Source organism: Streptomyces rhizosphaerihabitans (genome assembly GCF_025399795.1).
GTDB classification, from domain to species: Bacteria; Actinomycetota; Actinomycetes; order Streptomycetales; family Streptomycetaceae; genus Streptomyces; species Streptomyces rhizosphaerihabitans.
Window position 1 is genome coordinate 113,823 of record NZ_JAODTZ010000011.1, and the last position, 57,671, is coordinate 171,493.

At 69.8% G+C, this 57,671-nt stretch carries 44 protein-coding genes and 1 pseudogene (2 of these 45 cut by a window edge); 21 read left to right on the forward strand and 24 right to left on the reverse strand.

Annotation, left to right across the window (positions count from 1 at the left end):
• Nucleotides 1–258 carry the 5' portion of a hypothetical protein gene (locus N4G66_RS13955; protein ID WP_261704393.1) on the reverse strand. It extends 216 nt beyond the left edge of the window, so the window shows 258 of its 474 coding nt (coding positions 1–258); it begins with the start codon at nucleotides 256–258; its stop codon lies beyond the left edge, outside the window.
• Nucleotides 259–538: 280 nt separating this feature from the next.
• Here N4G66_RS13955 and N4G66_RS13960 point away from each other — a divergent pair, with 280 nt between their 5' ends.
• Together N4G66_RS13960 and N4G66_RS13965 are read left to right on the forward strand one after the other, a co-directional pair.
• Nucleotides 539–769: a DUF397 domain-containing protein gene (locus N4G66_RS13960; protein ID WP_261704394.1), complete on the forward strand. Its 231-nt coding sequence runs from the start codon at nucleotides 539–541 to the stop codon at nucleotides 767–769.
• Between the two features lie 128 nt (nucleotides 770–897).
• Nucleotides 898–1,821 (forward strand): helix-turn-helix domain-containing protein, encoded by a 924-nt coding sequence (locus N4G66_RS13965; protein ID WP_261704395.1) that lies wholly within the window; start codon nucleotides 898–900, stop codon nucleotides 1,819–1,821.
• Nucleotides 1,822–1,883: 62 nt separating this feature from the next.
• Here the strand turns inward: N4G66_RS13965 and N4G66_RS13970 are convergent, their stop codons facing one another.
• Both N4G66_RS13970 and N4G66_RS13975 read right to left on the reverse strand, forming a co-directional pair.
• A complete protein-coding gene (locus tag N4G66_RS13970; RefSeq protein ID WP_261704396.1) occupies nucleotides 1,884–2,702 on the reverse strand; it encodes an SAM-dependent methyltransferase in 819 nt (272 codons plus the stop codon).
• 133 nt (nucleotides 2,703–2,835) lie between these two features.
• Nucleotides 2,836–3,394, reverse strand: a pseudogene (locus tag N4G66_RS13975) (TetR/AcrR family transcriptional regulator).
• A gap of 87 nt (nucleotides 3,395–3,481) precedes the next feature.
• On the opposite strand from N4G66_RS13975, the gene N4G66_RS13980 reads away from it, so the two are divergent.
• The 8 genes from N4G66_RS13980 (at nucleotide 3,482) to N4G66_RS14015 (ending at nucleotide 11,895) form a co-directional block, all read left to right on the forward strand.
• Nucleotides 3,482–3,853 (forward strand): DUF4267 domain-containing protein, encoded by a 372-nt coding sequence (locus N4G66_RS13980; RefSeq protein ID WP_261704397.1) that lies wholly within the window; start codon nucleotides 3,482–3,484, stop codon nucleotides 3,851–3,853.
• A 69-nt stretch (nucleotides 3,854–3,922) separates the two neighbouring features.
• Nucleotides 3,923–4,567 (forward strand): TetR/AcrR family transcriptional regulator, encoded by a 645-nt coding sequence (locus N4G66_RS13985; protein WP_261704398.1) that lies wholly within the window; start codon nucleotides 3,923–3,925, stop codon nucleotides 4,565–4,567.
• Nucleotides 4,568–4,769: 202 nt separating this feature from the next.
• Entirely contained in the window at nucleotides 4,770–5,381 is a 612-nt protein-coding gene (locus N4G66_RS13990; RefSeq protein WP_261704399.1) for a TIGR03086 family metal-binding protein, read from the forward strand.
• A 113-nt stretch (nucleotides 5,382–5,494) separates the two neighbouring features.
• Nucleotides 5,495–6,283, forward strand: coding sequence for a DUF4142 domain-containing protein (locus N4G66_RS13995; protein ID WP_261704400.1), 789 nt, complete (start codon nucleotides 5,495–5,497; stop codon nucleotides 6,281–6,283).
• 153 nt (nucleotides 6,284–6,436) lie between these two features.
• Nucleotides 6,437–8,017 carry a DUF692 domain-containing protein gene (locus tag N4G66_RS14000; RefSeq protein ID WP_261704401.1) on the forward strand — a complete coding sequence of 527 codons (1,581 nt, stop codon included), beginning with the start codon at nucleotides 6,437–6,439 and terminating at the stop codon, nucleotides 8,015–8,017.
• A gap of 303 nt (nucleotides 8,018–8,320) precedes the next feature.
• On the forward strand, nucleotides 8,321–9,088 hold the full coding sequence (locus N4G66_RS14005) for a DUF4142 domain-containing protein (protein ID WP_261704402.1): 768 nt from the start codon (nucleotides 8,321–8,323) through the stop codon (nucleotides 9,086–9,088).
• Nucleotides 9,089–9,219: 131 nt separating this feature from the next.
• Nucleotides 9,220–10,020, forward strand: coding sequence for a TIGR04222 domain-containing membrane protein (locus tag N4G66_RS14010; RefSeq protein ID WP_261704403.1), 801 nt, complete (start codon nucleotides 9,220–9,222; stop codon nucleotides 10,018–10,020).
• A 162-nt stretch (nucleotides 10,021–10,182) separates the two neighbouring features.
• Nucleotides 10,183–11,895, forward strand: coding sequence for an alpha/beta hydrolase (locus N4G66_RS14015; protein ID WP_261704404.1), 1,713 nt, complete (start codon nucleotides 10,183–10,185; stop codon nucleotides 11,893–11,895).
• Between the two features lie 66 nt (nucleotides 11,896–11,961).
• Here N4G66_RS14015 and hemQ read toward each other — a convergent pair whose 3' ends face one another.
• Both hemQ and hemG read right to left on the reverse strand, forming a co-directional pair.
• Complete coding sequence (gene hemQ, locus N4G66_RS14020; protein WP_261704405.1) at nucleotides 11,962–12,693, reverse strand: hydrogen peroxide-dependent heme synthase; 732 nt, start codon at nucleotides 12,691–12,693, stop codon at nucleotides 11,962–11,964.
• A gap of 4 nt (nucleotides 12,694–12,697) precedes the next feature.
• Nucleotides 12,698–14,188, reverse strand: a complete 1,491-nt coding sequence (hemG, locus tag N4G66_RS14025; protein WP_261704406.1) for a protoporphyrinogen oxidase — start codon at nucleotides 14,186–14,188, stop codon at nucleotides 12,698–12,700.
• A gap of 276 nt (nucleotides 14,189–14,464) precedes the next feature.
• Here hemG and N4G66_RS14030 point away from each other — a divergent pair, with 276 nt between their 5' ends.
• Both N4G66_RS14030 and N4G66_RS14035 read left to right on the forward strand, forming a co-directional pair.
• Nucleotides 14,465–15,541: a DUF4349 domain-containing protein gene (locus N4G66_RS14030; protein ID WP_261704460.1), complete on the forward strand. Its 1,077-nt coding sequence runs from the start codon at nucleotides 14,465–14,467 to the stop codon at nucleotides 15,539–15,541.
• A 33-nt stretch (nucleotides 15,542–15,574) separates the two neighbouring features.
• Complete coding sequence (locus N4G66_RS14035; protein WP_261704461.1) at nucleotides 15,575–17,014, forward strand: FAD-dependent oxidoreductase; 1,440 nt, start codon at nucleotides 15,575–15,577, stop codon at nucleotides 17,012–17,014.
• A gap of 112 nt (nucleotides 17,015–17,126) precedes the next feature.
• On the opposite strand, the gene N4G66_RS14040 is transcribed toward N4G66_RS14035, so the two are convergent.
• Nucleotides 17,127–17,462: a hypothetical protein gene (locus N4G66_RS14040; RefSeq protein WP_261704407.1), complete on the reverse strand. Its 336-nt coding sequence runs from the start codon at nucleotides 17,460–17,462 to the stop codon at nucleotides 17,127–17,129.
• A 212-nt stretch (nucleotides 17,463–17,674) separates the two neighbouring features.
• Between N4G66_RS14040 and N4G66_RS14045 the strand changes: the two genes are divergently transcribed.
• Nucleotides 17,675–18,493: a rhomboid family intramembrane serine protease gene (locus N4G66_RS14045; RefSeq protein WP_261704408.1), complete on the forward strand. Its 819-nt coding sequence runs from the start codon at nucleotides 17,675–17,677 to the stop codon at nucleotides 18,491–18,493.
• A gap of 10 nt (nucleotides 18,494–18,503) precedes the next feature.
• Here the strand turns inward: N4G66_RS14045 and hemE are convergent, their stop codons facing one another.
• Nucleotides 18,504–19,571, reverse strand: a complete 1,068-nt coding sequence (gene hemE, locus N4G66_RS14050; protein ID WP_261704409.1) for a uroporphyrinogen decarboxylase — start codon at nucleotides 19,569–19,571, stop codon at nucleotides 18,504–18,506.
• A 183-nt stretch (nucleotides 19,572–19,754) separates the two neighbouring features.
• On the opposite strand from hemE, the gene N4G66_RS14055 reads away from it, so the two are divergent.
• The 5 genes from N4G66_RS14055 (at nucleotide 19,755) to N4G66_RS14075 (ending at nucleotide 26,632) form a co-directional block, all read left to right on the forward strand.
• On the forward strand, nucleotides 19,755–20,432 hold the full coding sequence (locus tag N4G66_RS14055; RefSeq protein ID WP_261704410.1) for a DUF3000 domain-containing protein: 678 nt from the start codon (nucleotides 19,755–19,757) through the stop codon (nucleotides 20,430–20,432).
• A gap of 281 nt (nucleotides 20,433–20,713) precedes the next feature.
• The gene (locus N4G66_RS14060; protein ID WP_019073943.1) at nucleotides 20,714–21,376 is read left to right on the forward strand and encodes a response regulator transcription factor; all 663 of its coding nucleotides are present in this window, start codon (nucleotides 20,714–20,716) and stop codon (nucleotides 21,374–21,376) included.
• Between the two features lie 182 nt (nucleotides 21,377–21,558).
• Nucleotides 21,559–22,836 carry a ribonuclease D gene (locus tag N4G66_RS14065; protein ID WP_261704411.1) on the forward strand — a complete coding sequence of 426 codons (1,278 nt, stop codon included), beginning with the start codon at nucleotides 21,559–21,561 and terminating at the stop codon, nucleotides 22,834–22,836.
• A 446-nt stretch (nucleotides 22,837–23,282) separates the two neighbouring features.
• The gene (locus N4G66_RS14070) at nucleotides 23,283–24,509 is read left to right on the forward strand and encodes a thiolase family protein (RefSeq protein WP_261704412.1); all 1,227 of its coding nucleotides are present in this window, start codon (nucleotides 23,283–23,285) and stop codon (nucleotides 24,507–24,509) included.
• On the forward strand, nucleotides 24,506–26,632 hold the full coding sequence (locus tag N4G66_RS14075) for a 3-hydroxyacyl-CoA dehydrogenase NAD-binding domain-containing protein (protein ID WP_261704413.1): 2,127 nt from the start codon (nucleotides 24,506–24,508) through the stop codon (nucleotides 26,630–26,632). Before N4G66_RS14070 ends, N4G66_RS14075 begins: the two co-directional genes overlap by 4 nt.
• Nucleotides 26,633–26,699: 67 nt before the next feature.
• Here N4G66_RS14075 and N4G66_RS14080 read toward each other — a convergent pair whose 3' ends face one another.
• From N4G66_RS14080 to N4G66_RS14095, 4 genes are read right to left on the reverse strand one after another with little or no spacing between them, the layout of a single operon-like run.
• Nucleotides 26,700–28,688 carry a PIG-L family deacetylase gene (locus tag N4G66_RS14080; protein WP_261704414.1) on the reverse strand — a complete coding sequence of 663 codons (1,989 nt, stop codon included), beginning with the start codon at nucleotides 28,686–28,688 and terminating at the stop codon, nucleotides 26,700–26,702.
• 35 nt (nucleotides 28,689–28,723) lie between these two features.
• Nucleotides 28,724–31,594 (reverse strand): stealth conserved region 3 domain-containing protein, encoded by a 2,871-nt coding sequence (locus N4G66_RS14085; protein ID WP_261704415.1) that lies wholly within the window; start codon nucleotides 31,592–31,594, stop codon nucleotides 28,724–28,726.
• Nucleotides 31,595–31,602: 8 nt separating this feature from the next.
• The gene (locus N4G66_RS14090; protein WP_261704416.1) at nucleotides 31,603–32,562 is read right to left on the reverse strand and encodes a hypothetical protein; all 960 of its coding nucleotides are present in this window, start codon (nucleotides 32,560–32,562) and stop codon (nucleotides 31,603–31,605) included.
• Nucleotides 32,559–34,364 carry a stealth family protein gene (locus tag N4G66_RS14095; RefSeq protein WP_261704417.1) on the reverse strand — a complete coding sequence of 602 codons (1,806 nt, stop codon included), beginning with the start codon at nucleotides 34,362–34,364 and terminating at the stop codon, nucleotides 32,559–32,561. Before N4G66_RS14095 ends, N4G66_RS14090 begins: the two co-directional genes overlap by 4 nt.
• 452 nt (nucleotides 34,365–34,816) lie before the next feature.
• Here N4G66_RS14095 and N4G66_RS14100 point away from each other — a divergent pair, with 452 nt between their 5' ends.
• On the forward strand, nucleotides 34,817–35,932 hold the full coding sequence (locus tag N4G66_RS14100; protein WP_261704418.1) for an LCP family protein: 1,116 nt from the start codon (nucleotides 34,817–34,819) through the stop codon (nucleotides 35,930–35,932).
• A 133-nt stretch (nucleotides 35,933–36,065) separates the two neighbouring features.
• Here N4G66_RS14100 and N4G66_RS14105 read toward each other — a convergent pair whose 3' ends face one another.
• The gene (locus tag N4G66_RS14105) at nucleotides 36,066–37,082 is read right to left on the reverse strand and encodes a hypothetical protein (RefSeq protein ID WP_261704419.1); all 1,017 of its coding nucleotides are present in this window, start codon (nucleotides 37,080–37,082) and stop codon (nucleotides 36,066–36,068) included.
• 114 nt (nucleotides 37,083–37,196) lie between these two features.
• Between N4G66_RS14105 and N4G66_RS14110 the strand changes: the two genes are divergently transcribed.
• The gene (locus N4G66_RS14110) at nucleotides 37,197–37,571 is read left to right on the forward strand and encodes an NTP pyrophosphohydrolase (RefSeq protein WP_261704420.1); all 375 of its coding nucleotides are present in this window, start codon (nucleotides 37,197–37,199) and stop codon (nucleotides 37,569–37,571) included.
• 298 nt (nucleotides 37,572–37,869) lie between these two features.
• Here the strand turns inward: N4G66_RS14110 and N4G66_RS14115 are convergent, their stop codons facing one another.
• The 9 genes from N4G66_RS14115 to ngcE all read right to left on the reverse strand — a co-directional run bounded on the left by N4G66_RS14115 (nucleotide 37,870) and on the right by ngcE (nucleotide 50,144).
• Nucleotides 37,870–39,393 carry an amino acid permease gene (locus tag N4G66_RS14115; RefSeq protein WP_261704421.1) on the reverse strand — a complete coding sequence of 508 codons (1,524 nt, stop codon included), beginning with the start codon at nucleotides 39,391–39,393 and terminating at the stop codon, nucleotides 37,870–37,872.
• Nucleotides 39,394–39,540: 147 nt separating this feature from the next.
• Nucleotides 39,541–41,472 (reverse strand): 1-deoxy-D-xylulose-5-phosphate synthase, encoded by a 1,932-nt coding sequence (gene dxs, locus N4G66_RS14120; protein ID WP_261704422.1) that lies wholly within the window; start codon nucleotides 41,470–41,472, stop codon nucleotides 39,541–39,543.
• Between the two features lie 227 nt (nucleotides 41,473–41,699).
• Complete coding sequence (locus N4G66_RS14125; RefSeq protein WP_261704423.1) at nucleotides 41,700–43,022, reverse strand: sugar ABC transporter permease; 1,323 nt, start codon at nucleotides 43,020–43,022, stop codon at nucleotides 41,700–41,702.
• Nucleotides 43,019–43,810 carry an ATP-binding cassette domain-containing protein gene (locus tag N4G66_RS14130; protein ID WP_261704424.1) on the reverse strand — a complete coding sequence of 264 codons (792 nt, stop codon included), beginning with the start codon at nucleotides 43,808–43,810 and terminating at the stop codon, nucleotides 43,019–43,021. The genes N4G66_RS14125 and N4G66_RS14130 overlap by 4 nt, the downstream gene beginning before the upstream one ends.
• Nucleotides 43,811–44,057: 247 nt before the next feature.
• Nucleotides 44,058–45,149: a sugar ABC transporter substrate-binding protein gene (locus N4G66_RS14135; RefSeq protein WP_261704425.1), complete on the reverse strand. Its 1,092-nt coding sequence runs from the start codon at nucleotides 45,147–45,149 to the stop codon at nucleotides 44,058–44,060.
• A 133-nt stretch (nucleotides 45,150–45,282) separates the two neighbouring features.
• Nucleotides 45,283–46,482, reverse strand: a complete 1,200-nt coding sequence (locus tag N4G66_RS14140) for an ROK family transcriptional regulator (protein WP_261704426.1) — start codon at nucleotides 46,480–46,482, stop codon at nucleotides 45,283–45,285.
• Between the two features lie 241 nt (nucleotides 46,483–46,723).
• Entirely contained in the window at nucleotides 46,724–47,662 is a 939-nt protein-coding gene (locus N4G66_RS14145; RefSeq protein ID WP_261704427.1) for a carbohydrate ABC transporter permease, read from the reverse strand.
• 15 nt (nucleotides 47,663–47,677) lie between these two features.
• Nucleotides 47,678–48,610 (reverse strand): carbohydrate ABC transporter permease, encoded by a 933-nt coding sequence (locus tag N4G66_RS14150; protein WP_261704428.1) that lies wholly within the window; start codon nucleotides 48,608–48,610, stop codon nucleotides 47,678–47,680.
• 82 nt (nucleotides 48,611–48,692) lie between these two features.
• A complete protein-coding gene (gene ngcE, locus N4G66_RS14155) occupies nucleotides 48,693–50,144 on the reverse strand; it encodes an N-acetylglucosamine/diacetylchitobiose ABC transporter substrate-binding protein (protein ID WP_261704429.1) in 1,452 nt (483 codons plus the stop codon).
• A gap of 486 nt (nucleotides 50,145–50,630) precedes the next feature.
• Between ngcE and N4G66_RS14160 the strand changes: the two genes are divergently transcribed.
• Entirely contained in the window at nucleotides 50,631–54,455 is a 3,825-nt protein-coding gene (locus N4G66_RS14160) for a GH92 family glycosyl hydrolase (RefSeq protein WP_391858812.1), read from the forward strand.
• A 21-nt stretch (nucleotides 54,456–54,476) separates the two neighbouring features.
• Here N4G66_RS14160 and N4G66_RS14165 read toward each other — a convergent pair whose 3' ends face one another.
• From N4G66_RS14165 to N4G66_RS14175, 3 genes are all read right to left on the reverse strand, one after another.
• Nucleotides 54,477–57,158: a tetratricopeptide repeat protein gene (locus N4G66_RS14165; protein WP_261704430.1), complete on the reverse strand. Its 2,682-nt coding sequence runs from the start codon at nucleotides 57,156–57,158 to the stop codon at nucleotides 54,477–54,479.
• A 23-nt stretch (nucleotides 57,159–57,181) separates the two neighbouring features.
• Nucleotides 57,182–57,484, reverse strand: a complete 303-nt coding sequence (locus N4G66_RS14170) for a trypco2 family protein (protein ID WP_261704431.1) — start codon at nucleotides 57,482–57,484, stop codon at nucleotides 57,182–57,184.
• A 164-nt stretch (nucleotides 57,485–57,648) separates the two neighbouring features.
• A protein-coding gene (locus N4G66_RS14175; RefSeq protein WP_261704432.1) for a GH92 family glycosyl hydrolase crosses the window boundary here: on the reverse strand, nucleotides 57,649–57,671 show its 3' portion. 3,253 nt of this gene lie beyond the right edge of the window; only the last 23 of its 3,276 coding nucleotides appear in the window; the start codon falls outside the window, past its right edge; it ends in the stop codon at nucleotides 57,649–57,651.

Genomic DNA, 57,671 nt, shown 5'->3' on the forward strand with positions numbered 1-57,671 from the left:
GATTATCTGCACACGGCAGGTGACCTGGGGAAGTTCGGCGAGTTCCCAGAGGAAGGGGACGGTCGCGGCCGTCGCCTGCTCCACGACGAATCCGTACTGGCAGATTCGTTCCCGCAGGTCCTGGAGTGCGGCCCTGGCCGTTGCCGCATTACCCCAGGCAACGGTGTTGAGCAGGACCGGGATGGCCTCCGCCGACCCCTTGGAGTCCTTGATCTCGTCCCACGACACGCGTTCCAGGTTCCTGAGTGGTGTTGCCATTTCCGCTCCCTCCGAAGGCGTCGGACAGTGTCAGGTGCGCGGGTGGGCCCAGCCCGTCCCGGACGATCACGCTCCCTCGGGAGCCCTTGATACGACGTCAGTACACGCCGCTGGTAACGAGGTTGACGCCACGGCTATTATCCACGCTGACAGCGTCTTCGTGCAATTGCACGAGAAATTGCATGAAGACGGAGAGAGGCAGGGGCCGCGTGAGGTCCGGCCGGCGCCCGCGACCGGGCGGGCGCACACGTGGTGGAACGTCAGCAAGGAGAGTGCGTTGGTGCCATCAGTGCCGAACGGAGTGCGGGCGAGCTCGCTGGGGGCCCGCTGGATCAAGAGCAGGCACAGCAATGCCGAGGGCAACTGCGTCGAGGTGGCCGCTCTGGGCGACGGAGGTATCGCGGTACGCAACTCCCGCGACCCCGACGGTCCGGCCCTCGTCTACACCCCGGCGGAAGTGGCCGCGTTCCTGGCCGGCGCGAAAGACGGGGAGTTCGACCACCTGCTCTGAAATGGTCTCCGGCGCTTCGAACTCCGTTGAAGTGGAAGGATAGTTGTCCACTTCTGTCTCCCCATGCGGCAGAGTCGGGCGCGGTGCGATAATTTTGGCTGTCTTCTGCCGGTCGACTGGGAGTCAGGATGTCCGTCGAGTCACCCCGCGTCTCCCGCCTCGAACCGTATCTGAGCCGGGCGGAACCCGCCCCCACCCTGCTCAAGATGTTGGTCGGCGTTCAGCTGGCGGGCGCCCGCGAGGACGCGGGCCTCTCCCAGGAACAGGCGGCGCGGTCCCTGGGGTTCAGCGCGGCGAAGCTGTCGCGCATAGAGGCGGGCAAGGGTCGCCGACCTCCCACGGAGGGCGACGTCCGCGCGCTGCTCGAGCTGTACGGGACCGATGACTACGAGGCGTCGGTCCTGCTCAGACTTCTGCAGCGCGCCGGTGAGCCGGGATGGTGGCAGCGCTACGACAAGCGGTTGATGCCCGAGTGGTTCGACCGGCTGGTCGGGCTCCAGGAGGCGGCCACCACCATCCGTACCTTCGAGATCCAGTACGTTCCGGGCCTGTTGCAGACTCCCGACTACACCCGGGCCGTGGTGGAACGCGGTCTGCCGACGGCGCCGGCCGGCGAGGTGCAGCGCCGGGTGGAGCTGCGGATGCGCCGACGGGAGCTGCTGAACCGGACCGACGCCCCTCATCTGTGGGCCGTTGTCGACGAGTCCGTCCTGCTCCGCGTCCTGGGCAGCCGCGAGGTGATGCGCGCTCAGCTGGAGCACCTCATCGAGATGGCTCAGCGTCCGCATGTGATCGTGCAGATCGTGCCGTTGGACGTCACGAACGCCTCGGCACCCGCCATCCCCGTCACCTATCTGCGCTTCGGCGGCGTCGAACTGCCCGACATCGTCTATCTGGAGCACATAAGGAGCGCGAACTTCCTGGAGGACCGCGACGAGACGGAGGAGTACCGGGTGGTACTGGACCGCCTCGCCGACGAGGCCCTCAGCCCGCGCGCGTCCCTGGCGCTGCTGCGCGACACGGTGGACCAGCGCTACAGCGCTTCGCACTGACGGGGCGGCACCGCGTCGCGCCGGTGAGGCGCGCGCGGGTCACCCGGCCTCCCGGCGCCGCTCTAGCGGATGCGGCCGACCCCGCCGAACTCGATCCACTCCTGGGTGAGTTGGCGCGGCACGACGTCGGTGTCCGGCCGCCAGGTGGACACCTCGACCAGTCCGGGTTCGAGGATGTCCATGCCGTCGAAGAACTCCGCGACATCCTTCTCCTGGCGCACGCGACCCCAGTGGCCCTGTGTCGCGGTGTCCATGAATTCGGTGACGAACTTCCGGACCTCCGGGTCCTCGCTGACCAACTGGCACATCACCATGAAACTGCCGGGCGCCAGCCGCTCGGCGACGCGGCCGATCACGGCGAGAGGGCCGTCGGTGTCACTGTCCGGGATGCAGTGGAACACCGAGTTGAACAGCACGGCCACCGGCTCCGAGAGGTCGATCAGCCGCTGGGTGTCGGGGTGGGCGAATATCGCCTCGGTCTCCCGCAGGTCGGCGTGGATCACGGCCGTACGGTCGTTCTGGTCCAGCAGGGCCCGGCCGTGCACCAGCACCATCGGGTCGACGTCGACGTACACCACCCGGGAGGCCTCGTCGACCGACTGGGCGACCTGGTGCACATTGTTCTGGGTGGGCAGGCCGGATCCGTGGTCGAGGAACTGCCTGATTCCGTATCCGTCCGCCAGAGTCCTGACCACCCGCTGGAGGAAGCGCCGGTTGTTCAGCGCCAGCGCGCGCGTGCTGGGCACGACCTTGTCCAGCTCTTCGCAGGCCGCCCGGTCGGCGGCGTAGTTGTCCTTGCCGCCCAGGTAGTGGTCGTACATGCGCGCGGCCGTGGGCACCGTGGCATCGATCGACGTGGACAGCTGCTCGCCAGGCTGCATCGTTCCCCCAGATCCGTGCCGCGCCAACCCGACTGGCACGACCGACAACACATATTAGGGAAATGGAAGTTGGCCTCACCAGTCCCCGAACGAAGGACGCGGGGCGGATCCGCCCGTCGGCCCGCCCCTTCGTTCAGCGGGGTGGCGCGAAATGGCCGATCAGCAGGGACAGCCGCCGGTCGTGCCCCGCGCGGGGCAGGCGCCCGTTGCGCATGAGCGTGACAAGGCCGCGCAGGCCGCCCCGGAAGGTCTCGGCGAGGATGCCCGGTCGTCCCCGGCGAGCGGCAGGATCACCTCCCGCAGTTCACCGAAGGCCTCGCGCAGGGCGGGTGGCGCCTCGGGGGTCGCGAACGGCAGGTCGAAGGATGTGCGTGAACATCGCGTCGTACAGCGCGGGCCTGCGCTCACGGGAGTCGGTGCAGGCCGCGCCCACGGCGGCCAGGGCGTCACCGGGGTCGGCCACCGCCGCGCGCGGCGCGCAGCTCCTGCGCCAGTTCGGCGAAACCCCGCACCGCGACCGCCGCCATGATGGCGTCCTTGCCCTTGACGTGGCTGTAGAGCATCGGCTGGCTGTACTCGGTCTCGGCGGCCGGCCGTCGCGCGGTCACCGCGTCCCAGCCCTCGTTTTCAGCCAGTTCGCGGACGGCCGTCACGATCGGCTGCTCGCGCTCTCGGCGCGTCCGGATCGACATGACCACGATTCTAGCGTCGCTAGAATTCATGTCGGCGCTATGCTATCTTCGCTCTTGTCCATAGCGCCGCTAGCAAGGAGATCCGACATGCTCACTCCCACGGCCTACGGCCTGGCCATCGTGCTCGACCTCCTCGTCCTGTTCATCGGTGCGCGGTTCCTGGTCCAGCCGCGGGCGGCCGCCACCGGTTACGGCGTCCCGGCCAAGCCGGACGGCGACGCCGCCTACCTGGAGATCAAGGGGCTGCGTGACGCGGTCCTCGGCGTCATGGGCCTGGCCCTGCTGGCCTTCGCCGGAGCCACCGCCGCGGCCTGGTTCATGCTGACCGTGGCCCTGGTACCGCTCGGCGACACCCTGATAGTGCTGCGCCACGGCGGGACGAAGGCCGTCGCCTTCGGTATCCACTTCGCCACCGCCGCACTCGTCCTCGTCAGCGCCGGCCTGCTCTTCGCCGCCTGACCCGGCCCGGCGGGCCCCCGCGCCCGTCGGGCTACGCTTGGCCCACAAACGTGAAGGTGGGAGGTCCGGATGACCGGCACCCGGCTGGACGGCAGGGTCGAACGCGGCAACCGCACGCGGCAGTCGGTCCTCCGCCGCACGGTCGACATCGCCTCGGTCGAAGGACTCGAGGCGCTGTCCGTCGGACGCCTCGCCACCGAGCTCGGGCTCAGCAAGAGCGGCGTCTTCGCCCTCTTCGGGTCCAAGCAGGAGCTGCAACTGGCCACCGTGCGCGAGGCCTCGCGCATCCACGTCGAGCGGGTGAACCGGCCCGCAGCCCAGACCCCGGCCGGCGTCGCCCGCGTCCGACGGCTGTGCGAACTCTGGCTGGAGTACTCGCGGAGCCGGGTCTTCCCCGGAGGCTGCTTCTTCTACGAGGTCGTCGCCGAGTTCGACGCCCGGCCCGGCCCCGTCCACGACGCGGTGGCCCGGGCCCAGCGGGCCTGGGCGGACCACGTCGAGCACACCGTCGTCGAGGCCCGCGACCTCGGCGAACTCCGGTCCGATACGGATGCCGCCCAACTCGCTTTCGAGCTCGTCGCGTTGATGGAGACGGCCAACGCGCTCTCCGTCCTGCACGACGAAACGGCCGCCTACCGCAGAGCCGGAGTCGCGATCGCCTCGCGGCTGCGCGCGGCGGCGACCGATCCGGCCCGGGTAGCCGAACTCTCCTGATCCGCAAGAGGACTGACGCGACGGCACCCCCATGAGGTTCGGCGAGGTTCGGCGTGATTCGGCGACGTTCCGCCGCGAAAACAAGTAGCACGACCGTTCGCTCAGTTTTATGCTCAGGGCGACCGGAACCGGGCCGAGGCGCCCCGAGGCGGGCCCCGGCCGCGCGGTACCTCGACAGCGGACGGCCAGGAGGGCATCACCCATGACCATCAGCGGAGCGGACATCGTCGAACTCGACCGGATCGCCGTACAGGAATCGCTCAGGGTTCTCGCCATTGCGCGGTCGGCCGACTGGGACCGGAACACACCCTGCGCCGGGTGGACACTGCGGCGGTTGGCGGCGCACATGACCGCGCAGCACCACGGGTTCGCGGCGGCGGCACGCGGCGCGGGCCGGGTGGCCGCGCACTGGCGGGAGCCCGCGGCATACCGAAGCGACCCCGGGCAGGCGTATCGATCGGCGGTACAGACGGTGCTCGCCGCCTTCGCCGAACCGGGCGTCACGGAGCGGGAGTTCGACCTGCCGGAACTCGGGAGCTCCTTCCCCGGTCGCGTCGCCGTGGGTTTTCACTTCATCGACTACGTGGTGCACGCGTGGGACGCGGCCGTGTCTCTCGGCATCGGACTCGAACTACCCGGCTCCGCCCTCGAAGCGGCGGCGGCAGTCGCCCGCCGCGTCCCGGCGGACCCCGCGGGCAGAGGGCCCGGCTTCGCGTTCGCGCCCGCGCTGGAGGTGCCCTCCGGGTCGGATCCCCTGACCGAGGCACTGCGACTGCTGGGCCGCGACCCGGACGCATGGCCGTCGGCACGCTAGCCGCCGCGGACCCGGCCGCACAGATTGAACGGCACAGCCTCCCCATACGTACCACCAAGCGCTGGCCAAGAGTTGGTATCCAATGATCAATCGATCTGCCCCGGGAGGCACCTTTGCCGCGCATCAACGGCAGCGCCCTCGTCATCGTGGCGCTCGCCACCACCCTCGGAGCGCTCGCGTTCCCCGTGTGGTCGTACGCAGACCGCTCGGGCACGGGCCAGGCCAACCTCGCCGCCGGGACGGTGAACACCCGCTGGGGGCCGCTGTCCGCCTCGGACCGCGATCTGATCGTCCGGGTCCGGCTGGCCGGACTGTGGGAACTGCCCGCCGGACAGCAGGCCATCCAGCGCGCGCCCACCAAGGCCATCAAGAAGGCGGGCGACCATCTGATCGTCGGGCACACCGACCTCGACAAGCGGGTGCGGATCATCGCGACCCAGCTCAACGTCGATCTGCCGAACCAGCCCAACGCCCAACAGCAGGGATGGCTGCAGGAGTTGAGCGCCGCGACGGGCAAGGAGTACGAGAAGAAGTTCGCGAATCTGCTGCGCGCCGCGCACGGCAAGATCTTTCCGGCGATCGGTGCCGTACGGAACAGCACCCGCAACACGCTGGTGCGGCAGCTGGCCAGCGACGCCAACCTGACCGTGCTCGACCACATCACCGTGCTGGAGAAGACCGGAGAGGTCGACTTCGACGCCATCGCCAACGACACGGCCGCCGCGTCGACCGCCAGCCCCACCGGCCCCCCGCCGCCGGTCATCGGCGCGCCGGTCTCCTCCGCTCCGCCCGTCCGGCCGGGCGACGGCGTCGACGTCTCGTCGAGCCCGTCGGCGCTGCCGCCGGGCGAGGTGAACACCGCCAGGCCGGAGCCTTCGGACCCGGACAACGTGCTCCGGTAGCGGGCACGGAACCTCAAATGTTGCTCTGAACGTCCGCCCCGGTGGGTTCGGCCCACGCTCCCGGGGCCATGACTCCGTCACGCCGGAACACGGGCCGTCGTGGGGGAACGACACGCAAGCAGGCCCGGTCGAGGCCGTAATGGAGGAGGGGACATGCGGGAGCCGAGGCGACTGGGTACCGGAATCGGGTGGCGGCCGGAGATCGCCGAGGCCGTGGAGCGCATGCCCGGCATCGACTGGGTCGAGGCCGTGGCGGAGAACGTGTGCCCCGGCCATGTCCCCGAGTCGTTGCTGCGGCTGCGCGAGCGGGGTGTCACGGTGGTGCCGCACGGGGTCTCGCTGGGCCTCGGCGGCGCCGACCGGCCCGACGAGTCCCGGCTCGTCGCGCTCGCCGAACGCGCCGAGGCGCTGGGTTCTCCGCTCGTCACGGAGCACATCGCGTTCGTCCGGGCGGGCGGCCCGCTCACCGCGTCACCGCTGCTGGAAGCCGGACACCTGCTGCCCGTTCCGCGCACCCGGGACTCGCTGGACGTCCTGTGCGCGAACGTCCGCGCGGCTCAGGCCGCGCTGCCCGTCCCCCTCGCGGTGGAGAACATCGCCGCGCTGATCTCCTGGCCCGGCGAGGAGATGACCGAGGGACAGTTCCTCTACGACCTGGTCGACCGCACCGGCGTCCGGCTGCTCATCGATGTGGCCAACCTCCACACGAACCATGTCAACCGTGGTGAGGACCCCGCCAAGGCGCTCGACGAACTGCCCGTCGAGGCCATCGCCTACGTCCACGTCGCCGGCGGCTTCGAACGTGACGGCGTGTGGCACGACAGCCACGCCCACCCCGTCCCCCGGCCCGTTCTCGACATCCTCGCCGACCTCGCGTCCCGGGTGACCCCGCCGGGAGTCCTCCTCGAACGGGACGAGAACTTCCCCGAACCGGCCGAACTGGAGCGGGAGCTGACCGCGATCCGGGGCACGCTGGAGAGGGCGCGGGCCACGACCGGAGCGGCCGATCGGGGCGCGGCCGTCCCGGTGGGCGGCCCGGTCGCTTCCTCGGCGGGCGCCGAGGTGGCGGTACACGCGAAAGCGGCGACAGGGACGGCGCCGACGCGCAAGAGGGACACCCCCGCGGACACCTCTCCGGCCACCCCCGCCCCCGCGGTCACCCTGGCGGTCGCCGCGCGGGTCACCCCCGCGGTCACCCCTGCCGTGACCCCCACCACCACCCCGGCGGCATCCCGGACACCGGGAGGCACCGAAGCCGGGCCCGGCACTTCGGTCGGCGCGGGCCTCGGCACGGGATCCGGCGCCGATACCGACACCGAAGGCGCCGCCCGGCAGCGGCTCGCGCTGGCGCAGGCCGCCCTGTTGTCCGCGCTCGTCGCGGGGACCCCCGTACCCGAGGGCTTCGACCGCGTCCGGCTCGGCGTGCAGGCACGCGCCCTCGCCGCCAAGCGGGCGGACGTCGTGGCGAAGGTGGCTCCGGAGCTGCCGGAGATCCTCGCGGACGGCTACCGGCCGGCGTTCCTCGCGTACGCGCAGAGACATCCGATGACCGGCGGGTACCGGCGCGATGCCCTGGACTTCGCCGGACATCTTCTGCTCGCGGGACTCCCGGAGGGCGCGCAGACACGGCGGCTGCGCGGCTGGTGGCTGGAGCGATCGGGTCCGGCCCCGCTGTCGGGGCGTCCCGCGGCCCGGCTGGCCCGAGCCACCCGCAGGGCACTGCTGGGCCGCTGAACAAGCGCGCCGACCGGGTCCCCACCGACGCGCCGGTCTCGGCGCGCCGCCTTGACCGGACACCCCGGCACGCCGCATCCGCAGAGTGTGCCCGGAGTAACACCACCCCTTGTGAAGGTGATGTGTGCGTCCGGTGTCCACCGTTTCAGGACGGTATGGCGTACGCCCGAACCACCGCAACCAGCGCCTTCCACCCTCCGCTCAATCGATTCTTCCCGTACGGCAGTTGGCGTAGCGCCCGCAGTAGCATGCCAACCCGCACCCGAAGCGCATTAGCGTGCGGTGCCGCGACAGGAGGCACCCATGCGATCCGACAACCGCACCGGACTGGTCAGTGGAACAGGGCTCATCATCGCCGCCCTGCTGGCGACCCTGGTCGCGCTGGCCTTTCCGATCTGGTCGTACGCGGACCGTGCCGGCACCGGCCTGGACACCCTGAACGCGCAGACCGTGCCGACTCCGTTCGGTCCGCTGTCGGCCCTGGACCGGGAGTTCGTCACCAGGGTCCGGCTGGCCGGGCTCTGGGAGCTGCCCGCGGGCCGGCAGGCCCAGGAGCGCGGGACCACCCCGGCCGTACGGACGGCCGGCGAACACCTCATCGAGGGGCACACGTTCCTGGACGCGCGTGTCCGCAGCGTAGCCGCGCGGCTCAGCCTGGAACTGCCCAACCAGCCCAATCCGCAACAGCGTCAGTGGCTGGACACGTTGAACGCGGCGCACGGCACGCAGTACGACCAGGACTTCGCGAACATCCTGCGCAAGGCGCACGGCAAGGTCTTCGCCGTGGTGGCCCAGGTCCGCGCGAACACCCGCAACTCGCTGGTACGCGATCTCGCCGACGACGCGAACACCACCGTGCTCGACCACATCAAGGTCCTGGAAGCGACCGGTTACGTCGACTTCGACGCGCTCGCCGAGGACGCGGCGACCGCGAGCCCGCCGCCGCTCACCGACTCCCCCGCGCCGCCCGGCCCGGTCCGCTCCCCGTCGTCGCCCGTCCCGGTGGCCCCGTCGTCGGGCTACCCGCTCCCACCGGCCGCCGCACGCCCCAACCCGACGTCAAGTTCCTGAGGGTGTGTGGCCGCACAGCCTCGGCCGCCCCGTGACGCCCGGCAGACGGAACGTCACATACCCACAACGGCTCCGTCCCACATAGTGAATAGGGCGTGGCGCCCGCCCGGTCCTTCGCATAGAAAAACGCCATGTTCTGGGTCCTTCTCCTGCTCCTGGCCTGGGCGGCGGCGGGTACTTCCTGCACCCGGCTGTGCCTGGCCGCCGTCCACGCCGCGACGCTCGACGCGGACGCCCCGCGCGAGCACGGCCTCACGCTGTACGAGGCGGCGTTCCTGTCCGGCGGCCCGGCCCGGGTGGCCGACCTGACCCTGGTGTCGATGGCCCGGCAGCATCGGCTGCTGCTCGCGCACACCGGCTGGGCGACGGTGGTGGATCCGCACGGGCGCGACGACATGGAGCGCTCGGTCATCGGAGCCATCGGCCCGGAGGGGCAGTCCCGGATAGCGCCGGTACGGGCGGCCACCGCCGCCGCCGATTCGGTACGCCGTCTCGCGGACCACCTGGTCGCGGCCGGCCTCGCGGTCCCCGACGGCGCCCGTACCACCGTCGCGGAGGGCGTCCGCCAGGTCCAGGCCGCCGCGGCCGCGGTCCTCGCGCTGGCCGCCGCCGCCCTGCTGCTGCCGGCCCAGACCCCCGGGAGCGAGGTTCCGGTGGCCGTCTGGTTCATGCTCCCGCTCATTCTGACGGTGAGCTGTCTCGCCATCGCCCGGATCGAGGCACACCCCTGCACCCGCTGGGCCTCCCCCGCCGGGCAGCGGCTGCTCGGCACCCTGGACCGGCATTCCGACGCGTACGGCGACGACCGTACGTACCTCACCTCCGTGGCCGTACGCGGCATTCACGCGATCGGCGAGCCGGAACTGCGGGCGGCCCTGTCGCACCGGGACCGCGGCACCGGCCACGGCACCTGGCGGCAGGGGACCGGCTAGACCCCTGGGGGCCGACGGCAGGCCAGGACCTAGGGGGCTCAAAGGCGCCCCTAGGGGGCGCATCGGGGTCATTGGCGCCGACACCGGCGGCCGGTGCTTTACTTCGCCAACCGCCGAACGAAGCATCCTTTTTGTCGCTGCCGCGCGCTGAAGGGATTCGCGATGAGAGCTGCTGTCCTCCACGGAACCGCAGGGTCCTTGCTCCTGACCGGCCTCATCGCCGCTCCGGCGGGCGGCGCACCGGCCTGGCCCGGCCCGGCCGGCTCCGCGGAGGCGCGCGGCACCGCCGTCGCCGCCCAGCGCGCCGCGGCCGCGGGCATCCGCTTCGGCACGTGCGCGAAGGTCGAGCACCTGCCGTCGAACCTCCAGTGCGGGACGGTCACCGTGCCCCTCGACTACGCCCTCCCCGACGGCAAACGGATCAGACTGACCGTCAGCCGCGTCAAGGCCACCGGCAAGGACCCGCACAACGCGAAGCACAAGGTGCCGCGCCAGGGCGCCCTCGTCTACAACCCCGGCGGTCCCGGCGCCTCCGGCATGTACTTTCCGCTGATCGGCATGCTGCCCGCGTGGAAGCGGATCGGAGCCGCGTACGACCTCGTCGGCTACGCCCCGCGTGGCGTCGACCGGTCGGCGCCGCTGTCCTGCAGGGACCCCAAGCACCGGCCGAAGCCGCTCCTGGAGGCCCCGACAGTCCCCTCCGAGTCGTACAAGAAGGCACGGATCGCGGAGGCGAAGGCGTACGCCCGCGGCTGCGCCCGGCGCTCGGGCTCCGCCCTGCGCCACTACACCTCGCTCAACAACGCCCGTGACCTGGACGTCCTGCGGGCCGCGCTCGGCGAGCGGAAGCTGACCTTCATGGGAGCCTCGTACGGGACGTACTTCGGCTCCCTGTACGCGACGCTGTTCCCCTCGCACGTACGCCGGATGGTCTTCGACTCGGCGGTGAACCCCGCCCCCGAGAAGGTCTGGTATCAGAACAACCTCGACCAGTCGGCCGCGTTCGAGGTCCGCTGGGCGGACTTCCGCGCGTGGATGGCCCGGCACGACAAGGTGTACAAGCTCGGCCGCACCTCCGAGGACGTACAGCGCTCCTACGAGAAGGCGCGGGCGCGGCTGGCCGCCTCACCCGCGGGCGGCAAGGTGGGACCCGCCCAGCTGCAGGGCACGTTCCTGCAGGCCGGATACTACGACGACTACTGGCCGCAGCGCGCGCTGGCGCTGTCCGCTTATCTGTCGGGTGACCCGAAGCCGCTGATCCAGGTGGCGGGACCGCATCCGGAGGCGGCCGCCGAGCAGGAGAACGGCAACGCCGTCTACACGGCCGTGGAGTGCAACGACGCGCCCTGGCCGACCGACTGGCGCACCTGGGACCACGACAACACCCGTCTCGCGCGGGTCGCTCCGTTCGAGACCTGGGACAACGTGTGGATGAACCTGCCGTGCGCGTACTGGTCCGCGCCCCGGCAGAGGCCGCTCGACGTACGGACACTGCCCGGGGAGCTGCCTCCGACGCTGATCCTGGCCGCCGAGCGGGACGCGGCCACGCCGTACGAGGGTGCCAAGGAGTTGCAGCGGCGGCTGTGGGGCTCGGTGCTGGTGACCGAGAACGGCGCCGGTACCCATGGGATCGCCGGCGGCCCCAACAAGTGCGTCAACGGCTATCTGGACGCCTACCTGCTGGAGGGCCGGCTCCCCGACGGGAGCGCGGCGTGCGCACCGCACCGGGAGCCGACACCGCAGGCACCGGACAACCGCGCCCGGGGCACCCAGGGGGCGAAGGGCACGAAGCCGGCGAAGGCCGCGAAGGACTCGGTGCCGTCGAAGGGCGCCACGCGCTCCGGGACCGCGAAGTCCGTCCGGAAGGCGCCCTGACCGGTATCCCGAAAACGTGAGGACGGGCGCCCCAGGAGGGGCGCCCGTCTCGTTGTGCCGGGACGGTCAGGCGAGGCCCGCGACCAGTTCGGCGACGTCCTTGCGGCGGCCGGTGTAGAACGGGACCTCTTCGCGGACGTGCATCCGGGCCTCGGAGGCACGCAGGTGGCGCATCAGGTCGACGATGCGGTGGAGCTCGTCGGCCTCGAAGGCGAGGATCCACTCGTAGTCGCCGAGCGAGAACGAGGCGACCGTGTTCGCGCGCACGTCGGGGTAGCCGCGGGCCATCTTGCCGTGGTCGGCGAGCATCCGGCGGCGGTCCTCGTCGGCCAGCAGGTACCAGTCGTAGGAGCGCACGAAGGGGTAGACGCTGACGTAGTCGCGCGGCGTCTCGTCGGCGAGGAACGCCGGGATGTGCGAGCGGTTGAACTCGGCGGGCCGGTGCAGCGCCATGTTCGACCAGACCGGCTCCAGGGCGCGGCCGAGGCGGGTGCGCCGGAAGAGGTTGTACGCCTCCTGGAGCTGGTCGCTGGTCTCGGCGTGCCACCAGATCATGAGGTCGGCGTCGGCGCGCAGCCCCGACACGTCGTAGGTGCCGCGGACGGTGACGTCCTTCGCGGCGAGCTGGTCGAACAGCTCCTGGACCTCGTCGGCGTAACCGGCGCGGTCCTCGGGCAGCACGTCCTTCAGCCGGAAGACGGACCACAGGGTGTAGCGAATGGTCTCGTTGAGGTCCTTGGCCAGCTTGCCCTTGTTCGGGACCCTGCCGGACTCGGTGGTGGGGGCGTCGTCACTCATGGGGCTATTCTCCCGCGCCGCCGTGCAGGCTCTGCACCGGGGCGGCGCGCAGCGCGTCCAGGGCGCGGGCGTCGCCTTCGAGCCGGTCGACGGCGGCGTACGCGGACGCGATGCAGGCGGGGATGCCGACCCCGTCGTACGCCGCGCCGCACACCGCGAGGCCCGGCAGCGCGGCGACGTGCTCGCGGACGCGGGCCACGCGCGCGTGGTGGCCGACGGGGTACTGGGGCAGCCCGTCGTCCCAGCGCGTCACCCGGGTCGCCACCGGCTCGGCGTCCAGCCCGGTCGCCGCGCGCAGATCGTCCCGGGACACCTGGACGAGGTCGGCGTCGGGCCGGCCGAGCACCTCCGTCTCGCCGTACCGCCCGACGGAGGTGCGCAGCACCAGCAGACCGGGGTCCTGGTCGGCGATCCAGCCCCACTTCCGGGAGGCGAAGGTGGACGCCTTGATGGTGCGGCCGTCGACCGGCGGCACCAGAAAACCGCTTCCTTCGGGGAGGGTGATTCCGTCGCTGCGGTAGGCGAGGGTCACCAGGGCCATCGACGCGTACTCCACGGCTGCCAGCTCGGCCGCCGCGGCGGGGGCCTCGGCCCGCAGCAGTGCGGCGGCGGCCGGGGCGGGCAGCGCGAGGACGACCGCGTCGGCGTGCAGGACACGGTCTCCGGCGACGACGCGCCAGGCCGCGCCGGGCCCCGAACCGGTGCCGGGCCCGGCCGCCGCGGTCCTGCGCAGTTCGGTCACCGGCGTCCGGGTGAGGATCTCGCCTCCGCGGGCCGTCACCGACTCGGCGACGGCTAGCGGCAGTCGGCCCACTCCGCCGTCGATTCCCATGAACACCGGGCCGCTCTGCCCGGCGGCGGCCGCCTTGGCCTGGATCTCGCGGACGGCCTCGGTGAGGGAGGTGTGCGTGCGGGCCGCGGCGTAGAGCTGGGGGACGGCGAGGCGCAGGGAGAGCCGGTAGGCGTCGCCCGCGTACACGCCGCCGAGGAGGGGTTCGACGAGGCGGTCGACGACCTCACGGCCGAGGCGTGCCGCCACGTACTCGCCGACGGCGATGTCCTCGCCCACCTCCGTGCGGGGCAGGTCGGCGTCGCGCTCGATACGGCGCAGGCCCTCTTCGGAGAGGACTCCCGCGAGGGCTGACGCGCTGCCGGGAACGCCCATGACATGGCCCTTGGGCATGGGGCGCAGAGCTCCGCGGGTCCACAGGAAGGCCGTCGCGGTGGCGGGCGGCTGGAGGCGGTCGCCGAGTCCGGCCTCGCGGGCGAGGTCCACGGCCTCCGGGCGGCGCGCCAGCATCGACTCGGCACCGAGGTCCACGCGCGCGCCCGCGATCTCGCCGGACAGCAGCTTGCCGCCGAGGCGGTCCGACGCCTCCAGGACGGTGACGCGCGCGCCCCGCCCCAGCAGGCGGTGGGCGGCGGCCAGCCCCGCGATCCCTCCGCCGACGACCACGACGTGTTCCGAACGGGTACGGGTGTCCTCTTCGCGCATGACTCCACCTTCTCAAACCGCACCGGCGCCTCCGGCGGGGAGTCCGGTGTCCCGCGCGAGTCCGGACCGTGACCGCATCGGGACCGGATCCCGCCAACGTCCCGAACCCGTCCGGCGTCGAAGAATCGTCAGTCGTCACCACCCTGGGGGTAGGCCCGCATGCACACACGCAGCTCCGGACATCCGCTACGACCCGTGTCACCTGTCCCGTCCACCTCATCCGGATCGCCGGTACCACCCGTCCGCCCCGCCCGCCCTGTCCGGGTCCTGGCCGGGATGTTCCTCGTCGCCGCGCTCGCACTGACGGGCTGCGGCGCCGCCGAGACGGGAAGCGCCGGCGACAGCAAGGCCGCCGCCCCGGACGCACGAAGCGCGAACGACGCCGGCGCCGGCGCCGAGAGGGCGGCGCCGGGTGCCGCGGGGAGTGACGGCTCGAACGGCTCCAAGGCCGCCCCGCCCAAGGTGACCGCGAACAGCATCATCCGCACCGCCTCGCTGATCGTCGTGGTCAAGGAGGTGCCCAAGGCTCTGGACGACGCCCGCGCCACGGCCGAGAACGCCGGCGGTTACGTCGGCGACGAGACCACCACCCGCGACGGGCGGGGTCACGAGCTCACACGCGTCGTCCTGCGGGTGCCCAGCGAGCGGTACGACCAGGTGCTCGCCGATCTGGAGGGCGCCGGCAAGGTCGTCGAGCGGACGGCCAAGGCCCAGGACGTCACCGACCAGGTCGTGGACGTGGAGAGCCGCGTCAAGACACAGCGCGCGAGCGTGGCCCGGGTCCGCGAACTGATGGACCGGGCGACCAGGCTCAGTGATGTGGTCTCCCTGGAAGGGGAGTTGAGCAGCCGGGAGTCCGACCTGGAGGCGCTGCTCGCCCAGCAGGCGTCACTGAAGGACCGTACGAGCCTGGCCACGATCACGCTCTCGCTGTCCGAGACCCCGGTGAAGAAGGCCGAGAAGAAGGACGCGGACCCGGGCTTCCTGGACGCGCTCTCCGGCGGCTGGAACGTGCTGGTCACCGTCGTGCGGTGGCTGGCCCTGGCGATCGGGGCGGTGCTCCCCTTCGCGGCCGCCCTCGCCCTGATCGCCCTGGTGTGGTTCCGCGGCGTGAGCCCCCGGCTGCGCCGCAGTCCGGCCCCGGCGGTGGCCTCCGGTCCGGCCCCGGCGGTGGCTTCCGGTGCGTCCGGCGGTCCCGCCGCGAGTCCGTCGGCGGCCCCGGTTCCGGCCTCCCGCCCGGCTTCGGACCCGGCTTCCGACCCCGCTTCCGGCCCGGCTTCGAGGAGCACGGCCACGCCGAAGGCCGCACCGCCCGCCCGCGGCACGTCCTCGGAAGGTGGCGAGGAGGACTGAAGTGCCGTGCCCCCGTAGCGTGTTCGCATGAGCATCAGCGTTACGGACGGCGCGGGCAGTACTGACGGCACGAATGGCACGAGCGGTCGGGGCGGGGCCCGGGAACGGCTGGTCGTGATCGGTGGTGACGCGGCGGGCATGTCCGCCGCGTCACAGGCACGCCGGCTGCGCGGTCCTGCCGAGCTGGAGATCGTGGCGTTCGAGCGGGGCCACTTCACGTCGTACTCGGCGTGCGGCATCCCGTACTGGGTGGGCGGCGACGTCCCCGAACGCGACCGGCTGATCGCGCGGACCCCCGAGGAACACCGTGAGCGCGCGATCGACCTGCGGATGCGTACGGAGGTCACCGGGATCGACATCGCGGGCGCCCGGGTGCGCTCCCGGGACCTCGGCACCGGGGCCGAGGCGTGGACGTCGTACGACAAACTCGTGATCGCGACCGGTGCGCGTCCGGTCCGCCCGAATCTGCCGGGCGCCGACGCGCCGGGCGTGCACGGCGTGCAGACCCTGGACGACGGGCAGGCCCTGCTCGACACGCTGGCGGTGACCGAGGGCCGCCGTGCCGTGGTCGTCGGCGCGGGCTACATCGGCGTGGAGATGGCCGAGGCGCTCATCAACCGCGGGTACGAGGTGACGGTCGTCAACCGGGGAAAGGAACCCATGTCCACGCTCGACCCGGACATGGGCCGCCTGGTGCACACCGCCATGGAGGGCCTCGGGATCACCATGGTCGACGACTCCGAGGTGTCCGAGTTCCTCACCGGAGACGACGGGCGGGTCCGCGCGGTCGTCACGGACGACGCCACGTACCCGGCGGACGTGGTGGTCCTCGGCATCGGCGTACGCCCCGAGACGACGCTCGCCCGCGCGGCGGGGCTGCCGCTCGGCGACCACGGCGGGCTGCTCACCGACCTGGCGATGCGCGTGCGCGGGCACGAGAACATCTGGGCGGGCGGCGACTGCGTCGAGGTGCTCGACCTGGTCTCGGGGCGCGAGCGGCACATCGCGCTGGGCACCCACGCGAACAAGCACGGGCAGGTGATCGGCTCCAACGTGGCCGGCGGATACGCCACGTTCCCCGGTGTCGTCGGCACCGCGGTGAGCAAGGTCTGCGATCTGGAGATCGCCCGCACCGGACTGCGCGAGAAGGACGCGCACCGGGCGGGCCTGCGGTTCGAGACCGTCACCATCGAGTCGACGAGCCGCGCGGGCTACTACCCGGGCGCCGCCCTCATGACGGTGAAGATGCTCGCGGAGCGCCGCACGGGGCGGCTGCTCGGCGTGCAGATCGTCGGCCGGGAGGGCGCGGCGAAGCGCGTGGACATCGCGGCGGTGGCACTGACCGCGGGCATGACGGTGGAACAGATGACGATGCTGGATCTCGGCTACGCGCCGCCCTTCTCCCCGGTCTGGGACCCCGTCCTGGTGGCGGCCCGCAAAGCGGTGGCGAAAGTGCGCCAGGGCGACCGGTGACGGGCACGGGGGTGCGCGGCCCGCGCTCATGACGGACGCGGGGGCGCAAGCCGGGTGCCCTGCCGGGCGGATGCGGAGCCCGGCCGCCGGCGCTCGGCGACCCGCGCGCCGGCTAGGCGGACTCGTGCCCGGCCGTCCCGTTGATCCGGTCTATCGTCTGCCGGGCCTGCTCAGCGGGCGGCCGGGGCGGCAGCGAGGAGACCGAGCCGGCGGCCGCGGTGACCGCGGGCGGGCTCTGGGCGGGCTTCGCGTGTGCCGCCGACCGGGAGGACCGCAGGCGATGGCTGACGGCCTCGTCCAGGGTCACGGGCCGCTGCATCCGGGCCGCGAGCCGTCCGGCCTCCTGGCCGAGCGCGGCGACGTCCTCCCAGGGGAGGTGCAGCACCAGGGCGATTTCCGCCTCGCCGTCGGGCAGGGCATGCATCGGAGGAGTAACTCGGTCGCTCATGGCCTGTGTCCTCACGTCTTCATGTCGTCGCGTCGTCGTACCCGCGTCGCGTCTTCGGCGCGGCGCGGGCGGTTGAGGAGACATACGGCCGCAGGGGCACAGGTGTTCAGTGTGTTCGGTGGGCAACCGCATGGGCCGCCGGGCAGGCCGCACTCCCCGCCCGGACCGGTGGAGCGCGGATTCACCCCGCACATCGGGGGCAGTACTTCCTCGTGGTCATTCCCGTCCATGACGTGAACCCGGTGCGGCGCACGCCCTATGTGACGTACGCGCTGATCGCCGCCAACGTGCTCGTGTTCCTCTACACGCCCGGTCTCGCGGGGTCGGTGGCGGGGGACAGCGCGCAGTCGCAGCTGTGTCATCTGCACGCGTTCATGGACCATTACGCGGCCGTGCCGCAGGAACTGATCCATCATCGGATGCCCCGGCTGGTGCCGACCGGCGAAGTCGGCGGCGGGCCGCACGGGTCGGGCTGTGCGCTGGGTCCGCCGGACTACGACAAGTCGCCGCCGCTGTCGGTGCTCACGGCGATGTTCCTGCACGGGAGCTGGCTGCATCTGCTGGGCAACATGCTCTTCCTGCTGATCTTCGGCAACAACATCGAGGACCGGCTCGGACATGTGCGGTTCACGCTGTTCTACGTGGCCTGCGGTTTCGCGGCGGCGTACGGCTTCGCGCTGGTGAACGACGGCTCGGGCGACCCGCTGATCGGCGCGTCGGGGGCGATCGCCGGGGTCCTCGGGGCCTATCTGGTGCTGTATCCGAGGGCCAGGGTCTGGGTCCTCGTGCCGTTCCTGGTGTTCCTGCCGCTCCGGCTGCCCGCGTGGCTCGTGCTCGGCTTCTGGTTCGTTCTCCAGGCGGCGTACTCGTCCGGTGCCGCCGTTCCCGCCGCGGGCACCGTGGCCTACGCGGCGCACGTCGTCGGCTTCCTGGCCGGCATGCTCCTGGCCTGGCCGCTGCGCCCCGGCACCCCACCACCACCGGAACCGCGCCGCCTGCTGTTCGGCAGACAGGCGCGGCACAGCTGGTGAACTGTCGGCCCTAGCGGGCCGTCTGCGTGTGGACGTACTCCACCAGTCGGGTCAGCGCGTCCGGGTTCATGCTCGGCGGGACGCCGTGGCCGAGGTTGAAGACATGGCCCTCCAGACCGGCGGCGGCGTCGAGCACCTCGCGGGTCTTGGTCTCCACGGCCTCGGTGGTGGAGAAGAGGACGGCGGGGTCGAGGTTGCCCTGGAGCGCCTTGCCGGGGCCGACGCGGCGGGCGGCCTCGTCGAGCGGGACGCGCCAGTCGACGCCGACGACGTCCGCGCCCGCCTCCCCCATGAGGCCGAGCAGTTCACCGGTGCCGACGCCGAAGTGGATGCGCGGCACGCCGTACGAGGCGACGGCGTCGAAGACCTTGGTGGACGCGGGCATCACCGAGCGGCGGTAGTCCGCGGGGGCGAGGGCGCCGACCCAGGAGTCGAAGAGCTGGACGGCGCTCGCGCCCGCCTCGATCTGCACCTTGAGGAAGGCGGAGGTGATCTCGGCGAGACGGTCGAGCAGGTCGGCCCACAGCTGCGGGTCGCCGTACATGAGCGCCTTGGTGTGCTCGTGGTTCTTGGACGGACCGCCCTCCACGAGGTAACTCGCGAGGGTGAAAGGCGCGCCCGCGAAGCCGATGAGGGGGGTCTCGCCGAGTTCGGCCGTCAGGAGCCCGATCGCCTCGGTGACGTACCAGACGTCCTCGGGGGTCAGATCGCGCAGCTGGGCCAGGTCGGCGCGGGTGCGGATCGGGTTCTGGACGACCGGGCCGACGCCCGGCTTGATGTCCAGGTCGACGCCGATGGCCTTCAGCGGGACGACGATGTCGCTGTAGTAGATCGCCGCGTCCACGTTGTGCCGGCGCACCGGCTGGAGGGTGATCTCGGCGACCAGCTCGGGCCGCGTGCAGGACTCCAGCATGGGAATGCCCTCGCGCACCTTGAGGTACTCGGGCAGCGAGCGACCGGCCTGCCGCATGAACCACACGGGCGTGTGCGGCACGGGCTCGCGCCTGCACGCCTTGAGGAAGGCGGACTCGTACGTGGCTGTCGGCTGCTGCCCGGCGGGGCTGTGGTTGGCGCTCACGACGGAAAGTCTCCCACGGCTCACGGGCGCCCCCGTCCCGGGCTCCGGTCCGCCCGCCGCCCCCGTCGGCCCTCCGGACGGCCCACCCCGTGCGCGGTGATCGCGCGGCACGATCCGGACAGGGGTCCCACGCACGGGTGTCTCTCCCTGCGCGCGGGCTCCGTTCCCCTTAATCTTCCCCGCATGGCTGCGGCTCAGGGACGACTGTCGGACGGCGCTGGCGGAATGGACGACGCGAAGGAGAAGAAGGAGGAGGACAGGAATGCGGCGGAGACGGCCCCGGGGCCCTTCCGGGCGGCCGTCGAGGCGCTGAGGGCCGCCCGGCCGCGGCCGGACATCGAGATCGACCCGACGCGACCACCTCAGCGCCTGGCCCCGTACTCGTACGCGCTGGAGGCCGCGGTCGTCGCCGACGACGAGGATCTGGCCGACGGCCGCCTCGTGCTGCTGCACGACCCGGCCGGGCACGACGCGTGGCAGGGCTCCTTCCGTCTGGTGACCCTGGTCCGCGCGGAGCTGGAGCCGGAGATGGCCGCCGACCCGCTGCTCCCCGAGGTCTGCTGGTCATGGCTGACCGGCGCGCTCCAGGCCCGTGGTCTCTCGTACGGCGAGGCGAGCGGCACCGTCACGCGCGCGAGCTCGCACTATTTCGGCGGGCTCGCGGAGCGCCCGGCCGCCTCGCAGATCGAGATCCGCGCGTCGTGGACACCCCGGGAGGGACTCGGCGGCGTCCCCGACACGGCCGCGCACCTCGCGGGCTGGTGCGACCTGCTGTGCCAGATCGCCGGACTGCCGCCGGTGACTCCGGGTGACGCCTCGGTGGTCACCTTGCCGCAGCGCCGGGGACCACAGTCCCGCTGACCCCCACAAGGGCGCGCGCCGACGCGCGCGCCCTTTCCGTTTCCTTACCGGCCGAATGTCGATACGACCACTTTCGGCCGCGTATCGACGCGGAACGGCTCGGTTCGATCTTCGGATGATCGATCGCGTGTCCGAATTGCGCGGATTGTTACTCACCACATCGTGATCATTCTCTAAAGGTCGATGGGTTTGGTGCCGAAGACGTCTGTGACCTTGAAAGCACGGTTCGTCCTGGCTCGCCCCCCCCAGAGCCGGTCCCGTCCCGCACCCCAGGAGGCCTGGTGTCCGTTCTCCTCGAGCAGCCCGCAAGCCTGGTCGCCTACCGCCCGAACAAGCCGACCGCCATGGTGGTCGTGGCCGACCCCCGGGTCCGCTCCACCGTCACCCGCCATCTGTGGGCGCTCGGAGTGCGCGACGTCATCGAGGCGTCGTCCGTCGCGGAGGCTCGTCCCCGAATCGGCAACCCGCGTGACATCTGCGTCGCCGACGTCCATCTGCCGGACGGTTCCGGCCTCACCCTCCTTTCCGAAACCCGGGCCGCCGGCTGGCCCAACGGCCTCGCCCTCTCCGCCGCCGACGACATCGGTGCCGTGCGCAACGCCCTCGCGGGCGGCGTCAAGGGCTACGTCGTCACCGGCACCCGTACGAACGTCGGGCTCCCCACCCGGCCCGGCGCCGCGCCCATCGGCTCGGCCGCCGCCCGTATGCACCGCCGCCCCCCGGGTGCCCCGAGCCACCCGGGCGGCTACCGCGAACTGTCCGGACGAGAGGTCGAGGTCCTTCGACTGGTCGCGGAGGGCCAGTCGAACAAGGCCATCGGCGTCTCCATGGGCCTGTCCGCACTCACCGTCAAGAGCCACCTCGCCCGCATCGCCCGCAAGCTCGGCACGGGTGACCGCGCCGGAATGGTCGCGGTGGCCCTGCGGACCGGAATCATCCACTGACCCCTCCCCCGACCCCACCCCGAGCTCCCCTCGCCACTCCCCTCTCCCCTCCTCCGCCCATCACCGCTTCCCCCGCGCGTGAACCGGGTCTTGCACGTACCTGACTGGTTTACGACCATCAGACGCCCGTCGACGGAACGTTCCGTCGACGGGCGTTGTCCATACACAGATACTCTTGACAGGTGACCGACGCCCAAGAGACCGCAGCAGACAGCTCACTGCGAACCACCGGAGGCGGCCCTCCGGACGACGTCGAATCGGCGCCGACCCCTTTGCTCGAGCCCCGAGAAGGCATTCCGCCCGTGATCGCCGACGAGGCCTCGCTCGCCGAGGTGATCGCCGCGTTCGCCGCCGGATCCGGCCCGGTGGCCGTCGACGCCGAACGCGCGTCCGGGTACCGATACGGCCAGCGCGCCTATCTGGTGCAGCTGCGCCGCGAGGGCGCCGGCAGCGCCCTCATCGACCCCGTCGCCTGTCCCGACCTGTCGGGTCTCGGCGAGGCGATCTCCGGGGCCGAATGGGTGCTGCACGCCGCCACCCAGGACCTGCCCTGTCTCCGCGAGATAGGCATGATCCCCACCAGCCTCTTCGACACCGAGCTGGCCGGACGTCTGGCCGGGTTCCCCCGGGTGGGCCTCGGCGCGATGGTCGAGAGCGTCCTCGGCTTCGTCCTGGAGAAGGGGCACTCCGCCGTCGACTGGTCGACGCGCCCGCTGCCCGAGCCCTGGCTGCGCTACGCCGCGCTCGATGTGGAGCTCCTCGTCGACCTGCGCGACGCCCTGGAGAAGGAACTCGACCGGCAGGGCAAGCTGGAATGGGCCCGGGAGGAGTTCGACGCGATCGCACAGGCCGAGCCCGCCCCGCCGCGCAAGGACCCCTGGCGCCGTACGTCCGGGATGCACAAGGTGCGCCGCCGCCGGCAGATGGCCGTCGTCCGGGAGCTGTGGGAGACCCGCGACCGCGTCGCGCAGCGCCGTGACATCTCACCGGGCAAGGTGCTCGGGGACGCGGCGATCGTCGAGGCGGCGCTGGCCGTGCCGGCCACCATGCACGCCCTGGCCGCCCTGAACGGCTTCGGGCACCGCATGGGCCGACGCCAGCTGGAGCAGTGGCAGGCCGCGGTCGACCGGGCGAAGGCGCTGCCGGACACCGAGCTGCCGCAGCCCGGACAGCCGGTGACCGGACCTCCCCCGCCGCGGGCCTGGGCCGACAAGGACCCGGCCGCCGCGGCCCGGCTCTCCGCCGCGCGGGCTGCCGTATCGGCGCTGGCCGAGCAGCTGAACATGCCGCAGGAGAACCTGATCACCCCGGACACCGTGCGGCGCGTGTGCTGGGAGCCGCCGACGACACCGGACACGGAGTCCGTGGGCGCGGCGCTCGCCGCCTGCGGGGCGCGACCCTGGCAGGTCGGACTGGTCACGCCGGTGCTGGTGACCGCGCTGTCGCTGAAGACCGTCTAGGGGCTGCCGTTCGACCGCCTCCGTCGACGGGTTCCGGGTGCTCCGCGTGCTCGGTTTACGCCGAACGGGTCCTTGAAGCGGGACCGACCCGTCGAACGGGCGACGAGATCACGCCAAGATCCTGGGCCGCCCGAGCGCGCCGGCCGAGCGCGCACACAACCCGGCGGGCGCCTGATCGGTGGAATCCCGTCGCGGCGGGCAGCGGCGCCGCAAGCGGGCTGTCCGCCGCGAACCGCCGACGTGACGGACCCCGGACGGAGCGCCGGTGCCGGACGCCTGTCAACGGCGGGCCGGGCCGACGACGCCGAGCCATTCGGATGTGACGTTCGCCGCTCCCGGCCTCGGGACTGGGCAGGCTGGTTACTCGTAAGTAGCATGGGTGCTGAGCGCGCGCTCAGGCGTGTGTCCGCGCAGCAGTGCCATCCCGCATCTGGAGGAGAGCCATCGTGCCTCGTACCGTCAGGGACGTCGTCTTCGTAGACGGCGTCCGCACCCCGTTCGGCAAGGCGGGCCCGAAGGGCATCTACCACGAGACCCGTGCCGACGACCTCGTCGTGAAGGCCATCCGGGAGCTGCTGCGCCGCAACCCCGGCCTTGACCCCAAGAAGATCGACGAGGTCGCCATCGCGGCGACCACGCAGATCGGTGACCAGGGTCTGACCCTGGGCCGCACGGCCGGCATCCTCGCCGGGCTCCCCCAGTCGGTCCCCGGCTACTCCATCGACCGCATGTGCGCCGGCGCCCTGACGGCCGTCACCGCCACCGCGGGATCCATCGCGTTCGGCGCGTACGACGCCGTCATCGCCGGTGGTGTCGAGCACATGGGGCGCCACCCCATGGGCGAGGGCGTGGACCCGAACCCGCGCTTCGTCAGCGAGAAGCTGGTGGACGAGTCGGCCCTGTTCATGGGTATGACCGCCGAGAACCTGCACGACCGCTACCCCACGATCACCAAGCTGCGCGCCGACGAGTACGCCGTGCGCTCGCAGGAGAAGGCCGCCAAGGCGTACGCCAACGGCAAGATCCAGCAGGACCTGGTGCCGATCTCGGTGCGCAACACCAACGCGGAGGTCGGTGAGACGGGCTGGGGCCTGGTCACCGCCGACGAGCCGATGCGTCCGGGCACCACGCTGGAGAACCTGTCCGGCCTGAAGACCCCGTTCCGCGTCCACGGCCGTGTCACCGCCGGTAACGCCGCCGGTCTGAACGACGGTGCGACCGCGTCGATCCTCGCCTCCGAGGACTTCGCCCGCGAGAACAACCTGCCGGTCAAGATGCGCCTGGTCTCGTACGCCTTCGCGGGCGTCGAGCCGGAGGTCATGGGCTACGGCCCGATCCCGGCCACCGAGAAGGCTCTCGCCAAGGCCGGCCTCTCGATCGAGGACATCAATCTCTTCGAGATCAACGAGGCCTTCGCCGTCCAGGTGCTCGCCTTCCTGGAGCACTACGGCATCGCCGACGACGACGCGCGCGTCAACCAGTACGGCGGCGCCATCGCCTACGGCCACCCGCTCGCCTCCTCCGGCGTCCGTCTGATGACGCAGCTGGCCCGCCAGTTCGAGGAGCAGCCGGAGGTCCGTTACGGCCTCACCACCATGTGCGTCGGCTTCGGCATGGGCGCCACGGTGATCTGGGAGAACCCGCACCACAAGGACGCCGGAGGCGACAAGTGACCACCGCTGAACTCCTGAAGGGCGCAGCCGAGCTGTTCCCCGACGAGGTAGTGACGTCCGCGAACGTACGCCACCTCGACCTGCCGTTCGGTGCCGGGCGCTTCGCGCTCATCACCCTGGACAACGGCTTCGACCACACCAAGCCGACCACCTTCGGCCCGGCGTCGCTGGCAAACCTCGACACCGCCATCGACCAGGTCGAGCGGGAGGCCGCGGCCGGCGAGATCGTCGGTATCGGCGTCACCGGCAAGCCGTTCATCTTCGCGGTCGGCGCGGACCTGAAGGGCGTCGAGCTCCTCAAGGAGCACAAGGACGCGCTCGCCATCGGCAAGGGCGGCCACGAGGTCTTCAAGCGCCTGTCGGGCCTCGCGGTCCCGACCTTCGCCTACTACAACGGCGCGGCGATGGGCGGTGGCGTCGAGGTCGGTCTGCACTGCTCGTACCGGACCGTCTCCGCGGCTCTGCCCGCCTTCTCGCTGCCCGAGGTCTTCCTCGGTCTGGTCCCCGGCTGGGGCGGCTGCACGATCCTGCCGAACCTGATCGGCGCCGACAAGGCCGTCTCGGTGATCATCGAGAACTCGCTCAACCAGAACAAGCAGCTCAAGGGCGGGCAGGTCTACGACCTCGGCATCGCCGACGCGCTGTTCGAGGGCGCGGACTTCCTGGAGCAGTCGCTGCTCTGGACGGCCGCCGTCCTCAAGGGCGAGATCGCCGTCGAGCGCCCCGCGATCGACCGCGGCGAGGCCTGGGACCAGGCCGTCGCGCGCGGCCGCTCCATCGCCGACAGCAAGGTGCACGGGGCCGCCCCGGCCGCCTACCGCGCGCTGGACATCATCGCCGCGGCCAAGGACGGCGACCTGCAGAAGGGCTACGACGCCGAGGACGTGGCGCTCGCCGACCTGATCATGGGTGGCGAACTGCGCTCCGGCATCTACGCCTTCAACCTGGTGCAGAAGCGCGGCAAGCGTCCGGCCGGTGCGCCGGACAAGTCGCTCGCGCGTCCGGTCACCAAGGTGGGCGTCGTGGGCGCGGGCCTGATGGCCTCGCAGCTGGCCCTGCTCTTCCTGCGCCGCCTGGAGGTGCCGGTCGTGCTGACCGACATCGACCAGGAGCGTGTCGACAAGGGTGTGGGCTACGTCCACGCCGAGATCGACAAGCTGCTGCTCAAGGGCCGCGTGAACCGGGACAAGGCCAACCGCCTGAAGGCCCTGGTCTCCGGTGTGCTGGACAAGGCGGAGGGCTTCTCCGACGCCGACTTCGTCATCGAGGCGGTCTTCGAGGAGATCGGCGTCAAGCAGCAGGTGTTCGCGGAGGTCGAGGCGGTCGCCCCGGCGCACGCGATCTTCGCCACCAACACCTCCTCGCTGTCGGTCACCGAGATGGCGTCGAAGCTGAAGAACCCCGAGCGGGTCGTGGGCTTCCACTTCTTCAACCCGGTCGCGATCCTCCCGCTCCTGGAGATCGTGCGCGGCGAGCAGACGGACGACGCCTCGCTGGCCACGGCGTTCGCCGTCGCCAAGAAGCTGAAGAAGACCGCGGTTCTCACCAAGGACGCCCCGGCGTTCGTCGTGAACCGCATCCTGACCCGCTTCATGGGTGAGATCCAGAACGTCATCGACGAGGGCACCTCGGTCGAGGTCGCCGAGAAGGCCATCGAGCCGCTCGGCCTGCCGATGTCCCCGCTGGTCCTCCTCGAACTGGTCGGCCCCGCGATCGGCCTGCACGTCTCGGAGACCCTCAACCGGGCCTTCCCGGACCGCTTCACGGTCTCCCCGAACCTCGCGGCGGTCGTCAAGGCGGGCAAGCGCGGCTTCTACGTCTACGACTCCGGCAAGCCGGAGCTGGACCCCGAGGTCGCGGCTCTCCTCAAGCAGGGCGACGTCGTCCTGACCGAGGAGCAGGTGCGGGACCGGGTCCTCGACGCGGTGGCCCAGGAGATCGGGCTCATGCTCGACGAGGGCGTCGTCGCCGAGGCCCAGGACATCGACCTGTGCCTGATCACCGGTGCCGGCTGGCCCTTCCACCTGGGCGGCATCACGCCGTACCTGGACCGCGAGGGCGTCTCCGAGCGGGTGACCGGGAAGCGGTTCCTGGAGCCGGGACTGGCTTCGGTTCCGGCGTAACACCTTCGGCAGCCTGAACCAAGGGGTCCTCCGCGCGATGGCGCGGAGGACCCCTTGTGCGTTCCGGTCAGCCGACGATCGTCCACGCCCCGAACTCGGCGGCTTCGGGAACCGTTTGACGGGCCACCGCCAGTTTGGCATCGGCGCCGATCACCGCGATCGTGGCACGTCCCTGGGCGTCGAACGCGGCTGCCGGGGCGCCGGTGAAGGTGCCACCGAGCGATGTGGTGGGCAGTTCCTGCCAGGGCTGGTCCGGGTCCCCAGGCAGGAAACGGTAGGCGACCGCGCCGAGGTTGCTGCGGCAGGCGACGAGCGTGCCCGCCTCCGGCGACGGCCCTGCGGCAAGGGCCACGGCACCGTAGCCGCCTCGACCGCCCACGGACTCCGCGGGCTGCGCCCAGCGACCCCCGGGATCGTCTTCCTGGGCCATGAGCAGGTGCCCCGTGTCAGGCTCCCGGTAGACGGTCATGACCTGGCCGCTCGGCTGCAGAACGGCGGCCACTGGTCCGGCGGACGGAGCGAGCCGGAAGCGCGGAGCACGGGTGAGTGGTTCGTTCAGAGATTTGTGCGCCCAGCGGAAGACGGCGCCGCGGCTCGCGCCGAAGACGTCGACGTGGCCGTTGGCCGCTGTGACCGCGGCGAGGCCTTCCTGTAGTTCGTGGCCGCGCAGGTCGGTCCAGCCACTCCAGGTGCCGTCGGGCATCTGGATTCGGGTATGCAGGCCCTGACCGGCATTGCGTACGAAGAGGTGAAGCCGGCCCGCGCCGTCCCGGGCCACGACCGGTGCACCGAGGTGACGGTCACGCGTCCGGCTCCCGGCCGAGGGGTTGCCGAGTGGGGTCCAGCTACGGAACGCGCCTCCGGGCTCTGCCTGTTCGAGCAGGACGATCTCTCGCCGTTGCGCGTCGTCGACGGCCAGGAGGGACATCCGCTCGGCGAAGATCTGCCAGCGCCCGTCCGGAGTGAGGCAGACCGCGAGGCCGGGGGCGAGCGGTCCGCCGCCGAGGAAGAAGGGGCCGCGCCACTGACCGGAGCCGGGCTGTGCCTCCATCCATACCGCGGCCTGCTGGTTGACCACGGCGAAAGCAGTGAGCCGGCCGGTGGGGTCGGTCAGCAGCCAATTGACGCCAGCCGGGTGCCGTGGGGCGGTGCTCTGCACCCATCCGGTCAGCCGGGCGCCCAGGCCGACGGAGTAGTCCCCACTGCCTGCCGGATCGCCGCAGTCGTAGCCGTCGGCCGCCGCGTAGAGGTTGAGGAAGAGCTCCTTCTGGGAAACGGACCGGACGCCGAGATTGTGCGGCCAGCGTTCGTTGTAGTAGCCACGGAAGGCCTCGACCACGAACGTCTGCTTCTCGACGGTTGCCTGGTGGCGGGCTACAGCGAGCCAGCTGAACAGGGCGGCCGCGGTGTGGTCGCAATGGTCGGAGAGGTCGCCGTAGTCGTGCCGCTGCGGGAACCGCTCGTTGTGCACGAGTCGGTCCGGATCCGGGTCCATGGTGCGGATCACGGTCGGACGGACGATGCCCATGATCTGGGCAAGGGTCTCGACCAGGCCGGCCCGGTTGTACCAGTTCTGCTCATGGACCACACCACCGCTGACCACGAGCGTGGGAACCCGTTCCGTCTCCTCGCGCCACAGCACGTGCAGGCTCCGCGGCGGACCCTCCGGCGTTCCGTGCTGTCGGATATTGAGGAAGATCAGTTTCACCCACGGTGCGTCGGCCAGGGAGTAGATCTCCGCCACCGGGCCCGCGACCGTGGTGAGGGTCGTGTCCTTCCACTCCGCGGTGCGGTCGCCCAGCGCCATCGCCGCGTAAGCGGCCTTGATGCCGTTCTGCCGGGCTTTGGCGTAATCCGCCCGGTTCTCGGTCACTTCTTCGGTCGCCGGCCCCGACTGCCAGGGCCGGTGATTGCGTCCGTCCGAGTCTCCACTCGTGAGGTAGACCGTGGTTGTGGGAGTACCGGCATTCAGCCCTTGGACGACGGCGGGGTTCACGAAGTACAGGTCGTCGTCCGGATGCGCCATGATCTGCAGTACGGACGCGGGGCTGTTCACGTTGCTTCTCCTCCCGATAACGGGACTAGGGGTGTTCACAGGGGCCACTCGGGCAGATAACCGAGGCGAGCACGCTCGTTGCGTGTCGATCCGGACTCGAACTGACTCGGCACCGGAAAGTAGCTGGGCAGGAACGCGGCGAGAATCGCGTCCTGTTCGTCCTCGGTGACGTCACCGTCGTGGTAGTCGTTCAGGCAGAACACGTCATGCGGCCGTGCCGCGAGAATGCGGCTGAGACGGGCCTTGTGCTCACTGAGGCCGACGTTGACGAAACCGCACGAGATGCTGCCGGGCACACTGCGCAGGGTGTGGTAGCCGTAGTAGTGGTGCAGCGACGAGGGGATCGAGATGTCACTGTGACTGCGCAGTTGATGAGTTGCGGTGGACGCCGCCTCTTCCTGGTAGCGGTCGGTGATCTCCTCGAGGACACTGCGCCGCAGTGGATACGGGGCGTGCAGAAAACCGTTGACCAGGGTCTGCCCGAAGTCCCTCTCGATCAGTTCCCGGTTGTTCTTGGCGCCCGCGATGTTGAACTCGTCCTCTTCCGAGACCGGCGACATCGGTATGGCCGTCGGTGACATGAAGTGCTTGGCCTGGCCGCTGCCGAGGAAGAAGTGGTCCGGTCGCAGGGTACGCCCGATGAACATGTCGTCGTTGAAGTACAGGAAGTGCTCGGCCAACCCCTCGATGTGGTGCATCTGGCTCTCGATGGCATGCGAGTTGTACGTGGGCAGGGCACCTCGGTCGCCGAAGATCTCCTTGTGGTCCACGACTCGGACACGCGGATGGTCGGTGTCGAGCCAGTTCGGGATCTGCTGGTCGGTGATGATGTAGATGTTGCGGATCCACGGGGCGTACATGTCGATGGACCGCAGCGAGTAGCGCAGTTCGTCACGGTCCCGGAACCGGGCGGCGCTGGTCGCCGAATCCTCCGTCTCCATGCCCAGCGAGGCGAGGACGGCACTCTTGCGTTCCAGCCAGGCCACGTCGCCGCCGTTGACCCAGGTGTAGACAACGTCGACGGGGAAGGTGACATCTCCGTGCAGGTTGCGGGTGAACGGCTCGATGCTCGGGTAAGCGCGGCCGCCGAGAGAGAGGGCCCTGCGGCGCAGGGCGCTTTCGGGGACCCGGTCGCCGATCAGGGTGCGGACGGGAGTCCGCAGCCACTTCTCGTCCTCCGGGTCGGTCTCCCAGAACGAGATGGTGCAGCCGTAGACGGTGCCGAGGCGCAGCAGCCGCGACTGGGAGACCAGGTTCTGGTGGATGCGGACACCGGAGACGGTCGGGTCCGCGAACGGGAGGACCAGTCCGGCAAGGACGGTGGCGACGGTCTTCTGACCCTCATTGAGGACGCTGGCGTACACGGCGTTGTCGGCGTGGGTGGCGGCGAGCGCCTTGAACACGGCATCCCTCTGCCCGGCGTGCACAGCGACCGTGTGCCGGATCATGTGGTCCCTCACCACGACGTGGGGGATGGCGGCGGCTTCGAGGGCGTTCACCGCCAGGGCGAGGTTCCGCTGGACGACGTCCCAGGGCGACTCCCAGTCCAGCAGTCGGCACACCTGCCCACCGTCACGGATCAGGTCGGGCCGCTGGAGCAGTCGTTCTTCCGCGGCCTGGTGCTCGGTGGAGCGCACCATGGTGGCGGGAGTGGGAACCGCGGCGGGCACGATGCCGTCGGAACCGCCGTGGTAGGCGTGCACGGCCTGGCGTTCGGCCTTGGCCGTGGCACGCCCTCCGCTGTCCCGTTCCACGACGAGCTCATGGAAGACGCGTTCCCATTGGGCGGTGACTACGGCGGGTGAGAATCGGTCCACCGAGGCCAGGGCCGCGGCGCCCATACGACGCCGCAGTTCGGTGTCCTCGATGAGCAGCATCAGTGCGGAGGCCAGGGCGTCGGTGTCGCCGAGTGGGACGAGGATCCCGGTCTGCCCGTCGATGACGACCTCACGCGGACCGTTCGGCGAGTCGTAGGAGACGACCGGCACGCCGGCCGCGTGCGCCTCGGCGAGCACCAGGCCGAACGCCTCGCTGCGAGAGGTGAGGGTGGCGATGCTGGCCTTGGCCCACTCCTCCGCGAGATGCCGGGAATTGCTGTTGAGCTGGACGCAGTCGTGCAGTCCGAGTATGTCGATCTGGCGGCGCAGGGCCCCGCTGAGCGGCCCGTCGCCGAAGATCCGCAGCTGCCAGTCCGGGTGGTGCTCGGCGACTTTCGCCCAGGCTGTGACGGCGTGGTCGATCTGCTTCTCCGCCACGAGCCGCCCGGCGATCACCACGGTGCGGGTCTGCAGGGTGGAGCACGGCCGGAAGCCGCTGGGCAGGGCGTTGGGTACGACCTCCAGGCGGGGCGCAGCGTCGCCGAGGGTCTCGGCGAACCATTCGAGAGTGCGTTCGCTGAGCACGGCGAGGGCGTCGAGCTGGGCAGCGTAGCGGCGCAGCGGCTCCCCGGTAGGGCCGCGTAGCTCGGAGACCCGGTGTTCCTGGTGGACGGTGATCACATGCCCGGGGGCGTAGCGAACGGCCAGCGCCATCAACGCGGGCGTGGTGCTGATCAGGATGTCGGTGTCGGTGTCCTGGAGGGCGAGGTCGAGCTCGAGGTCCGAGAGACGGTTGAAGATCGGCTCCCAGGAGCGGTCGACCACTTGGCTGGGCTGGCTCGCCAGTTCGTACCACACGGAGTCCTCGACCGAGGTCGGGCGCAGCGGTCGGGGGACCTCGGAGGTGAGATCGACCAGATAGTCGACGCGGACCCTGGTGTCCGGGGTGAAGAACTGCTCGGACGTGCTCTTGAAGACACTGAGCACGCGCACGTCGTGACGCTCGGCAAGTTCGGACGCCTGATTGAACGCCGCTCGCTCGGTACCGCCGACAGCGTCGGCCGTGGTCAGCAGGAACGTGATTTTCATCTGTCGGTTCAGCCTGCCTCGGGCATGCGCGTGCAGGTCACCCGGAAATTCCCTGCGGGGGTGTAACGCGGTTGGACGATCATGGCGGTGTGGCCCGGCGGTGTGACGGCGAGCCTGCGCATGGCGAAGACGCGCAGCGGGTTGCGCACGTCGTGCAGTCGGCGCCCCAGGCGCATCGACCGGCCGGTACGGTCACGCAGATGGACGTCCCAGTGTTCGGGCTGGAGATCGCGGGGCGGCATCTCGTCCAGGGGTACTTCGACACGGAAGACGTCCGGTCCAAGGACGGTGACGGCCCGCTCGACGGTGCGCCCGGAGGCGGTGAACTGCGCCCAGGGCTCCTCGACCCGGGTGCCCAGGACACGAAAGTCAACAGTGAGGCCCGTATGCCCCAGGTGCACCTTGGCCACCTCGACGGCGGCCTGTGCGGCGGCGCTGACCACGCGGGCGCTGCCGCGGAAGGAGCGGCCGATGCGGTGGCGTTCGCCCGTCACCGGGGAGGCTTCCATCGGCTTGGTGGGTCCGGCGTAGGGCACCGACGGTTCAAGCAGCAGCAGCGACAGCGAGCGCGTACGGCGCCCCGTACGCACCCGCAGTCTCAGACGCCAGCGTCCGGTGCCGACAGGGGCCCCGCCGATCTCGGCACCCAGCAGCACGGCCGCGTCCACGAGTGCCTCACCAGCGGTGCCCTGGTAGACGCGGGCCTGGCTGGAGTGGCTGCGGCGCCCGCGGCACAGGACGATCTCCACCTGCTCGGGCTGGCCGACCGAGAGCGGTAGCCGGGCGTGCAGGTTCACGGTCTGGCCGTCGAGGATGCCGGCGTAGTGCAGCAGGGCAGCGCGCCTGCGCAGGGGGACGAAAAGGGGCTTCATCAACCGGTTGCGCAGCAGAACGGCACGGGTACGCAGGCGGCGCAGGCCGGCTGTCGCGCCCCCGGGGGCGGCGGCACTCTGGGAGCGAGGCGTCATGACTCGGTGCGTCCCAGTTCTCCCTGGCGTGCCGGACCACGGAGTGGCGCGGCTTTGGAGACGGTCTCGAAGGGGCTGGGGACCGGGAAGTAGGAGTCCAGGAATGTGGCAACCATGTGCGCTTGTCTTTCGGGATCGACGGCGGTGACCGTGTCGTTCATGCAGAAAGTGTCGAAGTTGCGGCGGGCCAGCAGCTTGTTCAGCCGCGGCTGGGCCAGTTCGTCGGCCAGGTCGATGTAGACGTAGCGGATGTCGCCGACCGTGGCTCGCGCCGAGCCGTAGGCGTAGTAGTGGTGCAGCGAGGAGGCGATCGGCACGTCATTGGGCGACCGGAAGCGGGAGTGCTGCGTCACCCAGTGGGCTTTGCCGTAGACCTGTTCGATCTCCGCGAGGACACTGCGCCGCAGCGCGTGCGGGGTGTGCTTCATCTTCTGGGAGATCACGGTGCCGAACTGCTGGGCGATGAGGCCCCGGCTGTTCTTTCCCGCGGCGTCCACAGGCAGGTCATCCGGCTCCATCTGGCCGGGCGGGATCAGCGCCTTGGACATGAAGAACTTAGTCAGTCCATTCGGATGGAAGAAGCGCTCCGGGCGCACCGGGCGCCCGAAGAACACGTCGTCGTTCAAGTAGAGGAAGTGCTCCGCGAGCCCGGGAATGCGGTGCAACTGACTTTCGATCGCATGGGAGTTGAAGGTGGGCAGGGCATCCGGATCGGAGAAAATCTCCCTGTGATCGACCACATGCAGGCCCGGATGGTCGGTGTCGAGCCAGGCGGGGACCTGTCCCGCGGTAACCAGGAAGACGTTCCGCACCCAGGGTGCGTACTGGTGGAGTGACCTGAGGGAGTACCGGAGTTCGTCCCGGCTCGTATAACGCGCGCCGTTCGCCGCCTGTTCGTGGAGCGATGTCGTGCCGGTGGCCAGCGCCCGTCGTGCCGCGTCCTTGCGCCTTCGCCACACCGGGTCCGAGTCGTCGACCCAGGTGTAGACGACGTCGATCGGATAGAGGTGGTCGCCGATCAACGAAGCGGTGAACTCGGGCAGCGTGCGGGTCTGACCCGTTCCGTACAGGAACGGGACGGGGCTGAAGAGGCGCTGCTCGGCCTGACGGCGCTCGCCCCGCGGCGGAGTTCTCGTGACCACCGGGTTGGGGCGCGGCGCGACCAGCTCACCGTCGACCTCGTCCCAGAACTCGAGATCGCATCCCGACTCGTGGGCGAAGACGAGGTTCTCCGTCGGGTCGCAGACGTTCCAGGACAGCCGGAGCACCTGCTGCGAGCGGAGCCTGCGCCAGGTCTTCGCCGACCGTCCGGTCAGCGGCGCTCCCCCCGGTACCGCGCAGGCGTAGCCCGGGTTACGGGCGAAAACGAGCTGGAGCACTTCCTCCACGTCGCGACGGAGCACCGCGGGAACAGCCACGCAGGGCACGTTCTTGCCGGTGCCGCGTACGGCGAAGTAGTCGATCTCGGAATCTTCCAGCACCGCCACCAGCAGATGGAGGTTCCTGGCCCGCGCGGCCCACTCGGTGGCACCGGGGACGACTGTGGCCAGGACATGTCGGCCGTTGAACTGCACGACGCGCATCGGAGCACGGGCGCCGCTCCTGGCCGGACTGCGGCGCCCACCCCGTGCGGCTTTCACCAGAGCCGAGCGGAACGAGTCGAGGGCGGCGAGGGTACGCATGACGGCGATCCGCAGTGGGCGCGGCACACGACGCACGATGCGTCGGCGCGCCCTCACAGGCACCAAAGATCGATATGTCGATACCAGGGCACTGTTCTCGGGGTTACCCGGGCTCACCACGGCTCCTCAGCGTCCTACAGAAAAGGGCTGAGGCCCCCCTCACACCCAAAGTGATCAACCAGGCGTGACCACCGGCCCCGAACGGCGAGATCACGCCATCGAATATTCACATCTCAGCCACCCTCTGTCCACTTTTTGTCCCCGGCAGGCACAAACGTGAGACGCGCTTCACTCAACTTTCATTCAAGTCGGGAGCAATGCCCGACTTGCACCCCTGACCAGGGATCTTCGGCGTCACAACGCGGGATCGGCCGCCGAAGGCCTCCCGGCCAGGCGGCCCGTACCGTCCTGAACGGTGCGGTCGACACCGATAACCCTGGCCGCACACACGTCCGAACGCGTGTCTATAGTGCACGTCAGCCCGGCAATGCACGGACCGGCCTCCCCCACCCGAGTCCTCAGGCCATCGACATCCGCCCCCAAGGGCACGACAAGCTAGGACCCGGACCAGGATGAGCCATGTCTCGACGCCCCAGCCCACTGAATCCGACGCGCCGTCCCGGGGCGACGGCGGCGGTGACGGGCAAGGAGCCGAACGCGGGCGCGCAGGCGGCCGCCGGATCGGCAGGAAGATTCTGCTGGGGCTGGCCGTCCTCGTCATCGCGGCCGGCGGCACCGGCTACTGGCTCTACAGCGGCCTCGACGGCAACATCAAGGGCATCGACCTCGACAAGGCGATCGGCGACGACCGGCCGGCGAAGCTGCCCACCTCCGGACAGAACATCCTGATCCTCGGATCCGACTCGCGCGCCGGCGCCAACGCCGCACTCAAGACGGGTCACGTCTCCGGGGCTCGTTCCGACACCGCGCTGGTGATGCACATACCCGAGGGCCGCAAGAAGGCCGTCGCGATCAGCATTCCGCGCGACACCCTGGTGACCCGCCCCGAGTGCACCAAGGCGGACGGCTCCAAGGTCCCCTCCGCGAAGCGCGTCATGTTCAACTCCGTCTACTCCCAGGTCGGTTCGGCCTGCGTGGTCAAGACCGTGGAGAAGATCTCCGGGATCCGCATGGACCACTACATGGAGATCGACTTCGCCGGCTTCAAGGACCTGGTGGACGCGATAGGTGGCGTGACCGTCACCGTCGACGAGGACATCCACGACACCTCCAGCGGCCTCGACCTCACCGCCGGCACGCACCGGCTGGACGGCGCCCAGTCCCTGGAGTTCGTACGGACCCGGCACGGCATCGGCGACGGCAGCGACCTCGGCCGCATCGGCCTCCAGCAGCAGTTCATGACCGCGCTGCTCACCGAGATCAAGGAGCAGGACCTGCTGGGCAGCCCCGCCAAGACGTTCGAGATCGCCGACAGCCTGACCCAGGCGCTCACCACCGACTCCGACCTCGCCTCGCTCAGGTCGCTGGCCAGGTTCGGGCAGAGCATGAACGGCGTCGACCCGTCCACCATGGAGACGATCATGCTCCCGGTGTCGTACGACAGGATCGACCCGAACCGGGTCGTGGCGGCCGAGCCGCAGGCGTCGACGCTCTGGAAGGCACTGCGCACCGACTCCGTGATCCCCGAGTCGGCGAAGAAGTCGCCCGCCACCGGCGGGACTTCCTGACACATCCCACGGGAAGGGGCGCGCAGCACGGACCGGCTGCGTCGCTCCGCCCACCGGTTGGCACGCCGACACCGCCGTACCGGCTTTCGGTACGGCGGTGTCGGCGTGCGTTCCAGAACGAGAACCGGCGGCGTCAGACCGACCGCCATGCCTCCAGGGCGATCCCCGGCTCGTCCTTGCGGCGGGTGACGCGGAGTTCGCCCGTGCCGGGGGAGAGAGTCGCGGCGACCACTCGGCCCTCCTTGTCCTCCGCCAGCGACAGCAGGGCGTCGGCGGGGAGTTCGGGCCCCGACTCCGTCCACCACGCGCCCGCCGACTCGTCCTCGGTCGGGTAGGCGGCGAAGGCCACCCGTCCGCTCGCCGAACGCTGGGCCAGCAACGTGCAGTCGTGGCCGTCGAGTTCGCAGCGGATGACGCAGACGGGACCCGGGCCGGCCGAGGCCAGCAGGGCCACCGGCTTGGTGCCGGGACGCCATGCGCACACATCGCCCGAGCCGTCGGTGAAGAAGAGCGTGGTGGAGTCCGCGGAGGTGGCGAGCGCGCGCAGGGTGCCGGGTCGGACCGGTGCCTCCAGCGCCTCGTCCAGGGCGGGTTGCGCGCCCGCCTCCTCCTGGCGCCAGTGCAGAACACCGCCCGGGACGGCCGCGTACAGCTCGACACGGCCGGAGCTGCCTGTCACGGCCGCCAGATCCCCTTGGACGTCATGCCCCTTGAGGTCGTACCAGGGCCCCCAGCCGCCCTTCTCCTTCTGGGCGATCATGCTCACTCCGCCGCCCTTGTTGCGGACGAAGACATGGGCGCGCCCCTTCGCGTCGACCGCTGCAGCGGGGTTGCCCGTCCGGTCCCCGGTGCGGTCGGGGTGACCGATCGGGTTCCAGTCGAGGGCGGCGAGGTCCGGCCGGAAGTGGGTCGAGTGGACGAGGCCCGACTGGTCGCGGGCCGTCGGACGCCAGGAGACCAGGTGGGTGTAGCGATCAGAACCCTGGCCCAAGGCGACTACGGAGTGCAGGCGTTGGTCGCCGCCCACGGTACGCGGAGGGTCCCAGGGGCCACCGGGTCCGCGCTCCGCCCGGCAGTGGACCGTGGCCTCCGACAGCAGGTACGCAGCGAGCCTGCCGTCGCGGCCGCGTATGAGCCAGTCGACGTTCACCGCTTCACCTTAATCGGGGGCGGGGCGCCCGGTAATCGGGGGCGTGCCGTTCCGCCGGGGCCGTGTCCGTCGTGACACGGCGCCGGGCCGAGGGCGTTCTGGCAGGGTGAGGGCATGACGACTCTGCTCATCGTGGACGGCGCCAACGTGGTGGGGTCCGTGCCGGACGGCTGGTGGCGGGACCGTCGCGGCGCCGCCGGGCGGCTCAGGGACACGCTGGCGGAGTTCGCCGAGCGGGGCCTGCCCGGTCACCCGGGCCCGCTGGAGATCGTCCTGGTGGTGGAGGGCGCGGCGCGCGGGGTGGACTCCGTCCCCGGGGTCCGTGTCGACGAGGCTCCGGGCAGCGGCGACGACCGCATGGTGGAGCTGGTGGCCGAGGCTCGGGGCCGCGCCTGTCTGGTCGTCACGGCCGACCGCGAACTACGACGCCGGGTCGGCGAACTGGGCGCGGCGGTCACGGGGCCGCGCACGGTACGCCCTCACCCCTGACCGCCGGTCCGCGTACCGCCCTGACCGCCGGTCCGCGTCACCGCCCTGGGCCGAGCTCGCCGACGCCGCGATCTCCTCGACGCCGCCCGACGGCGCGGCGTCACCTCCGGCATCCGCACCCGCGTACCTGGCGGCCCGGCGCGCGTCGCGACGACGGGACACGGGATCGGGTCCGGGGCGTACTCCCCCGTGACGCCGGTCCGCTCGTCACGTCACTGCCGCCGCCCAGCGGGTGTACGAGCACGCCACAAGGCCCCGCAGTCCCGACCGGAGCGGGAGGGCGGGGCCGGCGGGGCCGCTACCCGGCGGTGCCGCCGGGCGGGTTGCCGATCTCGCCGAGTGTCGTCTCCTCGTGCCGGCCGAGGCGACTGTGCGAGCGCCCGTAGAGGAAGTAGACGACGATGCCGATCACCATCCAGATCGCGAACCGCAGCCAGGTCTCCGCGGGCAGGTTCAGCATCAGCCACAGCGTCGCGAGGACGGACAGGATCGGCACCCACGGCACCAGCGGGGTGCGGAAGGCGCGGGGCAGATCGGGGCGGGTGCGGCGGAGGATGACGACGCCGACGGCGACCACGATGAAGGCGAAGAGCGTGCCGATGTTGACCAGTTCGGCCAGCTCGCTGAGGCTGGTGAAGCCCGCGAGGATCGCGATGATCACACCGAGCAGGATCGTCGGCCGGTGCGGGGTGCGGAACCTCGGGTGGACCCGGGAGAAGAACCGCGGCAGCAGTCCGTCGCGGCTCATCGCGAAGAAGACACGCGTCTGGCCGAGCAGCAGGATCATGCAGACCGTGGTCAGTCCGACGGCGGCGCCGAAGCTGATGACGCCCGCGTACCAGGGGTGCCCGGTGGCCTTGAACGCGTCGGCGAGCGGGGCGTCGACGGACAGCTCGGTGTACTTCTGCATGCCCGTGACCACGATCGACACCAGGACGTAGAGCGTGGTGCAGATGATCAGCGAGCCGAGGATGCCGCGCGGCATGTCCCGCTGCGGGTTCTTCGTCTCCTCGGCGGCCGTGGCGACCACGTCGAAGCCGATGAAGGCGAAGAACACGACGGAGGCCGCGGTGAAGATGCCCATCACGCCGAAGTTGGTCGGCGCCCAGCCGAACATCAGCTGGATCAGCGGGGTCTTGATGCCGCTGCCCGCCTCCACGGCCTGCGCCTTGGGGATGAACGGCTTGTAGTTGTCGCCCTCGATGAAGAAGGCGCCCGCGATGATCACGATCAGGACGACGGTGACCTTGATCGCGACGACCAGTGTGGTGATCCGGGCGGAGAGCTTCACGCCGATGACGAGGATGGCGGTGAGCACCAGCACCAGTGCTGAGGCGAGAATGTCGAAACCGAACCCGGTGGCCCCCTCGCGTCCGCTGAGCGACTCGGGCATGTGCCAGCCCGCGTTGTCCATCAGCGAGCGCACATAGCCCGACCAGCCGACGGCCACCACCGCCGTGCCGAGCGCGAACTCCAGCACCAGGTCCCAGCCGATGATCCAGGCGGGCATCTCGCCCAGAGAGGCGTAGGCGAACGTGTACGCGGATCCCGCGACGGGGACCGTGGAGGCGAACTCCGCGTAGCACAGGGCCGCCAGCGCACAGGCGACACCCGCGGCGACGAAGGCGAGCGAGACCCCCGGCCCCGCGTTCTCCTTGGCCACCTTGCCGGTGAGGACGAAGATGCCGGTGCCGATGATGACACCGACGCCGAACACGGTGAGGTCCAGAGCGGACAGCGTCTTCTTGAGCGCGTGCTCCGGCTCCTCAGTGTCCAAGATCGATTGTTCGACCTTCTTCGTTCTGAAGAGGGTGTTGCTCACGGACGTACCTCCCACGCTTGTCGTCCTCGACATGATCGAGAGGGCAGGTAGCACGTGTTCCCCGGCGCGGCCCGGTTCACGCGGATGGGCCGGTTTCACCACCCGTACAGGGTGCTGAAACCGGCCCATCGGCCCTACGTGGCCGCGTCAGTCGCGCGCGGGCTCCACCGCGTCCATGGCCTGCGCGGTGGTGCGCTCGTACCGGCCGTCGAGCTTGGCGACGAGGCCGGTGACCTGCCGGGCGATGTCCGGCGCGGTCAGGCCGATCTCCGCCATGACCTCGGCGCGGGAGGCGTGGTCGAGGAAGCGCGGCGGGATGCCGAAGTCGCGCAGCGGGACGTCGACGCCCGCGTCGCGCAGGGCCTGCGCGACCGCCGAGCCGACACCGCCGACCCTGGAGTTGTCCTCAACCGTGACGACCACGCGGTGCTGCTCGGCGAGCGGGGCCATGGCCTCGTCGACCGGCTTGACCCAGCGCGGGTCGACGACGGTGGTGGAGATGCCCTGCCGGTCGAGGAGAGAGGCGATCTCCAGGCACATCGGGGCGAGCGCGCCGACGGAGACCAGCAGCACGTCGGGCGCGTCGGTGCCGGGCTCCCGCAGGACGTCCATCCCGCCGATCCGGCCCACGGCGGGGACGGCCGGGCCGACCGCGCCCTTGGAGAAGCGCACCACGGTGGGCGCGTCCTTCACCTGGACGGCCTCGCGCAGCTGGGCGCGGACCTGGTCGGCGTCGCGCGGCGCGGCGAGCCTGAGGCCCGGGACGACCTGGAGGATGGACATGTCCCACATGCCGTTGTGCGAGGCGCCGTCGGTGCCGGTGACGCCCGCGCGGTCCAGGACGAAGGTGACGCCGCACTTGTGCAGGGCCACGTCCATCAGGACCTGGTCGAAGGCGCGGTTGAGGAAGGTCGCGTAGACGGCGAACACGGGGTGCAGTCCGCCAGTGGCGAGGCCCGCGGCGGAGACGGCGGCGTGCTGCTCGGCGATGCCGACGTCGTAGACCCGCTTGGGGAACGCCTTGGCGAACCGGTCGAGGCCGACCGGCTGGAGCATCGCGGCGGTGATCGCGACGATGTCCTCGCGCTCCTTGCCGAGCTCGACCATCTCCTCGCCGAAGACGGAGGTCCAGTCGGCGCCGGAGGAGGCGATCGGCAGGCCCGTGTCGGGGTGGATCTTGCCGACGGCGTGGAAGCGGTCCGCCTCGTCCTGGAGGGCGGGCTGGTAGCCGCGGCCCTTCTCGGTGAGGCAGTGCACGATGACCGGGCCGCCGAAGCGCTTGGCGCGGGCGAGGGCCGACTCCAGGGCCTCGATGTCGTGGCCGTCGATCGGCCCGACGTACTTCAGGCCGAGGTCCTCGAACATGCCCTGCGGGGCGATGAAGTCCTTCAGGCCCTTCTTCGCACCGTGCAGGGTCTCGTAGAGAGGCTTGCCGACGACCGGGGTGCGCTCCAGGAGGTCCTTGCCGCGGGCCAGGAAGCGCTCGTAGCCGTCGGTGGTGCGCAGGGTCGCCAGATGGTTCGCGAGGCCGCCGATGGTCGGCGCGTACGAACGCTCGTTGTCGTTGACGACGATGATCAGCGGGCGGTCCTTGGCGTCGGCGATGTTGTTCAGCGCCTCCCAGGCCATACCGCCGGTGAGAGCGCCGTCACCGATGACGGCGACCACGTGGTCGTTCCTGCCGAGGACCTCGTTGGCCTTCGACAGACCGTCGGCCCAGCCGAGGACCGTGGAGGCGTGCGAGTTCTCGATGATGTCGTGCTCGGACTCGGCCTGCGAGGGGTAGCCGGACAGGCCGCCCTTCATCTTCAGCCGGGAGAAGTCCTGGCGGCCGGTGAGCAGCTTGTGGACGTAGGACTGGTGGCCCGTGTCCCACAGCACTCTGTCCTTGGGCGACTCGAAGACGCGGTGCAGGGCGATGGTCAGTTCCACGACACCGAGGTTGGGGCCGAGGTGGCCGCCGGTCTTGGAGACCGCGTCGACGAGGAAGGTCCTGATCTCGCCGGCCAGCTGGTCCAGCTGCTCCAGGCTGAGCCGGTCCAGATCGCGCGGTCCCCTGATGCGGGTCAGCAGCGGCACCCGTGCCTCCTTGCAGTAGAGCTGTTGCCGGGCTTGGTCGAGTCTAATGTTCCGCCTTTGCGGGCGCGGTCCGGGCCTGGCGTTGTACGCCACACGATCGGCCCAACCGGACGGGAACGCGCGTTCCATGTCCGGACGTGACTGTGCCCGGCGCCACCACTGGCGCCGGGCACAGGATGTTTCACAGGGACGCCGTCGCGCTGTGCTACGGCGTTCCCCGCGGAGTGTTACGCGCGGCCTGCGGCCTTCTGGCTCTTGCGCGAGACGGAGTCGATGACGACCGCGCCCAGGAGCACCGCACCAGTGATCATGTACTGGATGGAGGTGTTCATGTTGAGCAGGTCGAGACCGGTCTGGATCGACTGGATGACCAGCATGCCCAGGAGGGCCGACCAAACGTTTCCGCGGCCACCGAAGAGGCTCGTACCACCGATGACGGCCGCCGCGATGGCGAGCATCAGCGTGTTGCCGCCACCGGCGTTCAGCGTGGCGCTCGCGGTCTGGCCGGCGAAGAACATACCGCCGACCGCCGCGAAACCGCCGGAGATGGCGAAGACGGTGATGCGGACCATGGACACGCTGATACCGGCACGGCGGGCCGCCTCGATGCCGCCGCCGACCGCGAAGATCTTGCGGCCGTACGTGGTGCGACGCAGCACGAAGTCGACGATCACCAGGGAGGCGAGGAAGATCACCAGGGCGTTGGAGACACCGGAGGCGTTGTTCAGCACGGCGGCGGCGGTGAAGGACGCCACGGCGAGCGCTCCGACGCGCAGCAGGATCTCGCTGGTGGGCCGGAAGGGCACACCGGCGGCCCGGCGGCGGCGCTGGTCGATGAACGAGCCCACGAGCATGGAGGCGACACCGAGGCCGGCCAGCACGTAGGCACCGATGACGGCCTGGTCCATGAAGAACGAGCTCTGGCCGAGCAGGTGGACCGGGCCGCTCTCGGCCGGGATGTTGATGGTGCCGCTCGTACCGAGCAGCCACAGCATCAGGCCGTTCCAGCCCAGGAAGCCGGCCAGCGTCACGACGAAGGCGGGCACGCCGATCCTGGCGAAGAACCAGCCCTGCATCGCGCCGATGACGGCCCCGGTCAGGACGGTCAGGAACAGGGCCAGCCAGGCGTTCACGCCGTGGTTGACCACGAACACCGCGAAGACCGTGGAGGCGAGGCCGCTGACCGAGCCGACGGAGAGGTCGATCTCACCGAGCAGCAGGACGAACACCAGGCCGATGGCCAGCATGCCGGTGGCCGACATGAAGTAGCTGATGTTCGACAGGTTGTCGGCGCTGAGGAAGCGGCTGTTCTGCGTCTGGAAGATCGTCCAGATGATGATCAGGCCGATGAAGACCGGCAGCGAGCCCAGCTCGCCACCCTTGATCTTGCGCTTGAACTCGGTGACGTAGCCCTTGAGGCCCTCTTCGCGGACCAGCAGACGCGGGTCCACGACCGACACGGGAGCGGCTGTGGGGTCGTCGGAGGGAGCCACCGTGTTCTGGTGCGCCACCTCGGCCTCCGCCTTGGAAACCTTGGACGTGTCGCTCACTTTGCGGCCTCCGTGTTGCGACGCCCGGCACGACGGGTCACGGCATTGTCCGTGGCTCCGGTGATCGCGGCGATGATCTCTTCGTGGCTGGTGTCCTTCACGGAGAAGGAGCCGTTGTTCTTGCCCAGGCGCAGGACGGCGACGGTGTCCGCGACGGCCTTCACGTCAGCCATGTTGTGGCTGATGAGAATGACGCCGAGGTCGCGCTCGCGCAGCCGCTCGACCAGGTCGAGGACCTGAGCGGTCTGCTCGACACCGAGCGCGGCGGTCGGCTCGTCGAGGATGACGACCTTGGGGTCGCCGATGAGGGCGCGGGCGATGGCCACGACCTGGCGCTGACCGCCGGAAAGGCTCGCGATCGGGATACGCACGCTCGGGATGCGGATGGAGAGTGTGCTGAGCAGCTCACGCGCCTTCTGCTCCATCGTGACCTCGTCGATGACGCCGCGGTGAAGCAGCTCACGACCGAGGTAGAGGTTGCCGACCACGTCGAGGTTGTCGCACAGGGCGAGGTCCTGGTAGACGGTCGCGACGCCGAGTCCCTGGGCGTCGTGCGGCTTGTTGATGCTGACGGGCTGACCGTCCCACTCGATGACGCCCTCATCGATGGGGTGGACACCCGCGATGGTCTTGACCAGGGTGGACTTTCCTGCGCCATTGTCGCCCACCAGGGCGACCACTTCTCCGGGGTGGACCTCCAGCTCGACATCGGTGAGTGCCTGCACAGCACCGAATCGCTTGGAGACTCCGCGCAACGCCAGCACGGGCGTAGCGGACACGTGAACCATCTCCTTCGCCGCCTGACCGGCGGGGATGCCGCGCTCGAACCAACCGGCGCGGAGGGATGTGCGAAATGCACAAGGTTTACAAGATGAACATGCGCGAATCCGCTGCATTTCGCAACGGATCCATCCGACGCCCGCCCCGCAGCGGGGTGTGAAGGTGGGGCAGGCGTCGGACAGGTTCGCGAGACCGCTGAGCGGCCGAAACTCGGGCGACCACCCGTTGCGCGGAGGTCGCCCGAGAGGGTCGTGCTTACTGGAGGCCGGCAGCCTTGCAGGCCTTGGCGAAGTCCGCGGTGCAGATGTCGGCGACGGTGTAGAGCTTGTCCTTGATCACCGTGTCCTTGATGTTGGCCTTGGTGACCGAGACCGGGACCAGGAGCTGCGAGGGCACCTTGTCGCCGGAGCCGCTGGTGAGCTCCTGGGTGGCCAGGGACTTGATGTCCTTGCCCTCGAGCAGGTTGACCGCGAGCTGGGCAGCGGCGTCCGCCTCCGGCTTGAAGGCCTTGTAGACGGTGGAGGACTGGGTGCCGGCGACGATGCGCTGGATACCCGCGAGCTCCGCGTCCTGACCCGTCAGCGGGATGCCACTGATCTTCGCACCCTTGAGGGTGTTCGCGATGCCACCGGCCATGCCGTCGTTGGCGGAGTAGACGCCCGCGATGTTCTTGGCACCGAGCTGCGTGATGGCAGCGGACATCTTCTGGGCGGCGACGGTGTCCTTCCAGAGGCCGGACTGCTCGTAGGCGATGTCGACCTTGCCGTCGAGGGCCTTGTGGGCACCCGCCTTGAACTGACCGGCGTTCGGGTCGGCGTCGTCACCGTTGATCATGACGATCTTCGACTTCGGGGTGGCCTTGGAGCCGAGCGAGGCGAGCAGCGCCTCACCCTGGAGCTGGCCGACCTTCTGGTTGTCGAAGGAGACGTAAGCCGAGACCGGACCCTGGGCGAGACGGTCGTACGCGACGACCTTGATGCCCTTGTCGACCGCGGTCTTGATCGAGGACTTGATGGCGGCCGAGTCCTGCGCGCTGATCACGAGGACCTTGACGCCCTGGGTGATCATGGTGCTGACCTGCTGGGCCTGCTTGGCGGCGTCGCCGGCCGCGTTCGCGTACTGGACCTTGCAGTCCGGGCACAGCTCCTTGACCTTGTTCTCGAAGAGCGGGTGGTCGAACTTCTCGTAGCGCGCGGTGACACTGTCGGGGAGCAGGAGACCGATGGTCTTGCTGCCCGAGGAGGAGGAGCTGCTGCTGTCGCTGGAGCTCTTGTCGCCGGCCTTGCCACAGGCGGCCACCGAGAGGGCCATGGAAACAGCGGCGGTACCGATTACGACTCTGCGCATCGTGTTGTTCATTGGTGGTGCCTCCCTGACAGGGCCGCAACGCTGCGGCCGAGGTGGTTTGGAGTCAACTCGGCCACCCGTGCGACGTCAAGAAGTAAATACTTAACGGGTTGGCAACGGCGTGTTTCGTTCTCTAAGTGAAGGCAGGCGCAGCGGCGGACAGAGACCCGTCCAAAAGGGTCGAATCGCCCATCTCGCTGAGCGCGAGAGCAAGCGCTCCGAGCACCTCCGCACGGCCCCCGAGCGCCCCTGGCAACACCGAGAGCTGACGTGCGGCACTGGGGATCGCATAGCGGCCGACAGACTCCCTGATGGGCCCGAGAACGAGCTCACCGGCCTCGGCGAGATCGCCGCCGAGGACCACCCGGCTCGGGTTCAGCAAATTGCAGAGGTTCGCGACTCCACTGCCGATATGTCGGCCGACGTCGGCGATCACGCGACGGCAGCCCGGATCTCCGTCCCGCGCCAGCCTGACCACGCCCTCCATGGTCAGATCGGTCCCGTGACTGGACTGGAGGAGCGGCAGCACATAGCGCGCCGCCGCGAAGGTCTCCAGGCAGCCGCGGTTGCCGCAACGGCAGACGGGGCCGGATTCATCAAGTGTAATATGCCCGATTTCTCCCGCCGTGCCACCCGGACCGCGGTAGATCTTGCCTTCTATCACCAGGCCCGCGCCGACACCGCTGGCGACCTTGATGTACGCGAGATCCCGGACCCCGCGCCCGCTGCCCCAGACCATCTCGCCGAGCGCGCCCAGATTGGCGTCGTTGTCCACGTACACGGGCACGCCGAGCCGCCCCCGCAGCTCCTCGGCGGGCCTGGCGCCGGTCCAGCCCGGCAGGATCGAGGTGGACCCCAGGGTCCCCGATTCCACGTCGATGGGGCCCGGCACACCGAGCCCCACGCCCGCGACCTTGGAACGGTCCACGCCGGTTGCCGCGATCAGGCGGCTGACCAGCTCCTCGGCCCGGTCGAAGCCCTGCGCGGCGGAGGCGTCGACGTCCAGCGGCTCGGACTCCTCCGCCAGCACCTGATGGGCCAGGTTCCCGACCGCGACGCGCAGATGGGTATGCCCGAAGTCGACACCGATGACGATGCCGGCGTCGCCGCTCAAGGACACGCTGCGCGCCCTGCGGCCGCCGGCCGAAGTGGGCGTGACCTCGACCGTTCCCCCGTCCTTGAGTTCACGAACGATATTGGAAACGGTCGCGGCCGACAGGCCCGTCGTCCTCGCGATCTCCGCCTGTGTGAGCGAACCGGCGAGGCGCACCGCTCGCACGACGCGCTCCAGATTGGCTCGGTGCAGCGAAGACTGCGACCCCGGAGTCTCCATCGACTCATCCACTCCTGCCCTCAGCGGGCGGCCCCGATGCCGCCCGTGTGATCCGGGTCACGTCAACGTGACCCGGTCACTTACAAGTTGTGAACTCCAAGCTCCGCTGAACGGGTTACCGGCGTCAAGTCCTTGACGAAAATCAGGTCCACCCGGTCATGTTCGAGTTCCGGCCGCACCCGGACACACGTACGCCACCCCCGGGGCCGGAGGTGGCGTAGGCGGAGAACGGGACGATTCGCTACTTGAGAGTCGCCGAGGTGAGGCCCGCCTGGACCTGACGCTGGAAGGACAGATAGACGATCAGCATGGGGATCATGGCGATCGTCACGCCGGCGAACAGGACGGGAAGATCGGTGGCGTACCCCTGCTGCTGCTGCAGCTGGATGAGGCCCTGGGTCAGAACGTAGCGTTCCGGATCCGAACTGGTCTGCGGCTGCATCAGCACCGAGGGCAGGATGTACTGGTTCCACTGGCCCAGGACGTTGAAGATGCCGACGCTGAGCAGTCCGGGCTTGGCCATCGGCAGCATGACCTGGAAGAACGCCCGGGTGTGCGAGGCCCCGTCGAGCACCGCCGCCTCGAAGACCGCCGTGGGCAGTGTCCGGAAGAAGGCGTGCATGAAGAACACGGTGAACGGCAGCGAGTAGGCGACGTACACCAGGATCAGGCCTTGGTATGTGTTCAACATGTCGAGACGTTTGACCATGAAGAACAGCGGAACCAGGGCCAGGAAGACGGGGAACATGGCCCCGCCGACGAAGAAGTAGTACACGAGCCGGTTGCCCGGGAACTCGTAGCGGGCCAGTACGTAGGCCGCCATCGCGCCGAGGAGCATGGTCAGCGGGACCGAGAAGACCAGGACGATCAGGGTGTTGGCGAAGTAGTCGCCGATGCCCTTGTTCCAGGCCCGGGTGAAGACGTCGAACTGCCAGTTCGAGGGCCAGCCGAGGGCCGAACCGCCGATCTGCGCGTCGGTCTTGAAGGAGCTCAGGACGAGCCAGAGCAGCGGCAGGATGATCAGGACCGCCCACAGGGCCAGGAAGCCGTGCGAGAAGACGTTGAGGGCCATGCCCTCGGTGCGCTTGTCACCCGGCCGGGGCGGGGCCTTCCTGGCGTTTCGTTGCGGGGGTACTCCGGCGCCGTCGACCTTCGTCGGCTCCGTGATGGGTGCGCTCATAGTCGTGTCTCCCGCTCAGAACTCGATGCGCTCGCGGCGGGTGGCGCGCAGCGTGACCACGGACAGGATCAGGGTGAGAAGGAGCATGACGACGCCCATGGCGCAGGCGTAGCCGCTCTTTCCGAAGTAGAGGAAGTTGCGCATCATGACGTTCGCCATGACCTCGCTGTGGTGGTCGGGCCCGCCGCCGTAGCCGGTGCCCTGGGTCGTGGTCGAGACGAGGACGAACATGTCCATCGCGATGATGCCGAGATAGACCCAGGCGGTCTGCACCGTGTCCCAGAGCAGGGGCAGGGTGACCCGGAAGAAGGTGTGGGTGCGGCTCGCGCCGTCCAGCAGCGCCGCCTCGTAGATGTCCCGCGGGATGGACTGCATGGCGGCCGAGAAGAGCACCAGGTAGAAGCCGACGCCGTGCCAGACGACGACCGCCATCAGGCACCAGAGCACCAGGTTGGGCTCGTTCATCCACTCGATGGGGTTGTTCCCGTCGACCAGGCCGAGCTTGATCAGCAGGCCGTTGAGCAGACCGCCGCTGTCACTGCGGTAGAGGGCCCCGAAGAGCACCGCCACGATCGCGAGCGAGAGCACCTGCGGGAAGAAGTACACGATCTTGTAGAACCGCGAGCCGGCGACGCCCTGTACGCCACCGGCGCCGCCCCGCCCGCCCGCGTTCACCATGAAGGCGAAGAAGAGGGCGAGCAGGATGGTGATCACCGGGATGAACACCAGGAACAGGATGTTGTGCCAGATCGCTTCGAGGAATACGTCGTCCTGGAACAACGCCTTGTAATTGTCCAGGCCGACGAAACTGAACGTCTGCGACTGACCCTTCCAGTCGGTGAAGGAGTAACCGATGGTCTGTAGGTAAGGCCAGATCACGAAGATCAGATACAGCGCCAAAGGTGCGAGGAGAAACCCCGCGACGAACCGGTACTGCCCTTTTCGCATGGCATCCTGCCCTGGTGTTCCGGGTGTGCGTGACCCGGGTGTTCCGGGTGCGCGTGCCCCTGATGTTCCGGGTTTTACGTGATCAGTCGCGGTGGTTCTTCTTGGACGCCGGGTCCTTGGCCGCCTTGTCGACCGCCGCCTGGGCCCGCTTCAGCCATTCCTTCGGCTGAATGCGCTTGGACATCAGCTCGTTGGACGCGTTCTGGATGGAGACGTCCATCTCGCTGTACCAGTTGAAGTACAGGTAGTTGAAGGTGTTGTCACCCGCCGCCTTGGACGCGTCGACGGTGGACTGCGTACCGGGACGCAGCTGCACGCCCTCGGACACGCTGTCCTTGAGGATGGTGAGCGAGTTGGCTTTCTGCGCGAAGAGCGTCGACCACTCCTTGGAGAGCATGGAGCGCATGAACTCCTTGGCCTCGGGCAGGTTCGCGGCCTTCGCCGGGATGATGAACGGCTCGCCGGAACCCGCCCGGATCGCCTCGAACGGCAGCTTGTCGCCGGACAGGCTGGGCATCGGCATGAACTTCATGTCGAAGTCGGCCGGGGTCTGCTTGAGCTGCTCGTTCTCCAGCCAGGAGCCACAGGTGATGAACGCGGCCTTGTACTGGTTCCACCGGGTCTGCGACTCGGTGTGGGTCAGGCCGTTGGTCCCGGGCATCAAGTAGCCCTTTTCCACGACCTCGTAGATCGCCTCGATGGCCGCCTGGGCGGCGTCGGACCCGACGAACGCCTTGGGGTCGAGGTTGTCGATCGCCTTCATGGCGTCCAGACCGCCCTGCTTGGCGATCAGGTCCATGATGGCGATGTTGATGTAGTACGGGTACTTGCCCTGGTGGGCGAGGCCGCCGATGCCCTGCGACTTGGCGTCCTTGCAGATGGCGAGGAAGTCGTCCCAGGTCTTGGGGACCTCCCAGCCCTTCTCCTTGAAGAGCTTGCCGGAGTACCACAACCCCCACACCGTGTAGATGTAGTTGAGGGACACGACCTTGCCGCCCTGCAGGCCCGGGTCGAGCGTGCCGGGGATCAGGGTGTCGCGGACCTTCTTGGTCGGGTCGTCGATGGACGGGGCGTCGAGGACCGAGGCCAGGTCGAGGAGCTGGCCGCTCTTGTAGAGCACGTCCAGCTTGATCTGCTGGGCGCCCGAGTCGTCGACGATGTCCGGCGGGTTGCCGCCGTTGAAGCGCGGCTGGAGCTTGCCGGTGATCTCCTGGGTACCGGTGTGGGCGCTCTTGGAGCCCCACTTCTTGTCGAAGGCCGCTTCCCACGCCTTGGCGTACTCGTCGCCGTAGCCGCCCTTGAAGACGACGACGTCGAGCTTGCCGCCGCCCTTCTTCACGCCGAAGGGGTTGTCCTTGCTGGTCTTGCCGGTGCCCTTGTCGCCGGAGTTGTCGTCACTGCCCCCGCCGCTCGCACACGCGGACAGGAAGCTCATCGTCGGGACGGTGATCAGACCGAGTGCGGCCGACCTCTTGATGAGGTCACGGCGGCCGACACCCTCGGGGCTGCTGTTCTCGGCGGAAGTGGATCCCATGCTCAAGTCCTCGCCTTCTCCAGGACTCAGGCGGTGAACCGGATCCTCCCCGGCACCGCGGTTAGGTCAAGCTGGGGTCGTGCATGGGGGATTCAGTGGGACGAATCGGCGGTACGTGTATGGACCACGGTCCGCCGGCCCTCGAAATTCCCCCTGGGTCCTGCCTGTCCAGTGCCAGTCGATCGACTGGCCGGACGCGACAGGTATAGTCCACTTCCCGCCAGCGGAGCAAGATCGAATGCAGGTTTGCCCGTCGGTCTTTTCCGAGTTGAGACCTCCCGGAAATATGGGGCACCCCCGGACCACCCCGGCGAAGATCCACAGGAGGCCAACCTCCCGCAATGAACGCAATGCACGGTTCGTCACACGGTATTCACCCCGGATGCCACATCCAACACCCTTGACAGCACTGTCAACTTGACTCCCAAATGGTCCTTGCGCATCGAATTTGACAACGTTGTCCAGGTGCAGGGAGGGTGCTCGCGCATGCAGCACAGAGCTCGGTACAGACAGAGTTCCACGCGTCGGACCGGATGGCTTTCCTCGACGGCACTGGGGGTGGCAGCGCTCTCCCTGTTAGCGGCTTCGCAGGGAGCGGCCATCGCCCTGCCCGCGCAAACGGCGTCCGCCGACCGGGAATTCAGCTCCTCGTTCGAATCGGGCGATCCGGCTCCGGACTGGCTCAACACGGTGGATACGGCTCCTGACGGGACAAAGCGGTCCTCCGAGGTCGACGGCGGCTACAGCACCGGCATCCCCGGCAATGTGACCGACCATGTCACCGACGTGCGGGCCAGCGGCGAGAACACCGGCGCGGGCGAGGTCAAGGAGAACCTCGTCGACGGCGAGTCGAGCAGCAAGTGGCTGACCTTCGAGCCCACCGGCTGGGCGGAGTTCGACCTGGACGCGCCGGTCAAGGTGGTCACGTACGCGATCACTTCCGCAAACGACCACGACGAGCGCGACCCGAAGGACTGGACCCTCCAGGGCTCCACCGACGGCAAGGACTGGAAGACCCTCGACACCCGCTCCGGCGAGTCCTTCGGCGAGCGGTTCCAGACGAAGACGTACGACATCCAAAGTCCCGTCGAGTACCAGCACTTCCGGCTCGACGTCACCAAGAACAACGACGGCGACATCCTTCAGATCGCCGACGTCCAGTTCTCGACGGGGCAGAGCGACGACCCGACCCCCAAGGACATGCTCTCGCTCGTGGACCGGGGGCCGAGCGGCTCACCGACCGCCAAGGCGGGCGCGGGCTTCACCGGCAAGCGTGCGCTGCGCTACGCCGGCACCCACAAGGGCGACGGCCGGGCGTACTCGTACAACAAAGTCTTCGACGTGAACGTCGCCGTCCGGCGCGACACCGAACTGGCGTACCGCGTCTTCCCCTCGATGGCGGACGGCGACCGGGACTACGACGCCACGAACGTGTCCGTGGACCTGGTCTTCACCGACGGCACCTCGCTGAGCGATCTGAACGCCGTGGACCAGCACGGGTTCGCGCTGACACCGCAGGGCCAGGGCGCGTCCAAGGTGCTGTACGTCAACCAGTGGAACAACGTGACCTCGCGGATCGGTTCCGTCGCGGCCGGGAAGACCGTCGACCGGATCCTCCTCGCGTACGACTCGCCGAAGGGCCCCTCGAAGTTCCGCGGCTGGCTGGACGACGTCTCCCTGAAGGCGGCCGCCCCCCAGAAGCCCAAGGCGCACCTGGCGGACTACGCGCTGACCACCCGCGGCACCAACTCCAGCGGCGGCTTCTCGCGCGGCAACAACTTCCCCGCGACGGCCGTCCCGCACGGCTTCAACTTCTGGACGCCGGTGACCAACGCGGGCTCGCTGAGCTGGCTGTACGACTACGCGCGCGCCAACAACGCGGACAACCTGCCCGCCATCCAGGCGTTCAGCGCGAGCCATGAGCCGAGCCCCTGGATGGGGGACCGGCAGACCTTCCAGGTGATGCCGTCGGCCTCCTCCGGCACCCCGGACACCGGCCGGGCGGCCCGTGAGCTGGCCTTCCGGCACGAGAACGAGACCGCGCGGCCGTACTACTACGGTGTGACCTTCGAGAACGGTCTCAAGGCGGAGATGGCGCCGACCGATCACGCCGCCGCCCTGCGCTTCACCTATCCCGGTGACGACGCGAGCGTGATCTTCGACAACGTCACCGAGCAGGCGGGGCTGTCGCTGGACACCTCGGCGGGTGTCGTGACCGGCTACTCGGACGTCAAGTCCGGCCTGTCGACCGGCGCCACACGGCTCTTCGTCTACGGGGTGTTCGACGCGCCCGTGACCGAGGGCGGCTCCAGCGGCGTCAAGGGCTATCTGAAGTTCAAGGCCGGCGCCGACCACACCGTCACCCTGCGCCTGGCCACCTCGCTGATCAGCATCGACCAGGCCAAGGACAACCTGAGCCAGGAGATCCCGGACGGCACGTCGTTCGACGCGGTCAAGAAGGGTGCGCGCAAGCAGTGGGACCGGCTGTTCGGCAGGATCGAGGTGCAGGGCGCCACCGCTGACCAGCTGACGACGCTGTACTCCAGCATGTACCGGCTGTATCTGTACCCCAACTCCGGCTTCGAGAAGGTGGGTTCGAAGTACCAGTACGCCTCGCCGTTCTCCCCGATGCCGGGTCCTGACACCCCGACCCATACCGGTGCGAAGATCGTCGACGGCAAGGTGTACGTCAACAACGGCTTCTGGGACACCTACCGGACGACCTGGCCAGCGTACTCGCTCCTGACGCCCGGTCAGGCAGGTGAGATGGTCGACGGGTTCGTGCAGCAGTACAAGGACGGCGGCTGGACCTCGCGCTGGTCCTCGCCCGGCTACGCGGACCTGATGACCGGCACCTCGTCGGACGTGGCGTTCGCGGACGCGTACGTCAAGGGCGTCGGCTTCGACGCCGAGTCGGCGTACGAGGCGGCGCTGAAGAACGCGACGGTCGTCCCGCCGACCTCCGGCGTGGGCCGCAAGGGCATGGCCACCTCACCCTTCCTCGGCTACACGAGCACCGCCACGGGCGAGGGCCTGTCGTGGGCCATGGAGGGCTACGTCAACGACTACGGCATCGCCGAGATGGGCAAGGCGCTCTACAAGAAGACCGGTGAGAAGCGCTACAAGGAGGAGTCGGACTACTTCCTCAACCGCTCCCAGGACTACGTGAACCTCTTCGACTCCAAGGCCGGCTTCTTCCAGGGCCGGGACGCGAAGGGCAACTGGCGGGTCGACTCGTCGAAGTACGATCCGCGCGTGTGGGGTTACGACTACACGGAGACCGACGGCTGGGGGTACGCGTTCACCGCGCCGCAGGACTCGCGCGGACTGGCCAACCTGTACGGCGGCCGCAGTGCGCTCGCGCAGAAGCTCGACACGTACTTCGCGACCCCCGAGACCGCGTCCCCGGACATCGTGGGCTCCTACGGCGGGGTCATCCATGAGATGACCGAGGCCCGGGACGTACGGATGGGCCAGTACGGGCACTCCAACCAGGTGGCCCACCACGTGAACTACATGTACGACGCGGCCGGACAGCCCTGGAAGACCCAGAAGAACGTCCGCGAGGTCCTCTCCCGGCTCTACACCGGCAGCGAGATCGGCCAGGGCTACCACGGTGACGAGGACAACGGCGAGCAGTCCGCCTGGTACCTGTTCTCGTCGCTCGGCTTCTACCCGCTGGTGATGGGCAGTGGCGAATACGCCATCGGTTCGCCGCTGTTCACGAAGGCGACGGTCCACCTGGAGAACGGCCACGACCTGGTGATCAAGGCCCCGCGGAACAGCACGAGGAACGTGTACGTGCAGGGCGTGCGGTTCAACGGCAAGCGGTGGAACTCGACTTCGCTCCCCCACTCGCTGATCACCCGTGGCGGAGTCCTGGAGTTCGACATGGGCGCCAAGCCGTCCTCGTGGGGCACGGGCAAGGACGCGGCACCGGTGTCGGTCACCGAGGACGACAAGGTGCCTGCGCCGCGCGCGGACGTTCTCAAGGGGGACGGCGCGCTGTTCGACAACACCTCGGCGACGGACGCCACCGTCACCTCGATGGACCTGCCGGTCGGCGCCGCCACCGAGGGAGTCCAGTACACGCTGACGTCCTCGGACCACGCGAAGGCCCCGACCGGGTGGACCCTGCAGGGTTCCTCGGACGGGACGACGTGGACGGACCTCGACAAACGCTCCGGTGAGTCCTTCCCCTGGGACCGGCAGACCCGGGCGTTCACGGTCGCGGACCCGGGCTCGTACGCCCACTACCGTCTCGTCCTCGACGGCGAGTCGACGCTCGCGGAGGTGGAACTGCTGGGCTGACGCCTGCCTCCGGGGACCCGCTCAGTCCGACGTCCGTTCCAGCGCCGCCTCCAGCTCCGCCACGCGGCGCGTGGCGTCGATCGAGCGAGCCAGTTCCAGCGCCTCGCCGTACGCCTCACGGGCGGCGGCGGGGCGCCGGGCGTGGAGGTGGATGTCTCCGAGGATGGTGAGCATCGTCGCCAGCCCCGCCCGGTCGCCCCGGTCGCGATGGAACGCGATCGCGGGCGACAGAACCTCCTCGGCTTCGGCGTACCGGCCCATCTGGTCGTACGCCAGAGCCAGATGCCACTGGACCCAGACGATCTCGGCGGCATCCCCACGGCGTCGGCTCTCCGCCAGGGCCTCCGTCAGCACGCGTGCCGCGTCCTCGGGACGGTCCATCTGCCGGTACGCGTCCCCCATGTGCGCGGCGAGCCAGATCTCGGCGCCCTTGTCCTCGCGTTGCCGGTAGATGGCCCGGGCCTCGACGTAGCGGCGCAGAGCGTCCCGGGGACGGTCCAGATCGCACTGGAGATCGCCGAAGTGCGTCAGGATCCAGGCCGCCTTGTCCTCGTCGCCCGCGCCGCGCGCGATCTCCAGTGCCCGCTCGTACAGTGCGGTGGTCTCCTGCCGGCGTCCCAGCAGGCGTCTTGCCTCGGCGAGGTGGATGAGCGAGCCCAGCTCGGCCGGCTCGTCGCCCACTCGGCGTGCCGCCTCCACCGCCATGGCCTTGACCGCCTCCATCTCCTCCCAGTGGCTCCGGTGGAAGAGCAGCCCGTAGAGCGAGCCCGCCAGCCTCAGGAGCGGCTCCCACTCCTGGCTCTCGTACGCCTGGCGCACGGCCGCCTGCACGTTGAGGTGTTCCTCGGTGAACCACCCGATCGCCTCCTCGGGCGGCAGCTCGTGGGCTCCCGGCCGGCTCATCCAGCCGTCCATCCGGTCCGCGTACCACTCCAGGGAGCGCCGGACGGCCTCCCGCCGTTCGGCCTCCGATTCGGTGCGCTCGGCGTGCTCCCTCGCGTACAGGCGCAGCAGGTCGTGCAGCCGGTAGCGGCCGCCCGTGACGTCCATGACCTCGACCAGCTGCCGGTCGGCGAGTTCGCCGAGCAGTCGTTCGGACTCGTCCGGCCCGAGGTCCGCGCACCTTGCTGACAGCTCGGGCACGAAGTCGGCTCCGGGGAGCAGGCCGAGGTGCCGGAACAGGCGACGGGTGTCCTCCCGCAGGGCCCGGTAGCTGAGCTCGAACGTGCTTCGTACCCCGATGTCCTCGCCGTCCAGACGACCCTCCAGCTGCGAGATGCGCTGCCGCTCGTCGGCCAGCAACATGGCATGGACGCTCAACGGCCTCCTCAGGGCAAGAACATTCCCTCCCGTGATGCGGATGGCAAGGGGCAGGCCTCCCAGAAGGGTGATGATGCCGTTCGCCGCACTCGGCTCACGGGCGATCCGTTCGGCACCGATGATCCGCTCGAAGAGCCGCAGCGCCTCCGCGGTGGGCAGCGGCTCGACGGGCAGCCGCTCCGCTCCCGTGACCGAGGGCAGTTCGGAGCGGCTGGTGAGGAGCGCGGCGCTGCCCGGCGAGACGGGGAGCAGCGGAACGATCCGGGCCACGTCGGCCACGTTGTCCAGCACGAGGAGGCTGGGGCCGTCTTCGAGTCGCTTCTGCAGTTCGGCACGGCGTGCGGGCGCGTCGGGCGGCAGCCTGTCGCCTGTGAGTCCGAACGCCTGCAGTGCCTGGATCATGGCAGCGTCGGTGGACACGTCGAAGTGGCCGCCTCCGAGGTCCACCTGGATGCGTGCGTGCCAGAAGGTGGGTCCCAGATGGTGGGCGATCTGTGTGGCCAGCTGTGTCTTTCCGACACCGGCCATGCCGTGCAGGACCAGCACCGGGGCACTGTCCGCCAGGCGGTCGGTGAGCAGGACGGTCGCCTTCGCGAGCGCCCTTTCCCGGTCGGTGAAGTCCGCCACCGCACGGCCCAGACGCGTGTACCGGGTCGCCCGGCGTCCGGTGCCCGTACGGGCGTGCGGCAGGACGACCCAGTTGCCCAGTCCGAGGTCCCGCCACCACGGCGCGCCCTCTCCCAGCGCCGTCAGTCCCGTCACCGGAGCCACGGTCAGGGTCGAGGCCCCCTCGGGCAGATGGTGCTCGGTGATGACTCCGACGGCCAGCGCCCCGAGCTCCGGGTGGTCGCTGAACACCACCGCTCCGGACATGCCGCGCCACTGAGAGGTGTGGCCCGCCTGCGGTCCCAGCTGTTCCGGCGTGGATGTCGTCCGCAGTTCCAGCAGTCTGCGTCGCACGTTGGAACCCGGTGGGATGACGCCCTGGATCTGCACACTGTCGCGCAGGGGGACGCCGGCGCCGTCCGTCGGATGTTCGTTCCACCCCGGATAGCCGATCGCCCAGCAGTTCTCGACCAGCTTGGTCTGACGGCGGTCGACACGGGCGAAGCGCACGGCCGGCATGTCGCCCAGGGAAGGATCGGCGGACACCCGCAGCAGGGCGATGTCCCCGTCCCTCTCCGCGGCGAGTACGTCCGCCGGCAGTTGGGATCCGTCCCCTCGCCGGACGCTGATCAGGTCGTCGGCGAGGCCGTCCGTGAGGACGTTGTGCGCGGCGGTGAGCACCAGCCTGCCGCCCACCAGGTATCCGGAACCGACACTCCAGGTGCCGGAAGCACGTCTGCGCAGCACCTCCACCGCGCGATCGACCGGGCTGATCACCAATGCCGTCCGGGGCAGCCGGGTCAGGGCCTGGTGAGGGAGTCACGCGTCACGTGGACCGGCCTCCCGGAACGGTCGGTCGGCGCCTCCAGGGTCAGCGTGATCCGCTGGATCTCCTCCTTGCGGTACCCGCCGTCGCCCCCCAGCTCCAGCACCCAGAATTTGGCGCGCCCCGTGCCGCTCGCCTCCCGGGTGATGCCGACACTGATCTCCAACTGCACCTGCCCGACACCGAAACAGAAGTCCGCGTCCGTGCCGGCGGCGACTGCTTCGGTGAGTTCCTCGCGCAACGCGGCGATGGTTTCGGCCAGTCCAAGGTTTCCCACAGCCATTCCCCCGATTCCCCCGTGTCCGTCCGAGGCGCGCTCCGACGTGCGGGACGATTATTCCCAGCCGCACGGACGGCCACGCGGGAATCCGAGGAACGCCGCGGCGGGCGAACCGTCATGGCATTCTGGGCGGTTCGGACGGCCCGGACGCGTTCGCTGGTTCAGCCGGTGGCGAGGGTGAAGA

What these genes read in the sequence shown, in the direction of transcription:
- N4G66_RS13965 (WP_261704395.1), top strand. Translation starts at nt 898, where the DNA reads ATGTCCGTCGAGTCACCCCGCGTCTCCCGCCTCGAACCGTATCTGAGC.
- N4G66_RS13970 (WP_261704396.1), bottom strand. Translation starts at nt 2,702, where the DNA reads ATGCAGCCTGGCGAGCAGCTGTCCACGTCGATCGATGCCACGGTGCCC.
- N4G66_RS13980 (WP_261704397.1), top strand. Translation starts at nt 3,482, where the DNA reads ATGCTCACTCCCACGGCCTACGGCCTGGCCATCGTGCTCGACCTCCTC.
- N4G66_RS13985 (WP_261704398.1), top strand. Translation starts at nt 3,923, where the DNA reads ATGACCGGCACCCGGCTGGACGGCAGGGTCGAACGCGGCAACCGCACG.
- N4G66_RS13990 (WP_261704399.1), top strand. Translation starts at nt 4,770, where the DNA reads ATGACCATCAGCGGAGCGGACATCGTCGAACTCGACCGGATCGCCGTA.
- N4G66_RS14000 (WP_261704401.1), top strand. Translation starts at nt 6,437, where the DNA reads ATGCGGGAGCCGAGGCGACTGGGTACCGGAATCGGGTGGCGGCCGGAG.
- N4G66_RS14005 (WP_261704402.1), top strand. Translation starts at nt 8,321, where the DNA reads ATGCGATCCGACAACCGCACCGGACTGGTCAGTGGAACAGGGCTCATC.
- N4G66_RS14010 (WP_261704403.1), top strand. Translation starts at nt 9,220, where the DNA reads ATGTTCTGGGTCCTTCTCCTGCTCCTGGCCTGGGCGGCGGCGGGTACT.
- N4G66_RS14015 (WP_261704404.1), top strand. Translation starts at nt 10,183, where the DNA reads ATGAGAGCTGCTGTCCTCCACGGAACCGCAGGGTCCTTGCTCCTGACC.
- hemQ (WP_261704405.1), bottom strand. Translation starts at nt 12,693, where the DNA reads ATGAGTGACGACGCCCCCACCACCGAGTCCGGCAGGGTCCCGAACAAG.
- hemG (WP_261704406.1), bottom strand. Translation starts at nt 14,188, where the DNA reads ATGCGCGAAGAGGACACCCGTACCCGTTCGGAACACGTCGTGGTCGTC.
- N4G66_RS14030 (WP_261704460.1), top strand. Translation starts at nt 14,465, where the DNA reads ATGTTCCTCGTCGCCGCGCTCGCACTGACGGGCTGCGGCGCCGCCGAG.
- N4G66_RS14040 (WP_261704407.1), bottom strand. Translation starts at nt 17,462, where the DNA reads ATGAGCGACCGAGTTACTCCTCCGATGCATGCCCTGCCCGACGGCGAG.
- N4G66_RS14055 (WP_261704410.1), top strand. Translation starts at nt 19,755, where the DNA reads ATGGCTGCGGCTCAGGGACGACTGTCGGACGGCGCTGGCGGAATGGAC.
- N4G66_RS14085 (WP_261704415.1), bottom strand. Translation starts at nt 31,594, where the DNA reads ATGAAAATCACGTTCCTGCTGACCACGGCCGACGCTGTCGGCGGTACC.
- N4G66_RS14090 (WP_261704416.1), bottom strand. Translation starts at nt 32,562, where the DNA reads ATGACGCCTCGCTCCCAGAGTGCCGCCGCCCCCGGGGGCGCGACAGCC.
- N4G66_RS14100 (WP_261704418.1), top strand. Translation starts at nt 34,817, where the DNA reads ATGAGCCATGTCTCGACGCCCCAGCCCACTGAATCCGACGCGCCGTCC.
- N4G66_RS14110 (WP_261704420.1), top strand. Translation starts at nt 37,197, where the DNA reads ATGACGACTCTGCTCATCGTGGACGGCGCCAACGTGGTGGGGTCCGTG.
- N4G66_RS14130 (WP_261704424.1), bottom strand. Translation starts at nt 43,810, where the DNA reads ATGGTTCACGTGTCCGCTACGCCCGTGCTGGCGTTGCGCGGAGTCTCC.
- N4G66_RS14135 (WP_261704425.1), bottom strand. Translation starts at nt 45,149, where the DNA reads ATGCGCAGAGTCGTAATCGGTACCGCCGCTGTTTCCATGGCCCTCTCG.
- N4G66_RS14140 (WP_261704426.1), bottom strand. Translation starts at nt 46,482, where the DNA reads ATGGAGACTCCGGGGTCGCAGTCTTCGCTGCACCGAGCCAATCTGGAG.
- N4G66_RS14145 (WP_261704427.1), bottom strand. Translation starts at nt 47,662, where the DNA reads ATGAGCGCACCCATCACGGAGCCGACGAAGGTCGACGGCGCCGGAGTA.
- N4G66_RS14150 (WP_261704428.1), bottom strand. Translation starts at nt 48,610, where the DNA reads ATGCGAAAAGGGCAGTACCGGTTCGTCGCGGGGTTTCTCCTCGCACCT.
- ngcE (WP_261704429.1), bottom strand. Translation starts at nt 50,144, where the DNA reads ATGGGATCCACTTCCGCCGAGAACAGCAGCCCCGAGGGTGTCGGCCGC.
- N4G66_RS14160 (WP_391858812.1), top strand. Translation starts at nt 50,631, where the DNA reads ATGCAGCACAGAGCTCGGTACAGACAGAGTTCCACGCGTCGGACCGGA.